Below are 55,805 nucleotides of genomic sequence, written 5' to 3' on the forward strand. Positions count from 1 at the left end.
GCCCTGCTGCGCCGCGCCAGCCTGGGCGTCATTCCCCTGGTTCAGCGCCGTCTGCGCGTCGCGCATCGCCTGGTCGGCATCCCCCAGGTTGGGAGACACCTGCCCCGTGAGGTCGCTGAATTCCTGCATCAGCTCACCCAGGGCCCGCCGCAGCGCCTCCTGCACCTTCGCGTCGGCTTGCCGTTCGGCGTTCGGATCACCCGGCCGGTCCGGCGCGCCCCGCTGCTGCGCGCGGTCGAGCAAGCCGCCTTCCCGCGCGATCATCTCCTGCACCGCGCTGGTCTGGTTGCGCCCCTGCTGCCGCCGGCTGTTGGCCTCGGCGTTGCGTGACGCGGGATGCGCCGAACGCAGCCGGTCGAGCAGTTGTTCGAGCTGGTTCATGTCGCGCTGCGCCTCGTCCAGCCGTCCCTCGCGCGCGGCCTGCTGCGCCTCGTTCGCCATACGGTCGAGGTCGCGATTGCTGAGCTGCAAGGTATTCTGGTCCGGCTGCAGGATGTCGTTGTGCTCGAGCAATTGCTTGAGCAATGCCGCGATATGGCGGTCGATCGCCTGCTTCAGCTCTTCCAGCCGCTGCTCCAGCTTCTTGCGTGCCTCGTCACTCGGGGCGTGCTGGGCCTGCTGCAGCGCATCGCGCGCGCGCTGCCGGGCTTCCTCCAGCGCACGGGCGGTGCGGGCGGCCTGTCCTTCCTCCAGGCTCAGCGCCAGTTGCCACATCAGGTCCTGGCTTTCCGGCACCGCGGCGTCCGCGTGGTTGCGCACCAGGTCGTAGTAGATAGTGGACAGCACCGAATAGCCGCCCGGATCGTTGGCAAAGGGTTCGACCTGTTGCAGCAGCCCGTCGAGGATCGTCAGCGCTTCGGTCCGGTCGTCAGGGTGCTGGCTCAGCGTCTTGCGCGCGGCGATCAGCGCCCGTGCGATCGGGTTGTGGAACGGCCGCTCGGGCAGGCGGAGACCGACGTCGGCGCTGGCGCCGGTCTGGTTGCCGGCGTCGCGCGCGATCAGCCGGGCGATGACCGGCAGGCCGGCCCAGGGATGGGCGGTCAGGTCAGGCTCGTTCACCCCGTGCGCCTCTTTCGGCGCGCCGCCGGGCAGCGGGATCGGCACGATCACGGGCGGCGCGTCCGGCCGGTCCGCCAGGCGCAACTCGGCCTGCAGGTTGGTCACGCCGTAATCGTCCGACACCTCCCAAGGCAGGCGCAGGCGCTGTTCAGCCTCCCGAGCGCCGGGATGAGGCCCCCACGCGGCTTTGGGCGGCTGATCGGCGACAATCGTCAGCGGCCACGATCCCAGCACCGATCCCCGGCTGCGGACCGACAGCACGCCGCCCCGCTTCAGCTCGTCATCCGCCTGGAAGCTGCCGCTGTCCAACGCCTTGAACGCGATCGCATGCTCGCCCAGCGTCAACGCGGGCGTGGCGTCGGACCCGGATACATTGACGGTCAGGTGCGACCCGATCGGGACCGGCGGGACAGGCCCGTCCTTTCGCAGGAAGATGGGTGCGACCCCCGTATAGGCCGGCGGCGTGATCCAGGCCTGCATCTCGACGGCGGGCGAGGCGGCGGAGACCGGCATCGCCGGGTTCAGCGCCGCCGCGATCCGATAGGGAGCGTCCACATTGGCGATCGCGAGCGCCGCCAGCACGCACAGCCCTAGCGCGAAGCGCAAGCCGCGCCGGTCGCGCGCGGGCAGGCCGGGACGCGGCGCGCCGACCCGCAGCGCGCGGATGGCGCCCAGCGTCCGGTCCTTATGCGCCTGCCAGAGCGCTTCGGCGAACGGATCGGCGATGGCCGGCTGGTCCATCGTGACGGCCAAAGGTCGGTGGCGCAGGCCCGACTGCGTCTCCAGCCGGCGGTCGACGGCGGCGGCATCGGGAAGCCGCATGCGCAGCAGGCCGCGCGTCAGCAGCACAATAAAGGCGATCCCCGCCACGGCCAGGACACCGGCGTGGAGCCAGCCCCCCAGCATCGGCAGGACGTTCAGCAGCGCGAGGCACAGCATCGCGCCGACGACCATCCAGGCGGGCCAGATCGCGCGCCACACCGCCTCGAACACCAGCACCGCACGCGCCAAGTGGCGGCGGTTCGCAAGACGCCGCATCGGGAACGCGTGGTCCTGCATGCGCGCGATATCTCCTGTCCTTCCGTTCACTATATGGCACCGCAAAATGGATCGCCACAGCTTCATCCGCCGCTAACCTTGCCGTTAACCTTGCCGCTGGGGCCATCACGGTCTAGAAGCCCGCACTTTCCCATCTTCGGACGAAGCAACCCATGAAGCAGCAGGCGAACTTGATCCGCGCCGGCCAGGTGATCGAACATGACGGCGCCCGCTGGACGGTCCTGAAGCAGCAGATCATCACCCCCGGCAAGGGCGGCGCGTTCATCCAGGTCGAAATGCGCAACCTCAAGACCGGCAACAAGACGAACGAGCGCTGGCGCACCGCCGACACGGTGGAGCGGCTGACGACCGAGGAAAAGGAATACACCTATTCCTACTCCGACGGCTCCAACCTGGTGCTGATGGACCCTGAGACCTTCGAGGAAGCGCATGTCCCGGCGGAGCTGATGGGCGACGCCGCGCCGTTCCTGCAGGACCAGATGACGCTGACCGTCGACCTGGTGGAAGGTGAGCCGGTGGCGATCCACCTGCCGCAGACCGTGGTGCTGGAAGTCGTTGAGGCCGATCCGGTGGTGAAAGGCCAGACCGCGTCCTCCTCCTATAAGCCTGCCAAGCTGTCCAACGGGGTGAAGACCCAGGTGCCGCCGTTCATCGAGGCCGGGGAGCGCATCGTGGTGCGCACCGAGGATGCCTCTTACGTGGAGCGTGCGAAGGGCTGATGGCCTTCCGTCTTTCCCCGCACCTGACGGTGATGGCGAACGCAGCGCAGCGGGCGGGCAAGCGCCTGCTGCGCGATTTCGCCGAGGTCGAGCAACTCCAGGTCAGCATCAAGGGCCCGTCCGACTTCGTCTCCCAGGCCGATCTCCGCGCTGAGCAGATGCTGCGCGAGGACCTGGTGAAGGCGCGGCCCGGCTATGCGTTCCTGATGGAGGAGTCCGGGGCGTCAGGGTCCGAGAACTGGACCTGGCGCTGGATCGTCGACCCGCTGGACGGGACGACCAACTTCCTGCACGGCATGCCGCACTGGGCGATCAGCATCGGCCTGGAACGCCGCCAGCCGGATGGCAGCTCGGAAATCCAGGCCGGACTGATCTACGCGCCGGCGGCCGACGAGATGTTCTGGGCCGAGAAAGGCGCCGGCGCGTTCATGAACGAACGGCGGCTGCGCGTGTCGGCCCGGCGGGAGATGTCCGACGCGGTGTTCGCCACCGGCATCCCGTTCGCAGCCGTCAGCACCGCCCGGCGCAATGCATTCAGCCGCACACTGGCGACGCTGATGCCGCAGGTCGCCGGCGTGCGGCGCTTTGGCGCGGCGGCGCTGGACCTGGCCTGGGTCGCGCACGGCCGGTTCGACGGCTATTGGGAGCTGGGGATCAAGCCCTGGGACATCGCCGCGGGCCTCTTGATCGTGCGTGAGGCCGGGGGTTACGTCACCGATGTCGGCGACGGAAACCCGCTGGAGACCGGCAATATCGTCGCCGGGAACCCGCATCTGCACGCCAAGCTTCGTCCGATCGTGGCCGAGGGGATCCCCGCGTCGGCCTGACACTCCGGACCAGGAGGCTGCCGCATGGTTCAGGACCGCATCCTTCGGGACCGCATTGCCATCCGCCAGGCGGACATCACCACGCTTCCGGTGGATGCCATCGTGAACGCCGCCAACCAGTCGCTGCTGGGTGGCGGAGGCGTCGACGGCGCCATCCACCGCGCCGCCGGACCGGAACTTCTGGCCGAATGCCGTACCCTGGGCGGGTGTCCGACCGGCGAGGCGCGCATCACGCGCGGCTACCGCCTGCCTGCTCGGCACGTGATCCACGCGGTGGGGCCACGCTACCGTGACGGGCAGCATGGGGAGCCCGCACTGCTGGCGTCCGCGTACCGCAACAGCCTGGGGCTGGCCGTGGCGCACGGGGTCCGCACGATCGCGTTCCCGGCGATCAGTTGCGGGATCTATGGCTATCCGCTGACCGAGGCGGCCAGTATCGCTGTCGGCACCACGCGGACCTTCCTCGAGACCGATGCTTCGATCGAACAGGTCGTCTTCGCCTGCTTCAGCGGCGAGGTCGAAGCGGCGTTCCGCACTGCCTTTTAGGGGGTACCCCTACCGCGTCTGCCTGTGATACTCCCGGTTCGGCATCATATCCGTCGCTGAGGCCATCCGGTTCGACAGGTTGAAGAACGCGACCGTCTCCGACAGGTCGAAGATGTCCTCCGGCGTCAACCCGGCCGCCTTCAGTCCGTCGCGGTCTGCGTCGTCCACCAGGTTCGGCGCCGTCGTCAGTTTCCAGGCGAAATCCAGCATCGCCCGCTGCCGCGCATCCAGCGTCGCCACGCGGTAGTTCAACGCCATCATCTCCCCCAGTTCGGGATCGCCCGACAGCGCCCGCACCGCGGCGCCATGCGCGACCAGGCAGTAGTAGCAGCGGTTCGCCGATGACACGACGACGGCCACCATCTCCCGCTCCAGCTTCGACAGGCCTGACGGCGACAGCATGATCTCGTTGTACATCTGCATGAAGTTGCGCAGGCGCTGCGGCTTCAGGCTGTACGTATTGAAGACGTTGGGAACGAAACCAAGCTTCTCGACGCATTTCGCCCAGATCGCCTTGAGGTCGTCGTCGAGGCCGGCGGGATCGGGCACCCCCAGGGCGGAGACGCGGTCAGGTTGCGGCATCGTCCCTACTCCGCCGCTTTCGCCGTGACGGACCCGTTCTTCCAACTGTGCAGCACCGGCAAAACCTCCTTCGCATAGAGTTTCAGGCCCCGTTCGGCGAAATCGTACGGCGTGCCGCCGAACCGGAACGATGTGGCAAGCTCGAAATCGCCGACGATCGCGCGGCGCTCCTCGAACATCTTCAGGATATGATCGGGCGTGCCCCAGACGGCGGCCTGCATGAAGGCGCTGACGATCCCGTCCATGCCGATCTCCTTCGCCAGCGCGATCTTCTGGGCATAGGCGTCGTAGCCTTTGACCTGGCTGAAATGCTCGCCGAGCAGTTCGTAATGATAGAAATTGCTTTCGACGAACTTGCCCATGTATTGACGGGCGTAGTCCTCGGCACCGTCCATGGTCGGCGTGCAGACGCAGAAGTCCGCCAGCAGCGGCGGCAGTTCCGGTCCGCCGTGCAGTTCCTTGATCAGCGCACGATGCTTGTTGATCGCACCCATGCGCATCGGCCAGGGCCGGTCGGCGAACATCACCATCCGCGCATTCAGCTTCGCCGCCGAGACGACCGAGTCGTCCGATGACGCCACCGCGTAGACACGTCCGTCGATCGGCTTCACCGGCCGCGGCCGCAGCTCCGTCCTCGGCTGCTTGTAGAACTTGCCGTCGCCTTCGATGTATCCGGTCCGCAGCGCATTCACGATCATCGCCGCGGCTTCGTCGAAGCGTTCGCGCGATTCGTCCATCGTTCCGCGGAACGCATGGAATTCGCGCCGCGCGAGGCCGCGTCCCATGCCGAGGCGCAGGCGGCCGTTGGACAGCAGGTCGACGACGATCGCCCGTTCCGCCACGCGCAGCGGATCGTTCCACGGCAGGATGACCGCCGCGGTGCCCAGGTCGACGTTCGGGCACACGGCGGCGAGATAGGTCATCAGCTGCAGGTTGTCGGGACAGAAGGAGTAGTCGTTGAAGTGATGCTCCACCGCCCACAGCACGTCGAAGCCGGAATCCGCGGCGAGGCGGGCGAGCTTGATCTCCTCCTCCCAGACCTGCTTGTCCGAGACGTTCGTCCAACCGTAGCTGGCGCAGACCATTTGCAAACCGACGTCCATGGCGTCCTCCGATCTTATCGTGCTTGCCGCCACGGTCCCACGCCCTGGCCCGCGCCGCAACCGGCGACCAGGCCCGCGCCGCGACCGGCGACCAGCCCCGCGCCGCAACCGGGCGGCTTACCCCCGCCAGGATCGGCGGCGACTGGACGACGGGCGGTCCGTCGGCCACGATCGGGCAAAACGGGACAGGAGGACCGACCGCGATGGCCTTGAAACGCATGGTGCTGGAGATCGGGATGGGCACCGACATCCGCGGCGCCGATCCCACCAAGGCCGCTGTCCGCGCCCTGCGCGACGCCCTCTGGCACAACTCCCTGAACATTGCCGCCGCCCTCGGTCTCGACACCGACTCAATGCAGGTCGAAGTGACGATCGGCGTTCCGCATCCCGAGAAGGTGGACAAGCAGGCCGTGCTGGCGATCCTGCCGCATGGCACCGGCACGGTCACCTGCGTCGAGGGCGGGCTGGAAATCTGGAACGACCAACGCACAAGCTCGACGCTGCTGGCGCACGCGGCAGCGGTGGTCTGGCTCGATATCAAGGAGGCGGCGTAGCACCATGGCCCGGAAGCGCGTGATCCTGGAGCTTGGCGCCGGGAACGACCTGCATGGCGGAGACTACACGAAAGCGGCCCTGCGCGCCGTGCAGGACGCCCTGCACCATTCGTCGCTATCGATGCTGCGGTCCCTGGGCATCGATTCCAAAACGCAGATGCATGTCGAGGTGACGATCGGCGTCCAGCAGCCCGAGAAGGTCGATACCGAGGCGGTGAAGGCCTCCCTGCCCCACGGCATCGTAACGGTGCGGGCGGTCAAGGGCGGCCTCGACGTCATCGACCGGGAGCGAGGCGACAACGCGGTCATCGCCTCGGCGGCCGTCGCGGTCAGGTTGGATCTGCCTTAGATCGCCGGCCTCACCGCCCCCGCCACACCGGCTTCCGCTTCTCCACGAACGCCGCGACGCCCTCCACGCGGTCCTCGCTGCTATACGGGCTGATCCCCTCGTTCAGCCGCAGCGCCGCCGGCACCGGCAGGCCGTTGGAGCGGATGGCCGTCTCCTTCATCCGGCGCAGGGACACCGGCGCGTTCTCGCAGATCGCCTCGGCCATGCACAGGGCTTCGGCCAGGGCTTCGCCGCGTGGCACCACGCGGTTGACCAGGCCCCAGCGGCGGCCGTCCTCGGCGCTGATATATTCGCCGAGATACAGCATCTCGAACGCGATCGCCGACGGCACCACGCGCGGCAGCATGACGTTGGCGAAATGCGCCCCCTTGCCGCGCTTGGCTTCCGGCAGGCCCAGCGTGACGTGTTCCGCCGCGACCCGCAGGTCGCAGGCCAGTGCAAGCTCGAATCCGCCGGCGACCGCAGGGCCGTTCAAGGCGGCGATGGTCGGCTTGATGGTTTCATAGACCGCTTCGAACACATAGCGCTCCGCCCGCGACAGCAAGGGCTGGAACGGCTTGCCCTCCTTGTCCTCCTGCGCCCGCGCCTTCAGGTCGGCCCCGGCGCAGAACGCCCGGTCGCCGACCGCCGTCAGCACGATGCAGCGGACGTCCGGGTCGGCGCTGGCCTCCACGAAGGCACGGACCAGCGCCTCCGACAGGTCGGGGGAAATGGAGTTCATCCGATCCGGCCGGTTGATGGTCAGCAGCAGGATGTGCCCGCGCGTTTCAGACAGCAGGATGGGGGCGGTGTCGGCCATGGTTTCCTCATTCTCGTTGGCCGTCCAGTCTGACAGAGAACAGGTGGGGCGGACAGGCGCGCCGGCGGACGCGTGCCGTGCCGCGTGCGGGCGCCTCGGGACCGGGCGGGAAAGCCTTGCCATCCTGCCCGCCGGGCATGGCGCGAGTTGACACACGGCGCGTTGACGGCAACGAACCCGGTTCGACCGCTCCGGAGGATGAACCCATGCCCGCCCAGACCGCCACGCAGGACGCGTTGGACTCCCTGTTCCATCCCCGCGCCGTGGCCGTGATCGGGGCATCCGACGACACCACCAAGCATGGCTACATCGTGCTGACCAATATCCGGAACACCGGCTTCAAGGGCGGCATCTACGGCGTCAGCCGCCGGCTCCGGCAGATCGACGGCATCCCTTGCGTGCCCGACATCGCCGCCTTGCCCGCCGGCGTCGACACCGCCTTCCTGGCCATCCCCGCCGAGGCAGCGGTGCAGGCGGTGCGCGACTGCGCGCGGGTCGGCATGAAGACCGTCATCGTCGGCTCCGCCGGCTATGCCGAAAGCCTCGACGCCGGCGGCGCGGAGCGGCAGCGGGAACTGCAGGCGATCGCGGCGCAAGAGGGAATCCGGATCGTCGGACCGAACTGCAACGGTATCTACAATGCGCATCTTCCGCTGTCCGTCGGCTTCAACACCTCCCACGCCAAGCGGCAGGCGGCAGGCGGGATCTCGATCTTCTCCCATTCCGGCGCACTGTTCGACGCCATGGCCGGCCGGTTGGCGAAACTCGGCGCCGGGCTGTCGCTGTTCGCCTCGGCCGGGAACGAGGCGGACATGTCCGTCCTCGACTACATGGAATACGGCCTGACGCATGCGCCGACGCGGGTGATCGCGCTGCTGATCGACAGCCTGGACGACGGCGCGCGGTTCCGCCGCCTGGCACTGGCGGCGCATGCGGCCGGCAAGCACGTGGTGGCGTTGAAGATCGGCGGATCGCAGGCCGGAGCGGCGGCCGCCGTCGCCCATTCCTCCCGCATGGCGGGCGACCACGCCGCCTATCGCGCGCTGTTCAAGGCCTGCGGCGTGGCGACGGTGCAGACGCTAGAAGGCTTCATGACCGCCGCCGCGTTGCTGGACAAATACGGCCGCTGCCCCGGCATGCTGGGTGCGCTGTCGACCTCGGGCGCCGGTGCGTCGCTGATCGCCGACCGGTGCGAGGCGCTGGGCGTCCCGCTCGCCCCCCTCCGACCCGAAACGATCGCGGCGATCGACGCGCACAAGATGTTCTCGCGCATCGGCAACCCTCTCGACCTGGGCATTTTCGGCGGCATGCGCCGTTCGGCCGAGGTGCCGACCCTGCTGATGACCGATCCCGACGTGTCGGTGACGCTGGCCCTGGTGCATTCGATGAACCCCTGGCAAGGCGACCCGTACCGCGCGGCGATGGGCGCGGCGCGGGAGGCATCGGGCAGGCCGCTGCTGCTGGTGTCCCCCGGCGGCCTGCCCGAGACCGAACTCGCCACCTATGCGCGGCTTGGGATCGACGTGTTCACCGAAACGGACATCCTGCTGGAAGGCATCGGCGCGTTGTTGACCCCGCCGCCCGACGACGTCGCCGAACCGGCGCCGGCAACCGCCAGCCCCCTGCCCGACCGCGCGCTGACGGAGCCCGAAAGCCTGCGGCTGCTGGCCGAGTACGGCGTGCCCACGGTGCCGATGGCGGAATGCACCGCCGCCGCCGAGGCCGTCGTTGCAGCGGAGCGCCTGGGCTTTCCGGTGGTGCTGAAAGGCGTCGCCGAGGGCGTGGCGCATAAGAGCGACCTCGGCCTGGTGCATGTCGGCTTGGCGGACGCGGCGGCCGTCACCGAAGCCTATGCCGCCGTGAAATGCCGCACCGTCGTCGTGCAGGCGATGGTCCGGGGCGAGCTGGAAGCGATCGCCGGCGTCACCCGCGCCGAAGGCGTCGGCCTGGTTCTGATCGCCGGCCTGGGCGGCATTTTCGCCGAGGCGCTGCACGACGTCGTGACGCTGCCGATCCCGTCGAGCCGCGCGGCGATCGAGGCGGCCGTCGCCGCGGGCAGCCTGGGTCGCGTGCTGTCCAGCCCGCGCTGGAAGCACCCAGGTTCGCTGGCGCCGTTCGTCGACGTGCTGATGGGCCTGCAAGCCGCCGCCCTGGCCTGTGGCGAGCGGTTGCAGGCGATCGATGTCAACCCGGTGATCCTGGGCGCCGCCGGCGCCATCGCGGTGGACGCCCTGGTCGTACCGAAGGCCACCGCATGAGGCTATCCGTCACCTACCACGTCCGCGCCGACGCCGCCGACATCGCCGCCCGGGCGAAAGGCATCGCCGTCGAGCAGAGCGTCGAGATGCCGCTGGAGGCGATCGACGAACCGTCCGTCCTGCGGGACATCGTCGGGTCGGTCGAGGACATCGCCGACCTTGGGCACGGGCGGTTCGCCGTGCGCATCGGGCTGGCGCTGGCGACGATCGGCGACGATCCCGGCCAGCTTCTCAACATGCTGTTCGGCAATACCTCGCTGCAGGAAGACGTGGTCCTGGCGGATGTCGACCTGCCCGAGGCCCTGATCGCCTCCTTCGCGCGTCCCCGCCATCGGATCGAGGACTTGCGCCGCATCGTGGCGGTCGGACAGCGCGCCTTGACCGCCTCGGCGCTGAAGCCGCAGGGGCTGCCGCCGGAGCGGCTGGGACAACTGGCGGAGCGGCTGACGCTGGGCGGGCTGGATTTCATCAAGGACGATCACGGGCTTGCGGACCAGGATTACAGCCGTTTCGCCATGCGCGTGACCCAATGCGCGGCCGCCATCGCTCGGGCGGCGCGGCGGACCGGGCATCCGACGCAGTACATCCCCAGCCTGACGGGGGACCTGGACCAGTTGCGGTCCCGCGCCGCGCTGGCGCGCGATGCGGGGCTGGCCTGCGTGATGGTGGCGCCGATGGTGTCGGGGGTCTCGGCCGTGCGGACGCTGGCGCGGGCCTATCCAGACCTGGCGATCTTCGCCCATCCGAGCATGGGTGGATTAAGGATCGCGCCGGACCTGTTGATCGGAAAGCTTTTTCCCCTGTTCGGGGCGGATGCCGTCATCTTCCCCAGTCACGGTGGGCGCTTCGGCTATTCGCCGGAGACCTGCCTGCGCCTGGCGACGAATGCCCGGCGCTTCGGCGCCCTGCCGGTACCCGCGGGTGGCATGACCTTGCAGCGCACGCCGGAAATCCTTGATTTCTACGGTCCGGACACAATGCTGTTGATTGGCGGAAACCTGTTGCTGGCGCGTGAGCGCATTCCCCGGGAAGCCGCCGCTTTCACCGCCGCCGTCGCGGCGCATCGCTACGCATAAGGCTCAGTCATGGATCACGAAGGCTCTCCCCCGTTCCGCGCCGTCCAGCCAGGCTTCCGCTGGGATGGGGTCGCCTACATGCCCTACAAGCAGGACGGCAGCGCGCCGTTCAAGGACATCTCCCGCCAGGTGCTGTTCCATGAGCACGACCTGAACTGCGAACTGCGGTATTTCGAGATGGACGCCGGCGGGTATTCCACGCTGGAGCGGCACGAGCATGCCCATGCGGTGATGATCCTGCGCGGGTCCGGCCAGTGCCTGGTCGGTGACGAGGTGCGGCCGGTCAAGCCGTTCGACCTGGTGTCGATCCCGTCGCTGGCGTGGCACCAGTTCCGGGCAACCGCGGGAGAGCCGCTGGGGTTCTTGTGTATGGTCAATGTTCTACGAGATAAACCTCAACTTCCGTCGGAGGAAGAGCTGGCGGCATTGAAAGAGCGCCCGGCGATCGCGCGGTTCCTGGAGGGCTGACCCCAGCCTGCCATTTCGTCACCGGCCCGGCCCCGGCAGACCGGCGACGCGACACGGGACCGCCGTTTCCCGCGGCCCGGCCCCTGCTGCATTGAAGACTTCCGCCTTTTCGGCGAGGCTCCGGCGCCTGTCCGTCAACACCTGCGCCGAGAGGTCCGTCATGCCCGCATCGAAACACGCCCCCGGCCGCCACTTCCTGCAGATCCCCGGCCCCACCAACGTCCCGGACCGGGTGCTGCGCGCCATCGACAACCCGACCATGGACCACCGCGGCCCGGAATTCGGCGAACTGGGCAAGGACATCCTCGCCAATCTCCGCCGCATCTTCCAGACCCAGGGACCCGTGGTCATCTACCCGGCGTCCGGCACCGGCGCGTGGGAAGCCGCGCTGACCAACACGCTCTCCCCCGGCGACACGGTGCTCATGAGCCGCACCGGCTGGTTTGCCACCCTGTGGAAAGAGATGGCGGACCGTCTCGGCCTGGACGCCACCTTCCTCGACACCGACTGGCGTCGCGGCGCGGACCCGGATGCGATCGGCGATGCGCTGGCGAAGGACCGGGACCACCGGATCAAGGCGGTCTGCGTGGTCCACAACGAGACCTCGACCGGCTGTACCTCGCGCATCGATGAGGTGCGGGCGGCGATCGACAAGGCGAAGCACCCGGCGCTGCTGATGGTCGACACGATCTCCTCGCTCGCCAGCATCGACTACAAGCACGATGCCTGGGGTGTCGATGTGACCGTCGCCGGCTCCCAGAAAGGGCTGATGCTGCCGCCGGGGCTATCGTTCAATGCGATCAGCCCCAAGGCGCTGAAGGCCACCGAGACGGCCAAGCTGCCGCGCAGCTACTGGGACTGGCGGCCGATGCTGGCGGCGAACGAGACGGGGTATTTCCCCTTCACCCCCGCCACCAACCTGCTCTACGGCCTGAACGCCGCCGTCGGGATGCTGCTGGAGGAAGGCCTGGACAACGTCTTCGCCCGCCATGACCGCCACGCCGAGGCGACCCGCCGAGCGGTGAGGGTCTGGGGGCTGGAGATCCAGTGCGCGGAGCCGAGGCATTATTCCTCGTCGCTGACCGCGGTCCGCGTCCCCGAGGGCCACAGCGCCGACGCGTTGCGTGCCACCATCCTGAAGCGCTTCAACATGAGCCTGGGCAACGGTCTGGGACCGTTGAAGGACAAGGTGTTCCGGATCGGTCATCTCGGCGATTTCGGCGACCTGCAACTGATCGGCACGCTGGGCGGGGTGGAAATGGGGCTGCGGGCGGCCGGCATTCCGCACAAGACCGGCGGGACGCAGGCGGCGATCGACTACTTGGCCGGAAACGCCTGAATGGCGCGCGGACAAGTGGCTCCCTGACACGTGGCGCGCCGAACGCCGCGATCCAATATCCTGGACTGATGCCCTACCCGTCCGGCCCCGCCGCAAAGACCTTGGCCGAACGCCTCACCCAGCCGGTGCGGCGTGCCGTGGCGCGGGAGGTGGTGGCGCTGTTCAACGACGCCTCTCGCGGCGAGACGCCGGTGCGACGTCGCCCGGACGGCTGGTTCGGGCCGGACGCGGTCGCGTGGCGGGTGCATGGGGACGTCACGTCGATGATGGTCGGCGGCATCGCCGGGCTGCTGCTGCAGATGCTGCATCCAGCGGTGCTGGCGGGCGTCTGGGACCATTCCAACTTCCGCAGCGACATGCACGGCCGTCTGCGCCGCACCGCTCGGTTCATCGCCACGACCACCTATGGCGGACCCGAGGACGCCGAGGCCGCCATTGCCCGCGTGCGCACGATCCATGACCGCGTGACCGGCACGCTGCCTGACGGGACGTCGTACCGAGCGGCCGACCCGGCGCTGCTCGCCTGGGTCCATGTGACGGAGACGACGAGCTTCCTCGATGCCTGGGTCCGCTATGCCGATCCCGACATGCCGGCGGTTCGGCAGGACCAGTATTTCCAGGAGATGGCGCGGATCGGCGAGGCGCTGGGCGCGGCGCCGGTCCCCCGCTCCCGCGCCGAGGCCGAAGCGCTGCTGGCCGCCACCCGCCCCGCGCTGCGCTGCGACGCCCGCACGCGGGAGGTGGCGCGGCTGGTGCTGACCCAGCGGGCGCGCACGCCGCTTGCCGAACCGGCGCAGCGCCTGACGATGCAGGCTGCCGTCGACCTGCTGCCCCCTTGGGCGCGGCGGCTGCACGGGTTGCCCGACACCGGGTTCGGGCGTCCGCTGGTGCGGGTCGGCACCACCGGGATGGCGCGGGCGATGCGATGGGTGTTTGGCTGAACATGGCAGCCCCACATCGCAGCCCCACATCGCAGCCCCACATGGCAGCCCCCGGTTAAAACCAACTGGACGCGGATCGTACTCACCAGTAGGAACATGCGATCGAACGGACGACAGGAGCACGTCATGGACGACATACGCGAACCCGCCGCCTCGCATTTCGACGCCATCGTCATCGGCGCCGGCATCTCCGGCATGTACCAGCTCATCAAGCTGCGCGAGCTGGGAATGACGGCGCGGGTGTTCGAGGCCGGGACCGATGTCGGGGGCACCTGGTACTGGAACCGCTATCCCGGCGCCCGTTTTGATTCCGAAAGCTATTCCTACCAGTATTCCTTCTCCCAGGAACTGCTGGCGGAATGGGACTGGCAGGAGCATTTCGCCCCGCAGCCGGAGACGCTGCGGTATCTGCAGCATGTCGCCGACCGCTTCGACCTGCGTCGCGATATCCAGTTCTCCAGCCGCGTCGCGTCGGCGTGGTGGGACGATAAGGCGTCGACCTGGACGGTCACGCTGGAAACCGGGGCGCGTTTTACGAGCCGCTTCCTGATCACCGCGGTCGGGCCGCTGTCGGCGCCGACGATGCCGAACATTCCGGGCGTGGACAGTTTCAAGGGCGAGGCGTTCCACACCTATAAGTGGCCGCACCAACCGGTCAGCTTCGCGGGCAAGCGGGTCGCCGTCATCGGCACCGGCGCGACGGGCGTGCAGACGATCCAGGAGGTCGCCAAGACCGCCGGCCAGTTGACGGTGTTCCAGCGCACGCCGAACTGGTGCACGCCCCTGCACAACCGCAAGATCACGCCGGAGGAGATGCAGCGGATCAGGGCCGACTACCCGGCGATGTTCCAGCGGTGCAAGGAGACGTTCTCCTGCTTCCTGCACACCACCGACCCGCGCGGGACGTTCGAGGTCTCGGAACAGGAGCGCCTGGCGTTCTGGGAAGCGCTGTACGCGTCGCCCGGCTTCGGCATCTGGGTGGGCAACTTCAAGGACATCCTGACCGATCGAGCGGCCAACAAGGCGATCAGCGATTTCGTTGCCAACAAGATCAGGCAGCGGGTCAAGGACCCCGTGACGGCCGAGAAGCTGATCCCCAAGAACCACGGCTTCGGCACCCGCCGCGTGCCGATGGAGACGCACTACTACGAGGTCTACAACCAGCCCAACGTCACGCTGGTCGATATCAACGAGACGCCGATCCGGCGCATCACCGAAACCGGGATCGAGACCTCCGACGCCCAATACGCGTTCGACATCATCGTCTATGCGACCGGCTTCGACGCGATCACCGGCAGTTTCGATCGGATCGACATCCGGGGCGTGGACGGCGTGAAATTGAAGGATCGCTGGAAGGCCGGGCCGGAGACCTATCTGGGCGTGATGGTCGACGGGTTCCCCAACATGATGATGCTGATGGGACCGCACATGGCGCTGGGCAACATCCCCCGCAGCATCGAGCACAACGTGGAATGGGTGTCCGACCTGCTGGGCCATGCCAAGGCGCATGGCGTCAAGCGGATCGAAGCGCCCGCGCAACAGGTCCAGGACTGGACCGACCACGTCAAGTCACTGGCGGAGGGGCTGCTGACGTTCGAGGTCAACTCCTGGATGACGGGGGTCAACTCGAACGTGGAGGGCAAGCAGGTGCGCATCGTCGCCCGCTATGCCGGCAGCGCACCCGAGTACCGCGCGCGCTGCGACGCGGTGGCGGCGACGGGGTTCAAGGAGCTGGAACTGGCCTAGAGCGCGACGGCCGAAGGCGGGATCGCCACGGGCCTGACTCGCACGATCAGACCAATACCGAAAGCATGATGAGCGAGCGAACGTGAAGTCGTCATGCCTCGAGGAGACGGCTCCACAAGGGGCCGATACCACCTATACGTCCCTCTCCCTGGCCTTGTTCCGCGATCGCGCCGTTCCCAACTGGGCGCGCAACACAGGACAGGAATCTGACCCATGATCGACCTTCGTCCCTTCTCGAGCCTCGGCGCGTTCCGCAACGAATGGCTCAACGCCCACCACCACTTCAGCTTCGCCAGCTACCATGATCCTGCCCGCATGGGCCTCGGCCGCCTGCGGGTGTGGAACGACGACGAGGTCGCGCCCGGCACCGGGTTCGATCCGCATCCGCATCGTGACATGGAGATCGTCACCTATATCCGTCAGGGCGCGATCACCCACCGCGACAACCTTGGCAACGAGGGCCGCACCGAGGCCGGCGATGTGCAGGTGATGCACGCCGGGACCGGGATCATGCACGCCGAATACAATCTGGAGACGGTGCCCACGCGGCTGTTCCAGATCTGGATCCTGCCGGATCGCCGCGGCGTCGCGCCGGGTTGGGGCACGCGCAGCTTCCCGCGCAGCGGCGATGGCCTGTCGGTGCTGGCCAGCGGCCGGCCGCAGGACGATGGCTCCGACGCGCTGCCGCTGAACGCGGACGCCGCCGTGCTGGCCGGCACGCTCGCTGCCGGGCAGACGACGGAGCTGGCCTTCGCCCCTGGCCGGTCCGCCTACCTGGTGCCGGTCAACGGTTCGGTCACCGTGAACGGCGTGACTGCCGGCGCGCGCGACGGCGTAGCCATCAGCCAGGAACGCAGCGTGACCATCACCGCAGCCGAACCGACGGAACTGGTGGTGGTCGAGGTGGCTGACTAAGCGCGATGAAGCACGGCGTGGCGAAAGCGACGTCGTCGTGCTTCAGGCCTTGATGAAACGGTCGATGCGGCGGTGGCGGAACAGCCACCGCCCGTCCACCTTCGCGACTTCGTCGTAATAGCCGCCGCCCGATCCGATCTTCGGGCCCAGCGGCCCGTTCTCGAACAGCAGCCAGTTGGAACGGACGGTCGCCGCGTCGTCCCCCTTCTTGTCGATCACGATGTTGGTGGTCAGGTGGACCCGCCGCGGCCGGTCCGGCTGCGTGATGGATTGCGCCTGCGCGACGATGCCGTCCCGCCCCTTGCCGGTGCCGAACGCGGTTTCCCAGACGCCATCCTCGGTGAACAGGGCGGCCATGTCGTCGAACCGCTCTTCATCGAGCGCGAAGCAGTAGCGGGCGAGCAGTTCCCGGATCTCGTTCTTGGCGGACATCGTCTCCCTCCTTGCCGCTGGCCGGCGTTCGGAGCGACTATAGCGGCGGCAGACGCAATGGCACAGGAGTCGGCTGGCGATGGATGTGATCGGGACCGAGCATCTCGTTCGTGACGAGGCGGCGCTGGACGCTCTTTACGGGGAGCGCAACCCGGCCGCGCTCGCCAAGGAGATCGACTATATCCACCCGCATTACCGGGCGATGATCGAGGCGAGCCCGTTCATGGTGCTGGCGACCGTCGGCCCCGAGGGCCTGGACTGCTCACCGCGGGGCGATCCGGTGGGCAGCTTCATCCAGGTGCCCGACGAGAAGACCGTGCTGATCCCCGACCGGCGCGGCAACAACCGGATCGACAGCCTGCGCAACATCGTGCGCGACGACCGGGTGGCGCTGCTGTTCCTGATCCCCGGCGTGGGTGAGACGCTGCGGATCAACGGCCGCGCGGTCATCTCGACGGCGCCATCGCTGACCGGGCGGTTTCCGATCAACGGCACGCTGCCCCGCAGCGTGATCGTGGTGACGGCCGAGAGCGTCTACTTCCAATGCCCGAAGGCCCTGGTCCGGTCCGACCTGTGGAATCCGGCCAAGCAGATCAACCGCCGGTCGCTGCCGAGCACCGGGACGATGCTGGCGGCGATCACGCGGGGATCGCTGGATGGGGAGGCATACGACAAGGCGTATCCCGAGCGGCTGAAGGCGACGATTTACTGATCGACCGGAAAGGCCGTTACTCGGGCAAGGGTGCGTCAGGCGCGTCGTCGCCCGCACCCTCTTTCGTTCCCTCTTCCGACCCTTCCTCGCTCGCTTCCCCGCTCGCTTCCCCGGCCCCTTCATCAGCCTCCGGCGGCGGTTTCGCCCCCTTGGGGCCCCCGCCCAGCCAGCCGGCCAACCGCTCCGCCCGCTGCAGCGCCGTGTCCAGCGCGGCCATCGTGCCGGACAGGTCTTCGGACGCGTCCCGTTCCCAAGCGCGCAAGGTCCACAGCCACACCCCGACACAGCCTTTCACGGTCAGGTCGCCGCGCGGGCCGGCCAGCGCGATCCCGGCCGCTTCCAGCATCCAGCGCATGCTGCGTTCCGTCGCGCAGGCCAGCATCAGGGCCAGCGGCGGGTCGAACGGCAGCGTCCGCATCACCGCGATCACGCCGTCGCGATGCGCCTGGAACGCGTCGAAGCGACGCATCAGCAGGTCGAACAGCCGATCGCGCACAGGCCCTTCGGCCGGGGCGTCCGTCAGCGCCGCCTGGTCCGCCAGCGCACCGAAGCGCAGCAGGATCATGTGGCGCCCCGGAAAGCGCGCCCGTGCTTCGTTCAGCGGCAGGCCGGCCGCGCGGGCGGCTGCAGCGACGCTGATCCGCCGCCAGCCGTCCTCGGCGGCGAGGCGAAGCGCGGCGGCTATCAGGGCGGAGTCGAAATCCGATTCGGTCATGGGACAGAGATAGGATGCACAACTTCCCGTTCAGCCGGCAAGTTCGCGTGAACGGCGCGTGGCCGCGGCGATCGCCTCGGAGACCGTCAGCGGCCAGGCATCGGATTTCATCATCACCGACAGCGCTGCCGCAGTGGTGCCGCCGGGGCTGGTGACGGCCTTGCGCAGGGCGGCGGCGTCCTCGGCGCTGGCGGCGAGCAAGGCGCCGGAACCCGCGACCGTCTGGCGCGCCAGCAGCCTGGCGAGCGCGGGCGGCAGGCCTTGTTCGAGTGCGGCCTGCTCCATGAGTTCGGCCAGCAGGAACACATAGGCGGGACCACTGCCCGAGACGGCGGTGACCGGGTCCAGGAACGCCTCGTCCTCCACCCAGGCGACGGTGCCGATCGCGTGCAGCAGACGGTCGCACAAGGCACGCTGCGGGGTGCCGACCCCTTGGCCGGGGCAGGCCACGGTTACGCCCTGGCGAATCGCCGCGGGTGTGTTGGGCATCGCCCGCACGATCGCCGCGTCCGGCCCCAGCAGCCGGGCGATGCCGCCGATGGTGCGGCCGGCCATGATCGACAGGAACACCGAACCGCCGGTGAAGCGCGCGTAAGCCGGCAGCGTCTCGGCGGCGTTCTGCGGCTTGACCGCCAGGACGACGGCGGCGGGCACGAAATCCGGCGCAATGGCTTCAGGCCCGGCGACGACGGCCAGGTCCGGCCCGGCGAAGGCGGCGGCCGCGGGCGACGGATCGACGGCGACCGAGGGCGCCAGGCCTTGCTCCCGCCAGCCGGCCAGCATCGCGCTGCCCATCCGGCCGCAGCCGATCAGCAGGATCGGCGGGATATGGCCGGCCGTGGTCGTCGCTTCGGTCATGGAGGTTCCCCCGGAGATTGTCACGATGTTTCCCGGGCGGAGAGAAGCATGAACCGGCAGGCTGGCAAAGCTCTGCCGGCGGCCTCAATGACCTCCCTGAAGGAACAGGAACCGCCGCGCCAGGGCGCCATAGAGCGGCCTGCGGCAGATCAGGCGCGAAAAGCCGAAGGACAGGAACGCCGTCGCCATCAGCGCGATGATCAGGTTCTGGTTGGCGGTCATCTCCATCACGATCACCGTCGCGGTGATCGGCGCTTGCACCACGCCCGAGAAATACGCGGTCATTCCCAGCAGGATCATGGCCCCGACCGGCGCATTCGGCACCAGCGGCGACAGGATCGATCCGATCCCCGCGCCGATCGCCAGGGACGGCGCGAAAATACCGCCCGGGATGCCACTGACATAGGACACGACGGTCGCCGCCAGCTTCAGGAATGCGAACATCGGCGACAAGTTCGAATGTTCCTCGACCAGGCCCCGCGCTTGTTCGTATCCCGTCCCGTAGGTCTGCCCATTGGACAGGTATCCCAGGATCGCCAGCGTCAGGCCGCACAGCGCCGCGAAGGCCACCGGATGGTTCATGATCAGCCGGCCGCATCGTCCCGGCAGGCCGCGTGCCGCCAGCACCAGCGACCAACTGAACACCCCGCCCGCCAGGCCCCCCACCGCGCTGCACAGCAGCACCGCCGCGATCCCCGGCTGGTTCGACAGCGTCGCCGCGGTCTGGCCGAAATAGGTGTAGTTGCCGACCAGCCCCAGCGTGGTCGCGCCGGCGATCACCACCGCCGTGAAGACCGTGCCGGAGGTGCGTGCCTCGAAGGAGTGGCTGAGTTCCTCGATCGCGAACACCACTCCGGCCAGCGGAGTGTTGAACGCCGCGGCGATGCCGGCCGCGCCACCAGCGAGGATCAGCGCACGCTGCAGCTCCAGCCGTGGCAGGCGCTGCAGCTTTCCCAGCGCATGCATGATGGAGGCGCCGACCTGCACCGTCGGCCCTTCGCGTCCGATCGACGCGCCGACGCACAGGCCCAGCAGCGTCAGTACGATCTTGCCGACGGCGATACGGGGGGACAGGACGCGGTTGACCACAGCCTGGTCATGCATGTGCAGCGCGGCGATGGTCTGCGGGATGCCGCTGCCTTGGGCGCCGGGAAAGACGTGCTGGGTCAGCAGGAACGACACGGTCAGCCCGGCGGGGCAGAGCAGGAACGGCAGCCAGGGCCGACCGTCGATCACGTGCAGGAACAGGCTCGTGGCCATATCCGCCGCGTGGGCGAAGACGATCGCGACGGTCGAGACCACGATCGCCCCCAGCCAGAAGATCAACCGCCTGACCCACAGGCGGGGAGAGATCAGCGGCAGGCGGCCCAACCGCTTGAAGCGTCTTTCCGGCAGGCTTTGCATCTCTGTCCTTACTGGTTGCTCCGCTTGAACGGCCCCGGCTCCGGCCGGATGTCAAGGGGCAACGCGAGCAGGCGTCCGCCGCGCGGTTATGTCTGGTATCAGGCCGGCGGCGGCCGGCCTGGCATCAATGCGCCAGGACCGCGGTTTCGTCCGTCGGCTCGCGCGCCGAGGTCGTGCGGAGCGGCAGGTCGCGCATCCCCAGGGCAATGAACACCGCGGCGGCCATCACGACGGCGCAGGCCAGGAACGCGACGTGGAACGCATCCGCCAGCGCGATATGGACCTTGGGGATCATCGCCGCCGGGATATCGGCCAAGGCGCCGGCATGCTGGCGCACCTCGCCCAGGTCGATATGCGCGGTGATGCCGATCGCCGTCAGGTGCGCGGCGAAGCCGCCGGCCAGCAGCGCGCCGACCATCGTGCTGCCGAACGCGCCGCCCATGGAGCGCAGGAACAACAGGCAGCCCGTCGCCGCGCCGATGTCCCGCTGTTCGGCCGCGTTCTGCACCGTGACCAGGGCGCTGGGCATCACCAGCCCCAGCGCGGTGCCGAGGAGGAGCTGGTAGACCACGAGGAGGAACCGGGGCGTATCGGCGGTCACCAGCGCAAGCAGCCCGAAGCCGGCCATGCAGCCCACCAGTCCGACGACCAGGATCGCCTTCATCTTCCCATGCCGCCGCGCCAGCCGGCCGGCGATGACCGCACCCACGCAGTTGGCGCCCAGGAACGGCGCCAGCAGCGCGCCCGACATCGCGGCATCGGCGCCGTTCACCAGTTGGAAGTAGAGCGGCAGCAGGAAACTGCCGCCGAACAGCGCCAGCGCGCCGCAGAACGCGATCGCCACGCCGCGCACGAAGACCGAGTTCGCGAACAGCCGCGGCGGCAGCAGCGGGTCGGAGAACCGCCGCTCCTGCACCGTCAGCAGCGCCAGCAGCACGACGCCGGCGGCGCCGAGGGCGAAGATCGGCGGCGATGTCCAGGGCATCTCGACGCCGCCCCAGCTCAGGACCAGCAGCAGGGCGCTGACCGCCGTGGTCAGCAGGAACGCGCCCACCCAGTCGATCCGGCCCTTCGTGGCCTTCGGCTGCAACAGCCGCAGCGCCCGGTCGCACAGCACCATCGCCGCCAGCGCGATCGGCAGGTTGATCCAAAAAATCCAGCGCCAGGACAGCGTGTCGGTCACCCAGCCGCCGATCACCGGGCCGGCGACCGACGCCAGGCCCCAGGTCGAGGCCATGTAGCCCTGGTAGCGTCCCCGCTCCCGCGGGCTGACCACATCGGCGATCGCCGCTTGCGCCATCGCCATCAGCCCCGCTCCGCCGATCCCCTGCAGCGCCCGGGCGATCACGAGTTGGGTGAGGCTGTGGGCCATGGCGCACAGCCCGGACGTCACCGCGAAGACCGCCAGCGCCACCAGCAGCAGCTTCCGCCGCCCATAGATGTCGGACAGTTTGCCATACACCGGCGTCGCGGCGGTGGAGGTCAGCAGATAGGCGGACACGATCCAGGCCAGATGGCTGAACCCGTTCAGGTCGGCGGCGATCGCCGGCACGGCGGGGATCACCACGGTCTGGTCGATCGCGGCAAGAAAGATGCACAGCAGGATGCCGCTGAGGACCTGGAGGATCTGCTGATGGGAAAACTGGGGCACTTCGTCCTGGGTCTGCATGTCGGCCCCTTGGTCCTCTGGCGCGGCAACGGAAGCCGCCGCGCCTGTCATGGCGCCGGCGGCGGAGAGGATTTACCGCAATGCAGCATCGGCAGCCACGCGACAACCTCAACCCTGCTGCGCGAAAAGGCAGAATCACCAGGGCTTGAGGGGAGTTTTGGGGATTCGGTGGAGGATCTGCTGAAAGTCTAGGCAACGCAGTGGCGCCCCAAGGGTCCCGTGCGCCCAGGGTCCCGTGCGCCCAGGGTCCCGTGCGCCCAGGGTCTTGTGTGTCCGGGGTCTCGCGCCCCGGAAGGGTCTCGCCTCGGGCGGCTTCAGGCCAGCCAGTGTTCCTCGACCACGAACCGCGCCACCGACGGGTCGCCGGGCGCCGCGCGTGTCTCCAGGTCCACCAGGCTGTCGAACCAGGTCTGCGCCATGTGCCCGACCTCGACCGCGAGATGGGGGATGACGCTGTTCGGGGCTCGGCCCTGCTCCCGCACGCCATACCGCACGGGTCGTCCCGCCCCTTCGCCGGTTCCCGGCGGCCAGATCTCGATCAGGCTGAACCGGCCGGGCCCGGTCCGCAACTCGCCCACGGCGTCGGCGATGACGCGCGAGACCGCCCCGACGAACAGCCGGGAGTCGATGTTGCAGGCGGCCATCTCCGGGGACCGATGCGCCGCCATCCGGTCCGCGTCGTCATCGAAGAACAGGATCGGGAACCCGTCGATCCGCATGGCGCGAGCGGCATCATTGGTCGCGGACGATTCGACCACATGGCACTGCACGTAGCGCCGCAGCCGAGGGAACGCGCACACCAGCGGCCCGTGGACGTCCAGCCAATGCCGCCGGAACCGTCCCAGTTCGGCGCCGTCCTGCCGGCGCATGAGGCTGATGGCCGCGATCATGGCGTGCGACCGCCAGGGATCATGTCACCGCCAGGGATCATGTTACCGCCAGGGATCATGTTACCGCCAGGGATCATGTCGGGGATTACGTCCGGCATCATGTCCCGTTTCCTTCTCCCGCTAGTCGGCTGCCCGGCCCCTGTTCGTTGCCGCCATGCTACCCTGCGACCGCCGCCGCCTCCAAGAACCGAGGCGGGGTTTGCACGGAGTTGGTGGATGATCCTGTCAGGCCTGTCGGATGTCGACCCAATCATCGCCGCCGGCGTGGCCGCCGCGACGGCGGCCACGGATGCGGTGTACGTGATGTTCTCCTCGGCCATCGCGGCCCGGAGACGCGTGCCGGCGGCGACCTGGAGCAGTCTGTGGTACCTGCTCTCGTCGTTCGCGGTGATCAATTACACCCAGAACTGGGTCTACGTGCTGTTCGCCGCCGCCGGGTCCTGGATCGGCGCCTATCTGTCGATGACCTGGCTGCGGCGCGGGGCCTGATCACGCATCGGCCTCGATCGTCGCGGTGCCCTCCGCCGCCGGGCCGCCTTGCGCCGCGGTGCCGTCGGGGGCCGCCGGGTGACGCGCCGTCAGCCGCCGCCACAATGAGGCCAGGAGGCCCCCCGCCCCCGCCGGCATCAGGAACATGGTGGCGATCAGGATCACGCCGTAGACCGCGCCCGGCGCCGCCTTGGAGACCGCGTCGGCCAGGTTCGGCACGAACTCGATGAAGGCCGCGCCGATCAGCGTGCCGCCGATCGAAGACACGCCCCCCACCACCAGCCCGACGAAGAAGAAGATCGAGACGAAGACGCTGAAGCTGTCCGGCGCCACGAACTGCACCGCGATCGCCCCCAGCGAGCCCGCCAGGCCGGTGAACAGGGCGCTGACCGCGAAGGTGCCGGTCTTGATCAAGGCGGTGTTGATGCCCATCGCCTCCGCGGCCAGCGCGTGGTCGCGGATCGCCTTCATCGCGCGCCCGATCCGCCCGCGCACCAGGTTCCAGGCGATGACGTACATCACCGCCATGACGGCGAAGGTGAACAGATAGAGATACTGGTCGGACGACAAGGGCAGACCGAACGGCGCGTCCGGCTTGTCGATCACCAGTCCCTGGACTCCGCCGGTCCATGCGTCGACCGCCTTGTATTTCAGCAGTTGCGGGATCGCGACCGCAAGCGCGAACGTGGTCAACGCGAGATAGAGACCCCCCAGCCGCAGCGCCGGCAGGCCGACCAGGAACCCGACCACGCCACAGACCGCGGCCGAGGCCGGCAGCGTCGCCCAGTACGGGACGTCCCAGGTCGTCATCAGGATCGCGGTGGTATAGGCGCCGATCGCGTAGAACGCGCCGTGTCCCAAGGAGATCTGGCCGTTGAAGCCCGTCAGCAGCGAAAGCCCCAGGATCGCGATGGCGTAGACCGCGACCATGGTCAACTGGAACAGGTGATAGCTGGAGAATGTCGCCGCCGGCCAGATCGCCGCGACCAGCACCACGACGGCGATCAGCCAGGTTCCACGCTTCATGCTCATACCCGACTGAAGACGCGCCGGCCCATCAGGCCGGTGGGTTTGACGGTCAGCACCGCGACGATGATCACCAGCGCCAGGGTCAGTTTCAGCTCCGTCCCGACCAGGTAGGCGCCGCCGAGGTTCTCGATGATGCCCACCATGAACCCGCCCAGCACGGCGCCCAGCGGGTTGTCGATGCCGCCCAGCAGCGCGCCGGCGAAGGCGTAGAGCAGGATGCCCGACATCATGTTGGGATCGAGGAAGACGATCGGCGCCACCATGCAGCCCGCGACTGCCCCGATCGCCGCCGCCAGGCCCCAGCCCAGCGCCAGCATCCAGCCGACCCGCACCCCGACCAGCCGTGACGACGCCGGGTTATAGGCCGCCGCGCGCATCGCCAGGCCCAGCCTGGTGTGGCGGAAGAACGCGTAGACGCAGGCCAGCACGATCAACGTGACGGCGGTCGAGCCAAGCTCGTGTCCCGACAGGTAACCGCCCAGCATCGGCCGGTCCGGGAACGGCGTCGGGAACTGCTTGATCGTGTAGTCGAAGAGCCAGCCGCTCAGGCTGTTGATGACCAGCAGCAGCCCGACGAACACGCCCACCGAGGACAGCACCGGCGCGTTCGCCAAAGGTCGCATCAGGATCCGCTCGATCGCCACGCCGATAACGAAGGAAACGATAATGGCCAGGAAGAACGCCACCCAATAGGGCAGCCCGGCATTGATCATCATCAGCGTGATATAGGTCGAGAACGTCGCCATCTCCCCTTGGGCGAAATTCACGTGGTGGGTGGCCTGGTAGATCATGACCAGCGCCAGCGCGACCGAGGCATAGATGCCCCCGGTGGCGATGCCCGACATGACCTGGTGGATGACGCCGGCGAACATCCCCTGTCCCCTTAGTATCCGAGATACGAGCGGCGGACGCCCTCGTCCTTGATGATGTCGCCCGACGGACCGGACAGGACGATGCGGCCGGTTTCCAGCACGAAGGCGTCGTCGGCGAAGTCGAGCGCCAGGGTGGCGTTCTGCTCGACCAGCAGGATGCTGACGCCGGCATCCTCGCGGATACGGCGCAGGATGCGGAAGATCTCCTGCACGATCAGCGGCGCGAGACCGAACGACGGCTCATCCAGCAACAGAAGTTTCGGCCGCAACAACAGGGCTCGGGCGATCGCCAGCATCTGCTGCTCGCCGCCCGACAGGGTGCCGGCCTGCTGGCGGAAGCGCTCCTTCAGGCGTGGAAAGTAGTCGAACATGTGCTCGAAGTCTTCGGTCACCCGCCGCGCCGGGCGCGTGTAGGCACCGAGCTTCATGTTTTCCTCGACGGTGAGTTCCATGAAGGTGCCGCGGCCTTCCGGCACTTGCGCGACCCCGAGGCGGACGATGTCCTCGGTCTGCAGGCCGTCGATGCGCCGCCCGCCCAGGGCGATCTCCCCCTGGGTGCGGACGGTGCCGCAGATCGCGCGCAATGTCGTGGTCTTGCCGGCACCGTTGGCGCCCAGCAGCGCCGTCACCCCGCCTTCCCGGACCGAGAAGCCGATGCCGTGAAGAACCCTGGTCTCCCCATACGCGGCATGGAGGCCTTTGGCCTCGAGCAGCGCGGTCAAGCCCGACCCGCCAGAATCCGAGCTTTGCCGCGCCTCATGCGTTTCCTATCCCTGTATGTCTCGTTGCCCACGATGTTTCGTTGTCCATCCGGCCGGAGCCAGATAAGGTCGAGACTGACGAACCCACTCCGTCAAGTCAATGCCACAATTCGGCCTTTTTGCCGACGGGTCGGAGTGGCCAAAAAGACATGCATGGTGGTCCCGGCATGTCCGAACTGTAACCGGAAGGGCCGGCTTTCGTGATCCGGGAAGCGTGGTCCCGATCCGGCAACACGGTTATAAAGCCGCCGCCGCGTCCGTCGCGGCATGACCGGGAGTATGCGATGCAGGCACGGCATCCTCCAGCGACGCCACGCAACCGGTTCCGGACGATGGTCCGGGCGTTCCGCCCGCATCGGGCCGGCCTGTCCCGGTCGGCCCTGCGCCGGACTGCCGCGTTGGTCTGGCTTCTTCCCCTGCTGGGCCTGGCCGGGTGCAAGAATTCGGTCCTTGACCCGGTCGGGCCGATCGGGACGGGCGACGCCACGATCCTGATGGACTCCGTCGCCATCATGCTGTGCATCGTGGTCCCGGTGTTCATTGCCACCGCCGGGTTCGCCTTCTGGTTCCGCGCCGGCAACACGCGGGCGCGGTATCGGCCGAACTTCATCCATTCGGGCACGATCGAGCTGGTGGTCTGGGCCATCCCGCTGCTGGTGATCCTGCTGCTGGGCGGGGTCACCTGGATCGGGTCGCACGAGTTGGACCCGGCGAAGCCGCTGCCGCCGATCACCAAGCCGCTGCGCGTGCAAGTCGTCTCGCTCGACTGGAAATGGCTGTTCATCTACCCCGACCTGAAGCTGGCCAGCGTGAACGAGCTCACGATCCCGGCCGGGACGCCGATCGACTTCACCCTGACTTCGGCCAGCGTGATGAACGCGTTCTTCATCCCCCGGCTGGGCAGCATGATCTACACGATGAACGGGATGACGGTCCGCCTGAACCTGCAGGCCGACACCGCCGGGACCTATCTGGGTGAATCGAGCCACTACAGCGGCGACGGTTTTTCCGGCATGCGGTTCGACGTCCACGCCCTGCCGGCGGAGCAATTCGACACCTGGGTCGAGGCGACGCGCCAGAAAGGGCCGGTACTGGACGAGGCGGCGTACAAGGCGCTGGAAAGGCAAAGCCTGAACGTCACACCGTTCACCTATCGCAACGCCGACCCGACACTGTTCGCACGCATCGTGGCCCAGCTCATCCCGCCGGCTGAGGGGCCGCCGGCGGACACTCCGCATCGCGATGTCTCACCCAAGTCGATCCCCTAAGCCGGAGACCATGCATGCTGGGTAAGCTTACCTGGTCGGCCATTCCCTTCGATCAGCCGATCCCCCTGGCCGCCGGCGCCGCCGTCGGCGTCATCCTGGTGCTGATCCTGGCCTGGGTGGTGATCCGAGGCCACCTTCCCTATCTGTGGCATGAGTGGATCACCAGCGTCGACCACAAGCGCATCGGCGTGATGTACACGCTGCTGGCGATGGTGATGCTGCTGCGCGGCTTCGCCGATGCGCTGATGATGCGCTCGCAGCAGGCGCTGGCATTCCGCGCTCCTGGATACCTGCCGCCCGAACATTACGACCAGATCTTCTCGGCGCATGGCACCCTGATGATCTTCTTCGTGGCGATGCCGTTCGTCATCGGGCTGATGAACTTCGTCGTGCCGCTGCAGCTTGGCGTGCGCGACGTGGCGTTCCCCACGCTGAATTCCGTCGGTTTCTGGCTGACCGCCACCGGTGCGCTGCTGGTCAACATCTCCCTGGTGGTCGGGGAATTCGCGCGCACCGGCTGGCTGCCCTACCCGCCTTTGTCCGAACTGACCTACTCGCCGGGCGTCGGCGTCGACTATTACCTGTGGTCGCTGGAGATATCGGGCGTCGGGACCCTGGTGGCGGGCGTCAACCTGGTGACGACGATCCTGAAGATGCACGCGCCGGGCATGACCTACATGCGGATGCCGATGTTCTGCTGGACGGCGCTGGCGTCGAACCTGCTGATCGTCGCCGCGTTTCCGATCCTGACCGCGACGCTCGCCGAATTGCTGCTGGACCGCTACCTGGGGTTTCATTTCTTTACCAATACGGATGGCGGGAACGTGATGATGTTCATGAACCTGATCTGGGCCTGGGGACATCCCGAGGTCTACATCCTGGTGCTGCCCGCGTTCGGCATCTTCTCCGAGGTGGTCTCGACCTTTTCCGGCAAGCCGATCTTCGGCTACCGGTCCATGGTGATGGCGACGATGGCGATCTGCCTGCTGTCGTTCATGGTCTGGCTGCACCATTTCTTCACCATGGGGGCCGGCGGCGACGTCAACGCGATCTTCGGCATCAGCACGATGATCATCGCGGTGCCGACCGGCGTGAAGATATTCAACTGGCTGTTCACCATGTATGGCGGGCGCATCCGCTTCACCACGCCGATGATGTGGTCGATCGCGTTCCTGTTCACCTTCGTCGTCGGCGGCATGACGGGCGTGCTGCTGGCGGTGCCGCCGGCCGATTTCCTGCTGCACAACAGCCTGTTCCTGGTGGCGCATTTCCACAACGTCATCATCAGCGGCGTGCTGTTCGGCGCGTTCGCCGGCTATATCTTCTGGTTTCCCAAGGCCTTCGGCTTCCGGCTGCACGAAGGCTGGGGCAAGGCCGCGTTCTGGCTCTGGCTGGTCGGCTACATCCTGGCCTGGGGCCCCGGCTATGTGCTGGGGCTGGAGGGCATGACGCGGCGCATGCAGCACTACGATGTGCCCGAGTGGCGGCCGTGGCTGCTGGTGATGGCCGCCGGTGCACTGATCATCCTGGCCGGCATCGTCTGCCAGATCATCCAGATCGTCGTCAGCATCCGCCAGCGCGAGTCGTTGCGCGACGTGACCGGGGACATCTGGAACGCCCGCTCCCTGGAATGGGCGACGCCGTCCCCGCCGCCTGCCTTCAACTTTCCGGTCCTGCCGAACGTCGAGGGCGAGGACGCCTATTGGACGATCAAGCAACGGGCGATCAGCAACATGGAACTCAGCGAGGAACCCGAATACACCGAGATCGAAATGCCGCGGAACAGTCCGACCGGTTTCGTTTGCGCCTTCTTCGCCACCATCATCGGCTTCGCCATGATCTGGCATATCTGGTGGATGGCCGCCCTGGGGGTTTTCGGCGCGTTCGTGACGTTCGTCGCCTTCGCCTGGCGCGACTTCCAGGAATACGCCATCCCCGCCGAGGAGGTGGCGAAGATCTGGCGGGCCAACCGTGCCGCCCGCAAACAAGCGCTTGAACGGATGGCGGTGGCGGAATGAGCGGCTCGATCGCCGAAGGGCACCCCTCCGGAGGACATGGCGGGGCGCACGGCTCCCACCACGCCCTCGTGCCGGCTTCGCACGGCGCGCACGACCTGGCCGCGAAGCGGATCATCACGGGCTATGGCTTCTGGATCTTCCTGCTCAGCGACATCGTCATGTTCTCGGCGTTCTTCGCGAGCTTCTCGGTCCTGCGCGACGCGACCGCCGGCGGACCCAGCGGCGCGGAGATCTTCGACCTGACCAACACGGCGTGGGAGACCGCGCTCCTGCTGCTGTCCAGCTTCACCTGCGGCGTCGCCTTCATCGGCGCGCAGTTGAAGCGCGACAGTTGGTACTACGGCGCGATGGCGGTGACGTTCCTGCTGGGCGTCGGGTTCCTGGTGCTGGAGAGCCTGGAGTTCGCCGACATGGTCTCGCACGGCTACGGGCCGGGGCGCAGCGCCTTCCTGTCGTCGTTCTTCACCCTTGTCGGCTGCCACGGCATCCATGTGACGCTTGGCCTGCTGTGGCTGCTGACGATGATGGCGCAGGTCTACGCCAAGGGCTATCGCCCGGACATCATGCGCCGCCTGCTGTGTTTCAGCCTGTTCTGGCACGCGCTCGACATCATCTGGGTGGCGCTTTTCACCATCGTCTACCTCATCGGGGTGGCCACATGAGCGAAGATCAGATCAAGGACGCCTTGGACATCGCGCCGGGCGACTCGCCCCCGGACGAGGCGCACACGGTCGAAAGCCTGAGCCTTTACGCGATCGGCCTGGGGCTGGCGGTGCTGCTGACGGTGGTGGCGTTCGTGCTGGCGCAGACCCACCTGGTCTGGGGACCCAGCATCCCGGTCGCGCTCAGTGTGCTGGCGGTCGGGCAGATGGGCGTGCACCTGACCTTCTTCCTGCACCTGACCTCCGGCCCGGACAACGTCAACAACGTCATGGCGCTGGCCTTCGGCGTGGTGATCGTCTTCCTGCTGATCGTGGGATCGCTGTTCATCATGAGCCACCTGAACCACAACATGATGCCGATGGCGACGATGCTGCAGATGCAGCAGTAGCTACCGCGCCCGCCAGACCAGCGTGGCCGAGACGGCGTAGTTCCAGACCACCCCGATGATCGCGCCGATCGCACCGGCCATGGTCCAGGTGGCGTCGCGCTCGTAGAGCACCTGCGCGATGCCGATATTGGCGATCGCGCCGAAGCCGCAGACGATCATGAACAGCAGCAGCCCCCGCCACAGGCGGGGCCCTCTCAGGCGCTGGTCGCGATAGGTGATGTTGTTGTTGAGCGCGAAGTTGAACACCATCGCCACCAGCGTGGCGAACGCCTGCTCGACCTCGAACCGGAAGCCCGTGACCTGATGCAGCCCGGTCAGCACCGTCAGGTGGACCAGGACGCCCAGCACGCCGACCAGCGCGAAGGAGACGAAGCGCAACGGCAGGTAGCCCGCGAACACCTTGTCCAGCAGCAGCCCCGCGAACTGCATCAGCACCAGCATGTCGAGCTTGCTCTCCCCCGCCACCCGCTCGCGGAACCGCGCGGGGATCTCCAGGACCCGCAGGGGGGCCGGGCTGCTGAGGACGAGGTCGAGCAGAATCTTGAACCCCTGGCCGTTGAGGTTGCGGGCCAGGTCCTCGAACAGCGGGCGCGGCAGCATGAAGAAGCCGCTCATCGGGTCCGTCAGCTTGACCGGCAGGATCGTATGCACGAGCGCGATGCCGCCGTCCGACAGGAGATGCCGCCAGCGGCCTGCCAGCCCCGCATTGTCGCCGCCGGCGACATGGCGGCTGGCGACGGCCAGGTCATAGGCGCCGCTGCGCAGCGCCTCCAGCATCACGGGCAGCCGGGTTTCGTCGTGCTGCAGGTCGCCGTCGATCACCGCGACATAGTCGGCCGAGGAGGACAGCGCGCCCTCGATCACCGCCGAGGCCAGGCCGCGACGGCCGACGCGACGGATGCAGCGCACGCGCGGGTCGGTGCGGGCGATGCGCCGGACCTCCTCCGCGGTGCCGTCCGGGCTGTTGTCGTCGACATAGATCACTTCCCAGGCGATGCCGGCCAGGGCGGCATCGAGCCTGGCGATCATCGGGACGACGTTGGGACGTTCGTTGAAGCAGGGAACGACGACACTCAGGACCGGCAGGCGGGGGCGCGGCGCATCCGGCGGGGCCGTCAGGCGGTCGGGTTCGGAATCCACTTGGGTCGTCATCGCGGAACGCTGAAACAAAACGAGGGGAGGCGGTCAAGCGGAATGCGATGCGGGGCCGCATGCGGAGCGTCCGGGAAAACGCTATATCATGGACTCATACCATTATTGATACGACTGGGATAAAAAATGGGTATTCGGGTCTTACAGCGGGATTTTTGTAGCCTTCCGCAATGATTGGCTCTATAGCCACGGACGCGAGCGATAAATGAAGGGTCAAACCATCGGATCAGCCGATTTTGACGCATAAAATTGTCCGGTTTCACAATCAGATAAGCACTATTACAGGCAACTGCCGCAGATTTCGCGCCGATTGTGACGATTTCCGATCGCCGCAGCGAGCCTCTCAGGTGCAAGACGGAGATCAGGTTTGGGGTTGCAGAAATTTATCCCGACGCCGGTGCTTCGGCTGCGGCGGCGTGTGATGGACCAGCTTTTGCCTGCTTCCGGGGGCACCGCCTTCGCTGTCGATCCGACGACCACACTCTTCGACCCTACTGACATGAGGGCGACCGCCCAAGCCGCCGACGCGCTCCTCGACGCCCGGCAGCACGAGGAACCCTTCGGCACCGTCGGGCACGGCCGGCTGCTGCTGAGGATCATGGAGGACACGTTCCCCACTGCGCGCCTCGCGGATGCCTATTTCCGCAATCTGGAACAAGTCCTGCGATCCCGCCCCAAGCGCGCGCGGCCCGGCCGGATCGTGATCGGCCTGGGCAGCGGCCGGTCGGGTTCGACCTCGTTGACGGCTTTGCTGGCGACGATCCCCGATAGTTGCAGCACGCACGAGAATCCGCCGCTGATCGACTGGACCCCGCACGAGGCGGAGGTCCGGTTCCACATCCGTCGGCTTGGAATGCTGGCGGATCATTATTCCGTCGTAGCAGACGTCTCGCATTGGTGGCTGAACGCGCTGGATACGGTCCTGGAAGCATTTCCCGACGCTCTCGCGATCGGTTTGTTCCGCAACGCGGACAAGTGCGCGCAGTCGTTCATGCGGGTCAAGGGCCATGGACGCGGGTCCTTCAACCACTGGGCCCCCGCCGGCAACGGCGTGTGGAGACCCAGCGTCTGGGATCGCAGCTATCCCAGCTATCCGCTGCCGCACGATGCCGGGACCAATCCGGATCGGGTGAAATACGAAATGATCACGCGCTATGTCCGCGACTACAACGACCGCCTGAAGGCCCTGGCGACACGCCGCCCGGACCGGATCGTCCTGGCGCCGACCGAGGAATTCGGCGCTCCCGCGATGCAGGCGCGCATCCTGCGGTGCATCGGCGCGTCGGGGACGCCGCTGCGCCAGAAGCTGAACGCCCGCACCGTCGACGATGGCATGTCCGAGGCCTACACGTTCTAAAGCGGCACCCCGGCCAGCGACCGGCTGGTGCGGATCGTCTGCAGCGTCTGCACCCGGCTGACCGTCGGCAGACCCGTCAGTTTCTGGGTCAACTGGTTCTCATGGGCGGTATCCCGAGCGACAAGCTTCAGCAGGAAGTCGCCGCCGCCGCGGATCATGTGGCACTCCCGCACCTCGGCCCAGGAACCGACGAGTTGCTCGAAGGCGGACAGCACCGCCTCTTTCTGGCTGTCCAGCCCGACGATGGCGAAAAACGTGATTTCCCAGCCGAGAAGCTGCGGATCCGTATCGGCATGGTATCCGCGGATGACGCCCGCCTCTTCCAGCGCCCTGACGCGGCGCAGGCATGGCGGCGCCGAGATGCCGGCCCGCTTGGACAGATCGACATTCGTCATACGTCCGTCTTCCTGCAAGGCTGCGAGGATGCGTCGGTCGATCGCGTCGAGCGTGACGGCTGAATCAGTGTGTGGCGGCTTCATATATTGTCTGCCTATGGCGTTTCCATTGCCGCTCGTGCCCCAAAACCCGATCCTAGTGATCGCATCGTTGCCCGCAAGGTAAAAATCCAAATCATTTTGATCCCTGATGAATGACGGCCGGCACGCCGCGGCGGCCCCCAACGAGTACTCGACGCCCCACTAGGCAGACGTCGCGCGACAGGTCAGTTTCCGCGCATGCGTGGCTTCACGAAAATCGTCGTTCGCGGCTTCACGGCCCTGCTCGTCCTGATCCTTCTGCTGGCCGCGCTGGCCGCGGGCGCGATCTATCTCACGCTCCCCTCGAGCCGTGACCAGGCGCCAATACCCGGTCTCTCGGCGCCCGTCGACATCACCTATGACGCCGACGACATCCCGCGGATCAAGGCGGCGAACGCGCTGGATGCCGCCGCCGCCCTCGGCTACGTGCATGCGCGCGACCGCATGTTCCAAATGGAGCTTATGCGTCGCGCCGCCTCCGGCCGGCTGTCGGAGATCGCCGGGGAGCCCACCCTGGCCATGGACCGGATGATGCGGGTCCTGGGCCTCCGCCGCGCTGCCGTCGCCGATTTCGAGGGCCTGCCCAAGGACACCCAGGCCATGCTGCGGGCCTATGCGAACGGGGTGAACGCCTGGATCGACCGCAAGGGCCGCTTCGCCGCGCCGGAGTTCCTGGTCCTGGGCGCGCCCGAACCCTGGTCGCCGGTCGACAGCCTGCTGTGGGCCAAGACGATGGGTCTTTGGCTGTCGATGAACTGGCGGCAGGAACTGGCGCGTCTCGGCTTGGCCGGCAAGGCGCCGGCCGGCCTGCTGGACACGCTCTGGCCGCCGCGGGGCGACGTCAATGCGATGGACGCTTTCGCCGATCCATCGCTGCTGCGCGACCTTCCCCTCCTCGCCCGGACCGCCCGCCGCCTGGCGGCGGTGTTGCCGGGGTTCCCGCGACCGTTCACCCGACGGTTCCTTGGGCCGATGACCGCGTCGAACGAATGGGCGGTGGACGGGCGGCACTCGGCGACCGGCGCGCCCCTGCTGGCCGGCGATCCGCACCTGGATTTCGGCTTCCCCGGCATCTGGTACCTGGCACGGATCGAGACCCCGGACGGCGTGCTGGCCGGCGCCACCGCGCCGGGCGTGCCGTTCCTGGTCCTGGGGCACAACAGCCACATCGCCTGGACCTTCACCACCACCGGCGCGGACGTGCAGGACATCTTCGTCGAGAAACCCGCCGGCCAGGGGCGTTACATGACGCCCGACGGGCCACGCCCGTTCGAGGTGCATGAAGAAGCGATCGGCGTCCGCGGCCAGGGCGAGCAGTTGCTGATCGTCCGCGAGACCCGCCACGGCCCGGTGATCAGCGACCTGGACAACCCTGCCGGCCCGATCCTGGCGGTCGAGATGGCCAACCTGCAGCCCGGCGACACGGCGGCGGCGGGGCTGCTGGCGCTCAATCGCGCGACCACGGTCCAGGAGGCGGGCAAGGCCGCGGAGATGATCACCTCGCCGGTCCAGAACCTGCTGGTGGCGGACGGCAAGACGATCGGGGAGTTCACGACCGGCCGCGTGCCGATCCGCAAGGCGGGCGACGGGTCGGCGCCCGTGCCGGGGGACGGGTCGCATGACTGGATCGGCTGGGCCACGGGGGATCAGCTGCCGCACAGCGTCGCGCCCGCCAGCGGCCGGCTGGTGAACGGAAACGAGCCGACCTGGCCGGCGGACTTCCCGGTCGCCATGGCGCACGACACGTTCGGCGCCTGGCGGGCCGACCGGATCCGCACGCTGCTCAACGGGTCGGAGCGGCACACGACGGCGGACTTCGCCAGCATGCAACTGGATGTCCAGGACCGGTTCGCCCAGGCGGTGCTGCCTCGGCTGTTGAAGATCGATCCGCCGGCCGGCCTGCCGTCGCTGGCGCTGGACCAGCTCAAATCCTGGGACGGCGCGGCGGTCGTGGACAAGCCGGCACCGCTGATCTTCACCGCGTGGATGGAGACGTTCTACCAGTTGGTGCTGCGGCGGAACGGGCTGCCCCACGGGCTTGGCGCACCCACGGCCGATTTCGTCAACTTCGTGTTGTCGCCCGCCGGGGCACAATGGTGCGGCGGGGACTGCACGCCCATGCTGCGGGATTCGTTGTCCCACGCCGCCGACGCCCTGGCCCAGCGCTTCGGGCACACGCCGGCGCAATGGCGCTGGGGCGACGCGCACGAAGCCGTCTTCGCCCACCCGCTGCTGCGCTTCGTCCCGATCCTGGGGCCGGCATCGACCATCTCGATCGCCGCGCCCGGCGACAGCGACACGGTCGACCAGGGCGGCGTGAACGCGGAGCTTCAGGACGTGCATGGCCCGGCCTTCCGCGGCGTCTACGATCTGTCGGACCTGGACAAGAGCCTGTTCGTGATGGCGCCCGGCCAGTCGGGCAACCCGTTCAGTGCGCATGCCAGAGATTTCGTTACCCGCTGGCGCGATGGTGCTACCATCACCCTCGGACCGACGCCCGACCGCGTGACGATGACACTGCGTTTGACGCCATGAGCTATTCCACCTACCCCTACCCCGACGACTACCTGACCGCGGGCGTCCTGTCGCGGCGCGTCTTCGCCTGGCTGATCGACTGCATCCTGATCGTCATCCTGGGCTGGCTTCTCTGGTGGCTGCTGGTGCTGTTCGGCGTGCTGACGCTGGGCCTCGGCTTTCACGCGATGGTGCTGCTGCCCTGGGTGCCGTTCCTCTATAATTTCCTTTCGCTGATCAGCCAGGGAACGGCCACGCCGGGACAGCGCGTGATGGGCCTGGCCGTCCGGCGCAACGACGACCTGGGGCCACCAACGCCGCTGCAGGCGGCGATCAGCGTCATCCTCTACTACGTGACGCTGACCATTCCGCTGCTGATGCTGGTCGCGCTGTTCACCATCCGCCACCGCACGCTGCACGACCTGTTCAGCGGGCTGGTGGTGGTGCGGGCCGAAGCGATGCAAGCGTTGACCGGATCGAGCGGAATCTGAGACGATGCATCACGCTCATGACCTATAAGCCACCTCGCCGTCCGCAGTTCTTCTACACGACGGCTCCCCTGCCCTGCCCGTACGTCGCTGGCCGCACGGAGCGCAAGGTCGTGACGGAGATCGTCGGGCCGGACGCCGACGCGCTGCATGACCGCCTGTCGCGCGCCGGGTTCCGGCGCAGCCACAACATCGCCTATGCGCCCGTCTGCCCAAGCTGCCAGGCCTGCGTGCCGATCCGCATCCCGGTCGACACGTTCCAGACCGACCGCACGCTGCGCAAGATCGCCCGCGCCAATGCCGAACTGGAGGGGTTCCGCGTGCCGCCTCGCGCCACGGCGGAGCAGTTCCAGCTTTTTCAGCGCTACCAGCAGGCTCGCCATGGCGACGGCGACATGGCGAGCATGAGCTTCTACGACTATCGCGCGATGGTCGAGGACACGCCGATCGAGACCTTCATCATCGAGTTCCGCGACCGCCAGGACAGGCTGGTGCTGGCTTGCCTGGGCGACAAGCTGGGTGACGGCCTGTCCGCCGTCTACTCGTTCTTCGAGCCGGGCATGGACAAGCGTTCCCTCGGTACCTTCGCCGTGCTCTGGCTGATCGAACGCGCTCGGACCGCGGGGCTGCCCTTTGTCTACCTAGGCTATTGGGTGCCGGAGAGCCGCAAGATGGCCTATAAGGCCCGCTTCAAGCCGAGCGAGATCCTGGTGAACGGGGTCTGGCGGCCGCTGACGGAGCAGGAAGTGGCCGGCAAGGCCGCCGCCGACGGCATGCTGATCAGCGAGACGGCCGGCTGATGGCCGATCCGGACTGGCTGGTCTGGGCACGGGAAATCCAGGCCATCGCCCAGACCGGCCTGGCGTTCACCCCCAACGATTACGACCGCGAACGGTTTGAGGCGCTGCGGCGCCTCGCGTCGCAGATCATGGCCCAGCACACCGACGCCGACCTGGACCGCATCGAGGGATTGTTCACCGAGGAGACCGGCTACGCCACCCCCAAGGTCGGCGTGCGCGGCGCGGTGTTCGACCCGCAGGGCCGCATCCTGATGGTGCGCGAGGCGATCGACGGCGACCTCTGGACCCTGCCGGGCGGCTGGGCGGATGTGAACCAGACCCCGCGGCAGTCGGTGATCCGGGAAATCCGCGAAGAATCCGGCTACCACGCTCGAGTGATGAAACTCGCCGCCGTGTGGGATCGCGCCAGCCACGCGCACCCGCCATCGCCGTTCTCGGTGGTCCGGCTGTTCTTCATCTGCGCGCTGGACGGCGGGGAGGCGACGACCAGCCTGGAGACCAGCGGCTGCGGCTGGTTCCACGAGCACGAGATTCCCGCCGACCTGTCGCTGCGCCGGACGCTGCCGTGGCACATCGCGCGGATGTTCGCGCATTGGCGGGACCCGTCTTTGCCGACGGATTTCGACTGAGGACGACAGGGCGGCATGACCGGCGGTCTGGGTCACGCCCCTCTCGTCGTGGCCGGTCAGCCGCGTGGGCATTGAACAGGGCATGGCCACTTCGGTCGCGTAGGCCCATTGGCGCCGAGATAGGCAATGGACGGAACCGGCGGCGCAAATCTTGTTGCATATGCGGTACGGAATCGACCGGCCATCGCGATCACCCCACCTCCGCCAGTTCCTCCAGCAGCGCGGCCACCCGCGCCATTGCCGGGGACGGGTGACGGCCGCGCACCGACAAGGCCCCGATCGACCGGTGATAGGTCAGGTCCGGCAGCATCACCTCCCGCAGCGCCGGCCCGTGCAGCAGGTCGCGCCGCGACAGGAACGTCAGCAGGTCGGTCTCGCTGACCACCCGTCGGAGCATGATCACCGTATCCGCCTCCACCTGGACCCGCGGCTTTCCCAACCCAAGCGCTCGGACCCGCTGCATGAGCCAGTCGGTGGACGCCAGCCGACCGGCCGGCAGCAACCAGGCGTAGCGGTCCAGGTCCTCGGGCAGCACCCCCTCCCGATCGAGCGGGTGGCCTGGCCGCACCGCCGCCACCATCGTGTCCCCGGCAATGGCAACGGAGTTGAATTCGACGGCGTCATCCGGCGCCAGCGGGGTGATCGCCAGGTCCAGCCGCCCTTCCCGCAATCCCTGGCGCAGCACGTCCCCCAGGCCCGTCTTCACCTCCAGCGTCAGCCCCGGCGATTCCCGCAGCAGGCGGCGGCAGAGTCCCGGCAGCAGCCACTCCGCGGTGGTCGGACCGCTGCCCAGGCGGACATGCCCGGCGATGCCCTGCGCCAGGTCGGTCATCTCCCGCACCGTGTCCTGCATCCCCTGGACCAGCAGTCGTGCGCGGCCCAGCAGCGCGTGGCCGACATCGGTCAGCTTGATGCCGCGGCCGGATGGTTCGAACAGCCGCGCCCCGACCTCCGCTTCCAGCCGACGAATGCATTTGCTCAGCGCCGGCTGGCTGCGGCCGATGCGTTCCGCGGCCTGGTGCAGATGGCCGGACTCGGCGGCGGCGATGAAGTAGCGGAGGTCCCTGGTATCCATTGATCACCAGAAGTAATCGGTTTCTCCAAAAAAGCGAATTGTCGGACTCACCCACCGCACTCAATCTGCGGCCACGAATAAGCAAATCGGGACGGGAGAACGGCCGTGCAGGAAGACGTCATCCTCGGCGAGGGTGAGTACCGCTACCGGGTCAATCGCGATTGGGCCAAGTTGCCCGAGGGCTGGGGCTTCCACGAAGTCGCCGCGGTCGGCGTGGACAAAACCGACAACGTCTTCGTCTTCAACCGCGGCAAGCACCCGATGATGGTGTTCGACCGCTGGGGCAATTTCCTCCGCTCCTGGGGCGAGAAGTTGTTCACCCGCGCGCATGGCATCCACATCGCGCCGGACGGCACGATCTATTGCACCGATGACGGCGACCACACGGTCCGCCGCCTGACACCGGATGGGCGCGTGCTGATGGAGATCGGCGTGCCCGGCACCGCGTCGCCGTTCATGAGCGGCAAGCCGTTCAACCGCTGCACCCATACCGCCCTGTCGCCGAAGGGCGAGATCTACGTCTCCGACGGCTACGGCAACGCCCGCGTCCACAAATACGCGCCCGACGGCAAGCTGCTGATGAGCTGGGGCAAGTCCGGCCGCGGCCCCGGCGAGTTCAACCTGCCGCACAACATCGTCTGCGACCCGGACGGCTGGGTCTATGTCGCCGACCGCGAGAGCCACCGCATCCAGGTCTTCGACGGCAACGGCAAGTTCGAGACCCAGTGGACCAATGTCCACCGCCCCAGCGGACTGTGCATGACCTTCGGCCAGTGCCCGCTGTGCTACGTCGGCGAGATCGGTCCCTATTTGCCGGTCAACCGCCACTATCCGAACCTCGGCCCCCGCGTCTCCATCCTCGACACCAAGGGCAACGTCCTCGCGCGCCTTGGCCGCGAGTCCGACGGGGTCGGCCAGGAGCCGGGGCAGTTCATGTCGCCGCATGGCGTGGCGGTCGACTCGCATGGCGACATCTATGTGGGCGAGGTGGTGGTCAGTTCCTGGCCCTCGGCCTTCCCCGACAAGCCGCGGCCGCCCGACCTGAAGGCGCTGCAGAAGCTCGAGAAGCTGCCGGCCGGCTGACCGGTTCGTCGCCGAACCATGCAGATCGCCACCGACCGGATCCCGATCGCCGAACCGTCCGCCGCGCTTGCGCAATCCCGCGTCCTGGACCGCTGGCTGGGCCACTTGCTGTGCGCCGCCTGCGTGCTGCTGCTGTCGGCCGAGATCGTCCTGCTGCTGATCGGCGTCGTCGCCCGTTATGCGTTCGGCGCGCCACAGGTGTGGATCGACGAACTGACGTCGATGCTGTTCCTCTGGCTGGCGATGCTGGGCGCGGTGCTGGCGCTGCGTGGCGGGTCGCATATGCGGATGACGGCGCTGATCGGCCGCGCGCGCGGACCGGTGTGGGAAGGGCTGAACACCCTGTCCGTCGCCGCGCCGGCCGTGTTCCTGCTGTTCACCCTGCGTCCGGCGCTGCGGTATGTGCAGAACGAGCAGATCGTCAGCCTGACCACGATGGACATCTCCATGGCCTGGCGGGCGGCGGCGATGCCTGTCGGGATCGGTCTGATGCTGCTGTCGCTGCTGCTGCGCCTGCGCCGCCCGACCTTGCCCGAGGCCGTGGCGTTCGCCGCCCTGCTTGCCCTGGCCACGACGATGACGGTCTGGGACGCGGGGTTCCGGACGCTGGGCAACCTCAACCTGCTGGTCTTCTTCGTCGGCGTCGCCGCGGCCACCGTGCTGGCCGGGATCCCGATCGCGTTTTCCTTTGGCCTGTCCACCCTGGCCTATCTGGCGCTGACGACGCATATCCCGCTATCGGTCCTGCTGTCGCGCATGGACGCGGGCATGAGCCATCCGGTGCTGCTGGCGGTGCCGCTGTTCATCTTCCTCGGCCTGCTGATCGAGATGACCGGCATGGCGGCGGTCATCGTCGCGTTCCTGTCCAACCTGCTGGGTCATGTACGTGGCGGACTGTCCTATGTGCTGATCGCGGCGATGTACCTGGTGTCCGGCATCTCCGGGTCGAAAGCCGCGGACATGGCGGCGATCGCGCCGGCCTTGTTCCCCGAGATGGTGAAACGCGGCGTGCCGCGGGGCGAGTTGGTCGCGTTGCTGGCGGCGACCGGCTCGCAGACCGAGACGATCCCGCCCAGCCTGATCCTGATCACGATCGGGTCGGTCACCGGCATCTCGATCGCGGCGCTGTTCGCCGGCGGCGTGATCCCCGGCGTCGCCGGCGGGCTGTTCCTGGGCGTCGTCGTCTGGTTGCGCGCACGCCGGTCCGGATCGGTCGCGCCCCGCGCGTCGCGTGCCGTCATCCTGCGCAGCCTGGTCATCTCCCTGCCCGCGCTGGCGCTGCCTTTCGTGATCCGAGCGGCGATCGTCGATGGGGTGGCGACGGCGACGGAGGTGTCGACGATCGGCATCGTCTATGCCTGCGTCGCCGGGCTGCTGATCTATCGCCGGTTCGAATGGGCGCGGCTGTGGCCGATGCTGGTGCAGACCGCATCCCTGTCGGGCGCGATCCTGCTGATCGTCGGCGCCGCGACGGCGATGGCCTGGGCGATCACGCAGTCCGGGTTCTCGCGCGGGCTGGAAACCTGGATCGTCGGGATGCCGGGCGGGGCGGCGTCGTTCCTGGCGGTGTCGGCGCTGATCTTCGTCGTGCTGGGCAGCGTGCTGGAAGGGATACCGGCGATCGTGCTGATGGGCCCGATCCTGTTCCCGATCGCGCACCGGCTTGGGCTGAACGAGGTGCACTACGCCGTGACGGCGGTGCTGGCGATGGGGATCGGCCTGTTCTCGCCGCCGTTCGGCGTTGGCTACTACGTCGCCTGCGCCATCGGGGCCTGCGATCCCGAGGCGGGGCTTCCCTATATCGGCCGCTACATCCTGGCGCTGTTCGTCGGTCTGGTCGTGGTGGCGGCGGTGCCGTGGCTGACGACGATTGCTTTGTAACGAAACAGAATTCGGGTGGAGACGGACATGAAGACGACCAGTATGAAGACGAACCGTCTGAAGACGACCAGGCGTGCCTTGGCGCTGGGCGCCTCGGCGCTGGTGTTCGGCATCGGCCGAGCGCGGGCGGCGGCCGAGTTCTCGTATAAGATCGGCACCAGCACGCCTGCGGCGCATCCGTTCAACACCCGCCTGCGGGAAGTCGGTGCCCGGATCGCCAAGGCCAGCAATGGCCGGATGGAGCTGCATGTTTTCCCCGACAGCCAGTTGGGCGGCGACAACGACCTGTTGTCCCAGGCCCGCAGCGGGGCGATCGAGTTCTGCCAACCCACCGGCCAGATCCTGTCGTCGATCCTGCCGGTCGCGGCGATCAACGCGATGGGCTTCGTCTTCTCGGACTACAGCCAGGTCTGGCCGACGATGGACGGTCCCCTGGGCGTGCTGGTGCGTCAGCAGATCGCCGCCAAGACCGGGCTGGTGCCGATGGAGAAGATGTGGGACCTGGGCTTCCGCCAGACCACGACGAGCAACCACCCGGTGAAGGTGGCCGCCGACCTGGAGGGGCTGAAGCTGCGCACGCCGATCGCGCCCAGCCTGATCGCGCTGTTCAAGGCGCTGAAGGCGGCACCGGTCGGGATGCAGTACGGCGAGGTCTACTCGGCCTTGCAGACCCATATCGTCGACGGGCAGGAAAACCCGCTGTCGCAGGTGGAAGCCGGCAAGTTCTATGAAGTGCAGAAATATTGTTCCATGACGAACCATGTCTGGGACGGGTACTGGCTGTGCTGCAACAAGGACGCCTGGGACGCCCTGCCGCCCGACCTGCAGAAGATCACGCAGCAGAGCTTCAACGACGTGGCGCCGCTGCAGCGGGACGACATCGCCAAGCTGAACGCCTCGACGAAGGGCCTGCTGGTGTCGAAGGGCATGGTGTTCAACGACTGCAACCCCGACAGCTTCCGCAAGGTGCTGCGGGAAGCGAAGTTCTACGCCGAATGGAAGGCGAAGCTGGGCGATGAGGCCTGGGGGCTGCTGGAGAAGGCGGTCGGGAAGGTTTCCTGATAGGTCGTTGGCAACGGAACGAGGTCGATGGCGTGGTGCCGCCCTTCTGCCGTCATGACGGCAGAAGGGCCGGTGCCTCATGGACTTCGACGCCGATGGGGCTTCACCCTTCCCGCCCCTAGATCACCCCGTTCCCGCGCAGTCGCGCGGCCGTGTCCTTGTCGACGCCGCAGAGTTCCGCCAGCACCTCGCCGGAATGTTCGCCCAGCATCGGCGGCCGCGTCACCGCGACCGGGGAATCCGATAGCTTGATCGGGCAACCCACCGTCTGGTACGTCCCGCGCGTCGGATAGTCGACATCGACGATCATGTCGCGTTCGCGCAGGTGCGGATCCGCCAGCACCTCGCCGGTATCCTGGCACGCACCGCTCGGCACGCCCGCTTCGCCGAGGATCTGCATCACCTCGTGCTTGGTCCGCTGCTTCGTCCAATCGGTCACGATCGCCTCCAGCGCCGCGCGGTTTTCCCACCGCGCCTCGGGCGTGGCGAAGCGGGGATCGTCGCCCAGGCCGGGCTGGCCCATCGCATTGATCAGCGGCTTCCACATCTGCGGCTGGCAGAAGATGTAGACGTAGTCGTTCGGACCGCCCGGCGCGCAGGGGAAGGTCGTGCCCGGCACCGTCCGGCCAAGCTGGTTGCCGACGCGCGGCGGCGGATGGCCATAGCGCTGGTGGTCGCGCAGGCTGACGCGCACGAGGTTGACCACCGCGTCCTGCATCGACACCTCGACATGCTGCCCCTTCCCCGTGGCATGGCGCTGCTGCAGGGCGGCCAGGATGCCGATCGCCATGTGCATGCCGGTGCCGGAATCGCCGATGGCGGGATAGACATAGGTCGGCGGGTTCTCGGGGAAGCCGGTCACCGCCATGGCGCCGCCCATCGCCTGGGCGATCGGCTCGAAGCTCTTGTAGCCGCTATAGGGACCGTAGGTGCCGAAACCCTTGATGGTGGCATAGACCAGCCTGGGGTTGATCTTCGACAGCGCCTCGTAGCCCAGGCCCAGGCGGTCCAGCGCACCGGGGCCGAAATTCTCCAGCAGCACGTCCGACTGGGCGATGACCTTGCGGAACAGGTCCTTGCCTTCCTCGGTCTTCAGATTCAGCGTCAGGCTGCGCTTGTTGGCGTTCAGGATCAGGAAGAACAGGCTGTCGCTGTCGGCCCGGTCGCGCAGGTTGGTGCGCGCGACGTCGCCGCCTTTCGGCTCCTCCAGCTTGATCACGTCGGCGCCCAGGAACCCCAGGATCTGCGCGCAGGCGGGACCCGCCTGGTTGTGCGTCATGTCGATGACGCGAATACCCGAAAGTGCCTGATCCATCCGTCGTTTCCCTTCTTCGTTACGCCGCTTCCTCCAGCGTCGAGCGCGCATCCAGCGTGGTCGCCCTGCGCAGGTCCCGAGGCTGGGCCTCATCATGCGGCCGTCCGCGGTGCATTGTGCACCGATTGTCCCAGATCACAACGTCGCCGACCCGCCAGGTATGACTGTAAACGAAACGAGTCTGCGTCGCGTGCGCGGTCAGGTCCATCAGCAGCAGGCGTCCATCCGCCACGGGCCAGCCGACGACATGCGACGCATGCGCTGACAGGTACAAGGTTTTTTGCCCGGCCGCCGCCATCCGGCGCACCAATCGTTGCGGAGACGGCGGGAACCGGTCGCGCTCGCCCTGGGGGAATTCGGTGAAGCCGATCTGCGCGCGCGACCAGAACACGTCGTGCTCTACGACCAGGTCGTCGATCGCGGCTTTCGTCGCCTCGGACAATGCGGCGTAGGCGGCGCGCATGTCGGCGAACTCGGTCTCGCCGTTGCCGAACGGGCTGGGCGGCGGCAGCGCCACCGCGTGCAGCATGCCCAGCACGACGGGGACCGGCATATAGGACGCATCCGTGTGCCAGAGCCGGTTGCCGAGACTGTCCAGGCGGCGCCGGTCGGTCAGCGCACGGACCTTGTTGTCCTCATCGAGGTTGGAGATGTCGCCGATCTGCGGAATGGCCAGGCGCCGCGGGCCGGGACGCATGGCCGCCCGCCCGATCTCCAGCGGTCCAAACCGGGCGGCGAAGTCGCGCAACTGCGTATCGGTCAGGCGCTGGCCGCGAAAGACCAGCACAGGGTATGTGTCAATCGCCTGCCAGATCGATGCGATATCGGCATCATTCAAGGGTTGGGACAGGTCGATCGCCTCGGCCTCCGCCGCGAAGCCGGGATGAAGCGGTTGCACACGCATCGTCGCCTCCTGTGTTCTTGTCTTGCCGGCATCCTGCGAACTCACGGCGGATCGTGCAAGCCACGGCCTTGGTCGTGCCCTTGCCCTTCGCCGCGCCCTGCCGCAACGTGATGGCATGCGCATCGCCCTCATCCATGCCCTGAGCCATTCCGTCGTGCCCACCGCCGAGGCGTTCCGACGCCTCTGGCCCGAGGCCGGGCTGATGAACCTGCTGGATGACTCGCTGTCGGCGGACCTCGCCCGCGACGGCGCGCTGACGCCGGTGATGACCGAGCGGTTCCTGACGCTGGCGCGTTACGCGGTCGGAACGGGGGCGAACGGGATCCTGTTCACCTGCTCCGCCTTCGGTCCTTGCATCGAGGAATGTGCGCGGGTGCTGGCCCCTATCCCGGTGCTGAAGCCGAACGAGGCGATGATCGAGGAAGCCGTCGTCCAGGTCGGCGCGCGCGGACAGATCGGGCTGATGGCGACCTTTCCACCGACGCTGGCGTCCATGCCGCCGGAATTCGCCGCTGCCGCGCCAGGGGTGACGATCATGCCGTGCCTGGCTGAAGGCGCCTTGGCCGCGCTCGATCGTGGCGACCTTCCGGCGCACGACGCGGCCGCGGTCGCCGCTGCCGCGCAACTGTCGGACTGTCCGGTGATCGCGCTCTCGCAGTTCAGCCTCGCTCGGGCCGCCGGGCCGATCGCGGCGGCGACCGGAAAGACGGTGCTGACGACGCCCGACAGCGCCGTCAGGAAGCTGCGCCGGTTGCTGGATGTGAAAGGATAAGGGAGGATTGCGATGGACCTGACCGAATTCCGCGCCAGCCTCGCACTCGCAGCCCCGCCCGACGGGTTGTCATCGCCCGTCCAGGCGCTGTGGTGGGACGGCAAGGGCGACTGGGCGAAGGCGCATGACTGCGCCCAGGCCGATCCGAGCGCCGCGGGTTCGGCGGTGCATGCGTATTTGCATCGCAAGGAGCCCGACCTCTCGAACGCACGCTACTGGTACAACCGCGCCGGCCGCACGCCGGCGAGCGGGTCGCTGGATGCGGAATGGACAGCGCTGGCCGAGGAACTGTTGACCCCCTGACGTCCGGCTTAACCTCGTCATGGCTCGGCTCGACCGGGCCATCTTCCTCCCCGTCATGGCCCGGTCAAGCCGGGCCCTGACGGGGAGGGTCCGGCGGGGGGCCAGCGACACTGAACCCGCCCAACCCGGCACCTGCCTAATCCAGCATATGCCCGAACCGCGAGGCCTTGGTCGCCAGGTACTCGTCGTTGATCCCGTTGGCGGCGAACAGGTGCGCCTCCCGCTCCGCCACTTCGATCCCGTGCGCCTGCATCGCCGCGAGCTTGTCGGGGTTGTTCGTCATCAGCCGCACCCGCTTGATGCCGAGGCTCCGCAGCATCACCGCCCCGGCCTCGAACCGCCGCTCATCCGCGCCCCATCCCAGCGCGCGGTTGGCGTCCATCGTATCCAGGCCACGGTCCTGCAGGTCATAGGCGCGGAGCTTGTTGGCCAGGCCAATGCCCCGCCCCTCCTGCGCCATGTATAGCAAGACGCCCGACCCATCCTCCGACATCCGGTGGATCGCGCCGCGCAACTGCTCGCCGCAGTCGCAGCGCATGCTGCCCAGGACGTCGCCCGTATAGCAGGCGGAGTGGATCCGGACCAACGGCGCCTCCGCCGTCTCCGGCCGTCCCACCACGATCGCCAGGTGTTCGGTGGCCGAGGCATGGCTGCGGAACGCGACGACCCGGGTCTCGGGCGAGTCCGCCAGCGGGACGGTGGCGGCGGTCAGTTGCTGCAGCACCGCGATCTCATGATCGACGAAGCCCAGGACCTCCTCCGGCGCCACCTCGATCATCGCATGGGCCGCCAGCAAGGCGCGGTACTCGGCCGGCAGGGTCCGTGCCAGGACGGCGGGCAGCAATTGGCCTGCCTTGGCCAACCCCAGCGCCGCCGCGGCATCGGCGGGTGCGGGCACCAGCGCCGGCTCTTCCGGCAATTGCGGCTGCTCGACCGTCGGATCGGCCAGCGCCTGGTAGACGGCCAGCGTGTCCAGCCCGGCCGGCAGGACCAGCCCGGTCGCGGCGGCGCGCATGTCCACCGGCCCCGGCGCCACGGCCGCGGCCCGTGCGGGCGCAAGGATCAGGGTCGTCGCACCCTGGCCCAGCATCGTGAATTCCGCGAAACCGGAGAGGTCGGCCGTCTCCGCGGCCAGGATCGCCAATGGCCTCTCTCCCGCCAGCACCACCGGCACGCCTCGCCGCAGGTCGGAGGCTGCTCGGTGTACCCGCCGCAGGCTCCGCCTGGCTTTCCCAAGGATGTCGACCTGATCCGCCACGTGCGACCTTTCAGACGCTTGTCCAGACGCGCGGGTGAACAGACCCGCACGCTCCGCCGCCAATAACGGTCGTACGCGGCCGTTCCGCAAGGGGGCAAGCGCGTCGGCGACGCGATTTACGGACGCGCGGCGACCGGTCGGGACAGCATCGCCAGGGTCTTCGCCGACGGTCCCAGGACGGCGATCGCCGCGGCATTGCTGCGGCCGGTGATCGCACCCGACGTGGACGCCGGCGGCGCTTCGGGTTCGCCCGATCCATCCGGCTGGGTCGGGTCCTGCGGCGCGGGCGAAGCCGAATCCGGTGGCACCGGCGGAACGGGCACCACCTTGATCGGCCGGGCGGCCCGCATCCCGGTCGCGGCAAAGGCGCCGTCCGGCTGGCGCTGCAGGGTCACCACCGCGACGCTGTCGGCATTGATCCCGCTCGCCTGGCCCACCGCCGGCAAGACCACGCCGTTGATCAGCACCTGGCCATCCGCGGCATGGACATAAGCCTGGTAGACCAGCCGGCCGACAGCGCCGGCAAAGCAGCGGTACGGGTTCGGACAGGTCGTGTCGGGAGTGACCGAGACCGCGTGAGGTCCTCCGCCGGCATAATCGCCGACGACGTGCACCCAGTCGCCCGGCTTGGCCGATCCATCCGGCAGTACCAGGGCGCCGAGCCGCAAGGCCCCACGCTCCTGCCAGGCCTCGCCGCGCACCGAAAGATGGTCCGACGGCGACGGATCGACGCGGCTGGCGACGACGACGCCGTCCGGGCGGCGCAGCCCGCTGACCGCGACCCAGTCGCCCGTCTTGCGCTCCGCCATGCCTGGGACGCGGGGGGTGACCAGGACGCGCTGCCCGCCGACGCGCCACACCCCGCCATCGGACGTCACCGAGTCGATCCGGCCTGCAGCGGCGATCTGGACCGAGATGCTTTGCGCCCGGGGCGCCGATGCCGAACCCGCCGCATGGACGGCCACGACCTGCCCGACCCGGAGTTGGGAGGTTCGGGCGGGATCGCCGTCGATATCGACGGCTACCGAGGAGTCATAGGCGACTTCCAGCCCGTCCACGCAGATCGAGCCAAATCCGGTGACGATCCCCAGGATGCCGGTCCCGCCGATGCCGCGATCGGTGGTCAACATCGCGGTCGGTACGTCGGCGATGGTGCCGGTCCCGCCGATGCCCCGCTCCGCCTCCCGATGTTCGTCTTCGGCTGCCAACGGCGGACCGCCGTTCGGTGCCGCGCGGCACTCGCCGCCCGCGGGACCAAGTCCTTGAAGCTGGGCCTTGCCGGCATCCGGCTTGGAGCACGCGGCGACGCCCAGCAGCAGCAGGGCGGCGATCAGGACATGGGAAAGCCGGGGCAGCATCAGGCACGTCCCCCTGAAGCCCCGTCCTCTTTGCCGTCGTCACATTCCTGGTACAGATAGATTCCCAGATTCACCCGCTCTCGCCCATCCCTGTTCGCCTGGTCCGCGGCCGGCATTGCTTCCTCGCCGAGGAGTTCGAGCGCCTTGCGATTGACCTCCAGCAGCGCGCGCATGCCGACCTCGCGTGCGTATGCACGCAGCGCCTCGGCCTGCGCCAGCGTAAGGGCATCGTAATGAACACTGCGGTCAAAATAGGGCGGATTTCCACTAACGATATTCGCCGATGCGGCGGCGACGTGATCGTGCAGGTTCCGCGCGAAGTAGAAGAGCTGCTCCGCCCCGCCCGGCCGCGGGATGAACGCCTGGGTGTTCAGGCGGACGCGGTCGTCATCGAGCACGGTGACGACGCCATGGCTGACCATGTCGTCCAGGACCGCGCGCGGGCGCACATCCGTGGTGACCGCCTGGACCAGGGTCTCGAACGCCGCGGCCTGCCCCGGCTGAGCCAGCCGCGCCAGGATCCGCGGCTGGCCATCGGGGGTGACGTAGGCCGGCGAACCGAGCCACCGGCCAACCACCTGGCTGAGCAGCGTCACCACGTCCGGCGGCCGTGCCTGATCGGATTTCAGCAGCCGCAGGCGTTTGATTTCCTTGCGATGCACACCCGACAGCACGCTGATGCGGCTGTCCGTCCGCGAACGCGAGTCGGGAAGGATGTCGTTGGTCGCAACGTCGACGAAAAGCTGGCGCAGCGTGTCGGACAGGACCGGGAATGTTACCCCGGATTTCATCATGAGACGGACCAACGGCCGCAGGAGGCGTCGCGCCGCCATCAGCAGCGCGGCAGGCGCCACCGGCTGGGCCTGATCTGGCGGTTCCGCTGGTGAAATGGGCGGGTGGTCAACGGACATGTGCGGCAGATCGGTCCTTCCGCGCAAAGACTAGCACATTGCGATGGTGGGAAAAATACCCACGCGCGTCCGAAACCCGGTTGACGTGGGAAATTCTCCCACATAAATTTTGAAACAAGGAGACGTCTGGAATTAACCTTTCGGAAAGAATCTCCCCTATAGACTTTTCCGCGTATGGTTCGGACGAGGCGTCGATGCGCTTTCGGTTACCATCTGGTTCGGAGACGTCACGCACGCTACGCATGAGGCTCGAACATGAGTTATGTCGCCGCCGCCTCCCAGGTGAAGGCAACCCGACCCCTGCTCAGCAGAGCGGGCAAATCCGCACGCGCGCGGCGTCCCATGTCCGCTGACCCGGCGGATTTCGCCCTGCGCCGAGCAGCCGTGGCGGTGGCCGAGGGCGGCGACCGCGCAGGCGATGACGTGGATTTGCGCCAGCTCCGGCATCACACCAAGAACACCTTGCAGCGCATCATCGGGCTGCTGTCGGAGATCCCCGGCCTGACGGACACGCCGGCGGGCGAACAGGCCGCGCGAGAGCTGGAATACCGGATCTGCCTCTCGGCGCAGATTTCCAACGCGTTGTTCGGGCTGACCGGCGCCCCCGGCTCCATGGCCGAACGGCTGCGCCAACTGGCCGGCGCGATGGTCGAAATGATGCGGGATACGGATCAGACGATCCAGGTCGGCGTCTCGATCCGGGGCTGCTGCCCGCCGGAGCTGCGGGAAGCCGTGATCCGCAGCGCGCATGAGTTGATCGGCAACGCCGTGAAGCATGGCATGAAGGGTCGGCCCACCGGCCGGATCACTGTCCGCCTGTCCAGCAATGCGGACGTCACCACCCTCAGCGTCATCGACAACGGCTGGGGCTTCGAAGGCACCCCCAGCCTCGGCGAGGGGCTGGCCTTGGCGCGTGCCTTCGCGGAAGGCGCCGGCGGCTCGCTGGACCTGGACGGCAATGACGGCACCGCGGCGACGCTGACGCTAAAGCACGCGTCCTGATCACAGGCTGAAATGAACCGCCGGCCGTGTTCAGCCGCGGCCCGGGCAGATGGTCGTTGGGCAGATGACCAGTGGGCAGATGGTCAGTGGATGGTGACCGATGGCGGGCGGCCGGTACCGGCATACTCCCGCAACACCCGCGCGACCGCCTCGGCGGCGGCGGTCAGGCTGATGAAGCCGCCAACCTCCGTCATCTTGTCCCAATGGACCCGGTCGAGCTGGTAGCCATGCTTATGCGTGGAGATGATGAAGCTGGGGCCGATCATGTCCTCCCCATCCTCGGGCACGACGATCAGGCTGGTGTCGTCGATCTCGACCCCGTGCATTTCCACAACCCATCGCGGCGCAACGTCAGCCAGCATGGCTTCGACAACCAGCAGATCGCGAAGCGTGATGGGCGAGGGCGTGATGGCAACGGGCGCGGTGCGGGATACAACTGAACCGGGCCGTTTCGAGGTTGCCATTCAATTCTCCATAGTTAGCCTGGTCGAACCGCCGCCTACGGTGGACGACGTTCTGACATGTCCGGGCGGAAATGCAAAGTATCTAATTCGTTGACTCAACTATATTTTGTTTCGGACGATCTCAATCATCGCTGCTTATCTCGCGCCGCGCGTCATCCTCGCCGACCGCCGTGCCAAGGTCAATATCGCGCCGCGCGCCAACTCATCGTGCGGCCAGCCCGTTCGCTTGCACCCGCGTTCGGCCTCCGACAGGGCGGAAAGCGCCTGCATCAGCAACGAATCGGTCCATAAACCTAACGACCGGGTAAATGCATTCATTTTCTGATAAAAAACCGGTGGCCGAAGCGTTTTGACCGCATCGGCAGCGGACAGGCCACGCTCCTGCATGGCAAGCCGAGCGCGATGAAGCCGCTGAAGATGGGTCATGGCGGCGCGGATGACGGCGACCGGGTTGGCGCCTTCGGCCATTGCCGTCTCCAACGCGCGGTCGGCCTTCGCCACGTCGCCCGTGGTCGCCGCGAACAGCGCGTCGTCCAGCGACAGCCCGGCCAGGTCGCCGATGCAGGCCATCGCCGCCTCCAGGTCGACCGCGCCGCCCGGCCCCACGTATAGCGCCAGCTTCTCCAACTCTGCCCGGGTCGAGGCCCGGTCGGCACCGAGATGCTGCGCCAGCCAGTTCAGCGCATCCGGCTGCACCCCCACCTCCGCCGCCTTCAACGTCGCCCTGATCGTGTCCTCCAGCGCTCGGCCTTCCTCGGGGTAGCACCCGATCGCCACCCCGTCGTCCGCCGCTTCCAGCAGGGTACGAAGCTTGGAGCGGCTGGCGAGGCCCGCGCCTTCCAGGATCACCAGGGCGGTCCCGGCGCCCTTCAAGGCCTGGGATGCCGGCTCCGCCGCCGCGTCGGTCACCTCCCGCACCCGCACCACGCGCCGGCCGCCCATCAACGAGAGGCCCGCCGCTTCGTCGGGCAGGCGCCGGATGTCCTCGCGTGCCAGTTCGGTGACCCGGAACGGATCGTCGAGTGAGCCGGCCACCAGGCGCACCAGGGTTTCGGCCCGCTCCCGGATCATGCCCAGGTCGTCGCCGTACAGCAGCACCATGCGGACCTTTCCGGGGTCGCGCAGGAAGCCGTTGACCTGCGAGGGAAAGAGCTTCACCCGGCCTGCTTGTCCGCCTGCTTGTCCGCCTGCTTGTCCGCCTGCCTGTTCGCCCTTTGGCGGAACCAGATGGCCAGTTGCGTGGTGATCTGCTGCGCGATCGCATCGGCGATGCGCTTCTGCACCACCTCGGTCTCGAGGTCGGAGGCGAAATACTGGCCGTCGAAGACGTTGATCCCGTCCATCGACCGTGCGCTGCCGCTGGTCAGCGTGGTGTTGTGGCCGTCATGCGCAAGCAGGCTCCAGGACGCGTTGCCGATGAAGCGGACGCGGGTGGCGATGGTGCTTTCCTGGATGCCGATCCCTTCGCCGGAAATCCCGAAGGACACGGCCAGATCGTATTTCGCCGGATCCCCGGCGTCGCTGTCGAACTGCTGCTGCAACGCCTGGCGCAGCAACTGGCCCGGGCGTTCGGGGATGATGCGGACGAAGACGGTGGCGAGTTCGCGCTGCGCCGGGCCTTCCTTGCCCGAGGCGGTCCGCATGTAGACCGGCTGGAAGCCGCAGCCGCCCAGCAGCGCCGGAACGGCGAGCAGCAACCCGCGGCGGGTGATCCCACGTGAGATCCGGGGGGCGATCCGGGGGACGGGCAAGCGGGTCATCCGGCGGTCACGAAGTTGATGATGCGGTTCGGCACGTAGACTTCCTTGACGATCCGCTTGCCTTCCAGCGCCTTCGCGACGTTGGGTTCGGCCTTGGCGGCGGCGAGGTTCGCGTCTTTCGCCGCATCCGGCGGCACCTCGATCGTGCCGCGCAGCTTGCCGCCGACCTGGACGGCATAGGTGACGGTCTCGGCGACCAGCAGCGCGGGGTCGGCATCCGGCCAGGGCAGGTCCGCGACCAGCGTGTCTTTGCCGTTCGGATGGGCCGGGTTCAGGTGGGCGTAAATCTCCTCGGCCAGATGCGGCAGCATCGGGCTGGCGAGACGCACCAGCATCTCCACCGCCTCCCGACGCGCCCACAGCAGGCCGGGTTCGGCGGCGGCGCGTTCGGCCTCGGTGATCGCGTTGGCGAGTTCATACAGGCGCGCGACGGCGACATTGAACGCGAAGCTTTCCAGCGCCTCGGTCACCGTGGCGATGCAGCGATGGGTGGCGCGTCGCAGGGCGCGGGCCGATGCGCCGAAGCTGTCGGGGCGCGGTTCGTCGCCGGTGATCGCTTCGGCCAGGCGGAAGACGCGCTGGGTGAAGCGGTAGGCACCCAGGACGCCGGACTCGGTCCACTCCATGTCGCGTTCCGGCGGGTTGTCGGACAGGATGAACCAGCGCGCGGTGTCGGCGCCGTACCGCGCGATGATGGCGCCCGGATCGATGGTGTTGCGCTTGGACTTGCTCATCGCCTCGACGCGGCCGACGGTCACCGGCTCCCCGGTCTCGCGCAGGGCCGCGGTACCATCCGGGCGCTTCTCGACTTCCTCGGGGTAGAGCCAGCGTCCGTCGGCGGCGCGGTAGGATTCGTGGTTCACCATGCCTTGGGTGAACAGGCCGGCGAACGGCTCGTCTACCTTCACGTGGCCGGTGGCCTTCATCCCGCGGGTGAAGAAGCGGGAATACAGCAGATGCAGGATCGCGTGCTCGATCCCGCCGATATACTGGTCGACCGGCAGCCAGTGATCGACGGCGGCGCGATCGACCGGGATTGCGGCGTGCGGGGAGCAATAGCGGGCGAAATACCAGGCGCTGTCGACGAAAGTGTCGAACGTGTCGGTCTCGCGGCGGGCGGGCTTGCCGCAGACGGGGCAGTCGACATGCTTCCAGGTCGGATGGTGGTCCAGCGGGTTGCCCGGCCTGTCGAAGGTGACGTCATCCGGCAGCCGCACCGGCAGGTCCTTGTCGGGCACCGGAACGACGCCGCAGGACTGACAGTGGATGATCGGGATCGGGCAGCCCCAATAGCGCTGGCGCGAGACGCCCCAGTCGCGCAGGCGCCAGTTCACGATCCCCTTGCCGACCCCCTGCTCCTCCAGCCGCGCGATCGCCGCGCGCTTGGCGGAATCGACGTCCAATCCATCCAGGAAGCCGGAGTTGAAGATCGTCCCGGGGCCGACATAGGCCTCGTTCTTCAGCGTGAAGCCGGCCGCGTCGGCATCGGGCGGCAGCACCACCGGCGTGACGGCCAGGCCGTATTTGCGCGCGAAGTCCATGTCGCGCTGGTCGTGGCCGGGACAGCCGAAAATGGCGCCGGTGCCGTATTCCATCAGGACGAAATTGGCGATCCAGACCGGGTAGGTGGCGCCCTCGATGAACGGGTGCTTCACCCGCAGCCCGGTGTCGTAGCCCAGCTTCTCGCCGGTCTCGATCGTGGCCTCCGACGTGCCGCGGCTCTTGCAGTCGGCGATGAAGGCGGCGGCTTTCGGGTCCTTGGCGGCGACCGCGTCGGCCAGCGCATGTTCGGGGGCGATGGCGAGAAACGCCATGCCGAACAGCGTGTCCGGGCGCGTGGTGTAGACCTCGACCTGGCCGCCATCCACGAGGTCGAAGGCCATCCTGGCGCCTTCGGACCGGCCGATCCAGTTGGCCTGCATCAGGCGGACGCGTTCCGGCCAGCGGTCCATCGTCTCCAGCGCGTCCAGCAGTTCCTGGGCATACTTGGTGATGCTGAAGAACCACTGGCTGAGCTGCTTCTTCTCCACCGGCGCGCCGGAGCGCCAGCCCTTGCCGTCGATCACCTGCTCGTTTGCGAGCACCGTGCCGTCGACCGGGTCCCAGTTGACCCAGCTTTCCTTGCGCTCGACCAGGCCCGCCTTCAGGAAATCCAGGAACAGCCTCTGCTGCTGCGCGTAGTATTCCGGCTGGCAGGTGGCGAACTCCCGCTCCCATTCCAGCGACAGCCCCATGCGCCGCAATTCGGCGCGCATGTTGGCGATGTTGTCGTAAGTCCACTTCGCCGGGTGGATGCCGCGTTCCCGCGCCGCGTTCTCGGCGGGCAGGCCGAACGCGTCCCAGCCCATCGGGTGCATGACGGAAAAACCCCGCGCGCGCTTGTAGCGGGAGACGACGTCGCCCAGCGTGTAATTGCGCACGTGGCCCATATGGATCTTCCCCGACGGATAGGGGAACATCTCCAACACGTAGTATTTCGGCTTCCCGTCGGCCGGCACGTCCGCGACCCGGAAGCAGCCGCGTTCGGCCCAGGCCTGTTGCCAGCGCGGTTCGGCGCTGGCGAAGTCATAGCGTGGCGAGGCGTCCGAGGCGGGTTGACCGGTGCCGGATTGACCGGTGCTGGTTTGGGCATTGTCGTTCATGGCCGGATGTATCGGTCGCGGACGTGTTCCGTGCAAGTGTTCTGACGGCCAGCAGGCCTGCCCTGTTCGGCCCGCCGCCGGCAGGCAGGCA

Annotated in this window: 54 protein-coding genes; 29 read left to right on the plus strand and 25 right to left on the minus strand. The window is 67.8% G+C overall.

Annotation, left to right across the window (positions count from 1 at the left end; translation table 11 throughout):
* On the minus strand, positions 1-2,118 hold a 2,118-nt coding region (locus tag VHB27_RS10880), incomplete at its 3' end, for a DUF4175 domain-containing protein (protein ID WP_325600192.1).
* A gap of 152 nt (positions 2,119-2,270) precedes the next feature.
* On the opposite strand from VHB27_RS10880, the gene efp reads away from it, so the two are divergent.
* Genes efp through VHB27_RS10895 form a run of 3 tightly spaced genes read left to right on the plus strand, consistent with a single transcriptional unit; the run spans position 2,271 to position 4,210 of the window.
* A complete protein-coding gene (efp, locus tag VHB27_RS10885) occupies positions 2,271-2,837 on the plus strand; it encodes an elongation factor P (protein WP_325600194.1) in 567 nt (188 codons plus the stop codon).
* Positions 2,837-3,664 (plus strand): inositol monophosphatase family protein, encoded by an 828-nt coding sequence (locus VHB27_RS10890; RefSeq protein ID WP_325600196.1) that lies wholly within the window; start codon positions 2,837-2,839, stop codon positions 3,662-3,664. Before efp ends, VHB27_RS10890 begins: the two co-directional genes overlap by 1 nt.
* A 24-nt stretch (positions 3,665-3,688) precedes the next feature.
* The gene (locus VHB27_RS10895) at positions 3,689-4,210 is read left to right on the plus strand and encodes an O-acetyl-ADP-ribose deacetylase (RefSeq protein WP_325600198.1); all 522 of its coding nucleotides are present in this window, start codon (positions 3,689-3,691) and stop codon (positions 4,208-4,210) included.
* 9 nt (positions 4,211-4,219) lie between these two features.
* Here VHB27_RS10895 and VHB27_RS10900 read toward each other — a convergent pair whose 3' ends face one another.
* Together VHB27_RS10900 and VHB27_RS10905 are read right to left on the minus strand one after the other, a co-directional pair.
* Positions 4,220-4,792, minus strand: a complete 573-nt coding sequence (locus VHB27_RS10900; RefSeq protein WP_325600200.1) for a peroxidase-related enzyme — start codon at positions 4,790-4,792, stop codon at positions 4,220-4,222.
* A 5-nt stretch (positions 4,793-4,797) separates the two neighbouring features.
* Complete coding sequence (locus VHB27_RS10905) at positions 4,798-5,895, minus strand: LLM class flavin-dependent oxidoreductase (RefSeq protein WP_325600202.1); 1,098 nt, start codon at positions 5,893-5,895, stop codon at positions 4,798-4,800.
* Positions 5,896-6,098: 203 nt separating this feature from the next.
* Here VHB27_RS10905 and VHB27_RS10910 point away from each other — a divergent pair, with 203 nt between their 5' ends.
* Together VHB27_RS10910 and VHB27_RS10915 are read left to right on the plus strand one after the other, a co-directional pair.
* Positions 6,099-6,449, plus strand: coding sequence for a Lin0512 family protein (locus tag VHB27_RS10910; protein WP_325600204.1), 351 nt, complete (start codon positions 6,099-6,101; stop codon positions 6,447-6,449).
* Positions 6,450-6,453: 4 nt separating this feature from the next.
* Positions 6,454-6,798: a Lin0512 family protein gene (locus VHB27_RS10915; protein WP_325600206.1), complete on the plus strand. Its 345-nt coding sequence runs from the start codon at positions 6,454-6,456 to the stop codon at positions 6,796-6,798.
* Positions 6,799-6,808: 10 nt separating this feature from the next.
* On the opposite strand, the gene VHB27_RS10920 is transcribed toward VHB27_RS10915, so the two are convergent.
* The gene (locus VHB27_RS10920) at positions 6,809-7,597 is read right to left on the minus strand and encodes an enoyl-CoA hydratase/isomerase family protein (RefSeq protein ID WP_325600208.1); all 789 of its coding nucleotides are present in this window, start codon (positions 7,595-7,597) and stop codon (positions 6,809-6,811) included.
* A gap of 206 nt (positions 7,598-7,803) precedes the next feature.
* On the opposite strand from VHB27_RS10920, the gene VHB27_RS10925 reads away from it, so the two are divergent.
* The 7 genes from VHB27_RS10925 (at position 7,804) to VHB27_RS10955 (ending at position 16,340) form a co-directional block, all read left to right on the plus strand.
* Positions 7,804-9,855 carry an acetate--CoA ligase family protein gene (locus VHB27_RS10925; protein WP_325600210.1) on the plus strand — a complete coding sequence of 684 codons (2,052 nt, stop codon included), beginning with the start codon at positions 7,804-7,806 and terminating at the stop codon, positions 9,853-9,855.
* Entirely contained in the window at positions 9,852-10,931 is a 1,080-nt protein-coding gene (locus VHB27_RS10930; protein ID WP_325600212.1) for a RuBisCO large subunit C-terminal-like domain-containing protein, read from the plus strand. The genes VHB27_RS10925 and VHB27_RS10930 overlap by 4 nt, the downstream gene beginning before the upstream one ends.
* A 9-nt stretch (positions 10,932-10,940) precedes the next feature.
* A complete protein-coding gene (locus VHB27_RS10935) occupies positions 10,941-11,399 on the plus strand; it encodes a cupin domain-containing protein (protein ID WP_325600214.1) in 459 nt (152 codons plus the stop codon).
* A 160-nt stretch (positions 11,400-11,559) separates the two neighbouring features.
* Positions 11,560-12,738: a pyridoxal-phosphate-dependent aminotransferase family protein gene (locus VHB27_RS10940; protein ID WP_325600216.1), complete on the plus strand. Its 1,179-nt coding sequence runs from the start codon at positions 11,560-11,562 to the stop codon at positions 12,736-12,738.
* A 101-nt stretch (positions 12,739-12,839) separates the two neighbouring features.
* Positions 12,840-13,679: an oxygenase MpaB family protein gene (locus tag VHB27_RS10945; protein WP_325600218.1), complete on the plus strand. Its 840-nt coding sequence runs from the start codon at positions 12,840-12,842 to the stop codon at positions 13,677-13,679.
* A 126-nt stretch (positions 13,680-13,805) separates the two neighbouring features.
* On the plus strand, positions 13,806-15,425 hold the full coding sequence (locus VHB27_RS10950) for a flavin-containing monooxygenase (RefSeq protein ID WP_325600220.1): 1,620 nt from the start codon (positions 13,806-13,808) through the stop codon (positions 15,423-15,425).
* A 213-nt stretch (positions 15,426-15,638) separates the two neighbouring features.
* A complete protein-coding gene (locus tag VHB27_RS10955) occupies positions 15,639-16,340 on the plus strand; it encodes a pirin family protein (RefSeq protein ID WP_325600221.1) in 702 nt (233 codons plus the stop codon).
* Positions 16,341-16,382: 42 nt separating this feature from the next.
* On the opposite strand, the gene VHB27_RS10960 is transcribed toward VHB27_RS10955, so the two are convergent.
* Positions 16,383-16,772 carry a nuclear transport factor 2 family protein gene (locus VHB27_RS10960; protein ID WP_325600222.1) on the minus strand — a complete coding sequence of 130 codons (390 nt, stop codon included), beginning with the start codon at positions 16,770-16,772 and terminating at the stop codon, positions 16,383-16,385.
* Positions 16,773-16,851: 79 nt separating this feature from the next.
* On the opposite strand from VHB27_RS10960, the gene VHB27_RS10965 reads away from it, so the two are divergent.
* Positions 16,852-17,484, plus strand: a complete 633-nt coding sequence (locus tag VHB27_RS10965) for a pyridoxamine 5'-phosphate oxidase family protein (protein ID WP_325600224.1) — start codon at positions 16,852-16,854, stop codon at positions 17,482-17,484.
* 16 nt (positions 17,485-17,500) lie between these two features.
* On the opposite strand, the gene VHB27_RS10970 is transcribed toward VHB27_RS10965, so the two are convergent.
* From VHB27_RS10970 to VHB27_RS10990, 5 genes are all read right to left on the minus strand, one after another.
* Positions 17,501-18,199 carry a TetR family transcriptional regulator gene (locus VHB27_RS10970; RefSeq protein ID WP_325600226.1) on the minus strand — a complete coding sequence of 233 codons (699 nt, stop codon included), beginning with the start codon at positions 18,197-18,199 and terminating at the stop codon, positions 17,501-17,503.
* Between the two features lie 30 nt (positions 18,200-18,229).
* Positions 18,230-19,057 carry a pyrroline-5-carboxylate reductase gene (gene proC, locus VHB27_RS10975; RefSeq protein ID WP_325600228.1) on the minus strand — a complete coding sequence of 276 codons (828 nt, stop codon included), beginning with the start codon at positions 19,055-19,057 and terminating at the stop codon, positions 18,230-18,232.
* Between the two features lie 84 nt (positions 19,058-19,141).
* Complete coding sequence (locus VHB27_RS10980; RefSeq protein ID WP_325600230.1) at positions 19,142-20,461, minus strand: chloride channel protein; 1,320 nt, start codon at positions 20,459-20,461, stop codon at positions 19,142-19,144.
* Positions 20,462-20,585: 124 nt separating this feature from the next.
* A complete protein-coding gene (locus VHB27_RS10985; protein ID WP_325600232.1) occupies positions 20,586-22,130 on the minus strand; it encodes an MDR family MFS transporter in 1,545 nt (514 codons plus the stop codon).
* Between the two features lie 314 nt (positions 22,131-22,444).
* A complete protein-coding gene (locus VHB27_RS10990; protein ID WP_325600234.1) occupies positions 22,445-23,020 on the minus strand; it encodes an EthD family reductase in 576 nt (191 codons plus the stop codon).
* 216 nt (positions 23,021-23,236) lie between these two features.
* On the opposite strand from VHB27_RS10990, the gene VHB27_RS10995 reads away from it, so the two are divergent.
* On the plus strand, positions 23,237-23,509 hold the full coding sequence (locus VHB27_RS10995) for a hypothetical protein (RefSeq protein WP_325600236.1): 273 nt from the start codon (positions 23,237-23,239) through the stop codon (positions 23,507-23,509).
* Here the strand turns inward: VHB27_RS10995 and VHB27_RS11000 are convergent, their stop codons facing one another.
* The 3 genes from VHB27_RS11000 to VHB27_RS11010 are packed head-to-tail and all read right to left on the minus strand — an operon-like array spanning position 23,510 to position 26,132.
* Complete coding sequence (locus VHB27_RS11000) at positions 23,510-24,535, minus strand: branched-chain amino acid ABC transporter permease (protein ID WP_325600238.1); 1,026 nt, start codon at positions 24,533-24,535, stop codon at positions 23,510-23,512. It lies immediately after the preceding gene.
* A 2-nt stretch (positions 24,536-24,537) separates the two neighbouring features.
* The gene (locus tag VHB27_RS11005) at positions 24,538-25,410 is read right to left on the minus strand and encodes a branched-chain amino acid ABC transporter permease (protein ID WP_325600240.1); all 873 of its coding nucleotides are present in this window, start codon (positions 25,408-25,410) and stop codon (positions 24,538-24,540) included.
* A gap of 11 nt (positions 25,411-25,421) precedes the next feature.
* Positions 25,422-26,132, minus strand: coding sequence for an ABC transporter ATP-binding protein (locus VHB27_RS11010; RefSeq protein WP_325600242.1), 711 nt, complete (start codon positions 26,130-26,132; stop codon positions 25,422-25,424).
* A 323-nt stretch (positions 26,133-26,455) separates the two neighbouring features.
* Here VHB27_RS11010 and cyoA point away from each other — a divergent pair, with 323 nt between their 5' ends.
* The 4 genes from cyoA to cyoD are packed head-to-tail and all read left to right on the plus strand — an operon-like array spanning position 26,456 to position 30,508.
* Positions 26,456-27,439, plus strand: a complete 984-nt coding sequence (gene cyoA / locus VHB27_RS11015; RefSeq protein WP_325600244.1) for a ubiquinol oxidase subunit II — start codon at positions 26,456-26,458, stop codon at positions 27,437-27,439.
* A 14-nt stretch (positions 27,440-27,453) separates the two neighbouring features.
* The gene (gene cyoB, locus VHB27_RS11020) at positions 27,454-29,457 is read left to right on the plus strand and encodes a cytochrome o ubiquinol oxidase subunit I (protein ID WP_325600246.1); all 2,004 of its coding nucleotides are present in this window, start codon (positions 27,454-27,456) and stop codon (positions 29,455-29,457) included.
* The gene (locus VHB27_RS11025) at positions 29,454-30,119 is read left to right on the plus strand and encodes a cytochrome (ubi)quinol oxidase subunit III (protein ID WP_325600250.1); all 666 of its coding nucleotides are present in this window, start codon (positions 29,454-29,456) and stop codon (positions 30,117-30,119) included. Before cyoB ends, VHB27_RS11025 begins: the two co-directional genes overlap by 4 nt.
* Positions 30,116-30,508 (plus strand): cytochrome o ubiquinol oxidase subunit IV, encoded by a 393-nt coding sequence (cyoD, locus tag VHB27_RS11030; protein WP_325600252.1) that lies wholly within the window; start codon positions 30,116-30,118, stop codon positions 30,506-30,508. Before VHB27_RS11025 ends, cyoD begins: the two co-directional genes overlap by 4 nt.
* Here the strand turns inward: cyoD and VHB27_RS11035 are convergent, their stop codons facing one another.
* Positions 30,509-31,537 carry a glycosyltransferase gene (locus tag VHB27_RS11035; protein ID WP_408903990.1) on the minus strand — a complete coding sequence of 343 codons (1,029 nt, stop codon included), beginning with the start codon at positions 31,535-31,537 and terminating at the stop codon, positions 30,509-30,511.
* Between the two features lie 622 nt (positions 31,538-32,159).
* Here VHB27_RS11035 and VHB27_RS11040 point away from each other — a divergent pair.
* Positions 32,160-33,017, plus strand: coding sequence for a sulfotransferase (locus VHB27_RS11040; protein ID WP_325600256.1), 858 nt, complete (start codon positions 32,160-32,162; stop codon positions 33,015-33,017).
* On the opposite strand, the gene VHB27_RS11045 is transcribed toward VHB27_RS11040, so the two are convergent.
* Entirely contained in the window at positions 33,014-33,496 is a 483-nt protein-coding gene (locus tag VHB27_RS11045) for an Lrp/AsnC family transcriptional regulator (RefSeq protein ID WP_325600258.1), read from the minus strand. The genes VHB27_RS11040 and VHB27_RS11045 overlap by 4 nt on opposite strands.
* A 195-nt stretch (positions 33,497-33,691) precedes the next feature.
* On the opposite strand from VHB27_RS11045, the gene VHB27_RS11050 reads away from it, so the two are divergent.
* From VHB27_RS11050 to VHB27_RS11065, 4 genes are read left to right on the plus strand one after another with little or no spacing between them, the layout of a single operon-like run.
* Complete coding sequence (locus VHB27_RS11050) at positions 33,692-36,028, plus strand: penicillin acylase family protein (protein WP_325600260.1); 2,337 nt, start codon at positions 33,692-33,694, stop codon at positions 36,026-36,028.
* On the plus strand, positions 36,025-36,498 hold the full coding sequence (locus tag VHB27_RS11055) for an RDD family protein (RefSeq protein ID WP_325600262.1): 474 nt from the start codon (positions 36,025-36,027) through the stop codon (positions 36,496-36,498). The genes VHB27_RS11050 and VHB27_RS11055 overlap by 4 nt, the downstream gene beginning before the upstream one ends.
* Positions 36,499-36,515: 17 nt before the next feature.
* The gene (locus VHB27_RS11060) at positions 36,516-37,295 is read left to right on the plus strand and encodes an arginyltransferase (RefSeq protein WP_325600264.1); all 780 of its coding nucleotides are present in this window, start codon (positions 36,516-36,518) and stop codon (positions 37,293-37,295) included.
* Positions 37,295-37,924 (plus strand): NUDIX hydrolase, encoded by a 630-nt coding sequence (locus tag VHB27_RS11065; RefSeq protein ID WP_325600266.1) that lies wholly within the window; start codon positions 37,295-37,297, stop codon positions 37,922-37,924. The genes VHB27_RS11060 and VHB27_RS11065 overlap by 1 nt, the downstream gene beginning before the upstream one ends.
* A 190-nt stretch (positions 37,925-38,114) precedes the next feature.
* Here VHB27_RS11065 and VHB27_RS11070 read toward each other — a convergent pair whose 3' ends face one another.
* A complete protein-coding gene (locus VHB27_RS11070; RefSeq protein ID WP_325600268.1) occupies positions 38,115-38,999 on the minus strand; it encodes a LysR family transcriptional regulator in 885 nt (294 codons plus the stop codon).
* Between the two features lie 105 nt (positions 39,000-39,104).
* Between VHB27_RS11070 and VHB27_RS11075 the strand changes: the two genes are divergently transcribed.
* Genes VHB27_RS11075 through VHB27_RS11085 form a run of 3 tightly spaced genes read left to right on the plus strand, consistent with a single transcriptional unit; the run spans position 39,105 to position 43,025 of the window.
* Positions 39,105-40,082, plus strand: a complete 978-nt coding sequence (locus VHB27_RS11075) for a peptidyl-alpha-hydroxyglycine alpha-amidating lyase family protein (protein WP_325600270.1) — start codon at positions 39,105-39,107, stop codon at positions 40,080-40,082.
* An 18-nt stretch (positions 40,083-40,100) separates the two neighbouring features.
* Positions 40,101-41,963 carry a TRAP transporter large permease subunit gene (locus VHB27_RS11080; RefSeq protein WP_325600272.1) on the plus strand — a complete coding sequence of 621 codons (1,863 nt, stop codon included), beginning with the start codon at positions 40,101-40,103 and terminating at the stop codon, positions 41,961-41,963.
* A gap of 27 nt (positions 41,964-41,990) precedes the next feature.
* On the plus strand, positions 41,991-43,025 hold the full coding sequence (locus VHB27_RS11085; RefSeq protein WP_325600274.1) for a TRAP transporter substrate-binding protein: 1,035 nt from the start codon (positions 41,991-41,993) through the stop codon (positions 43,023-43,025).
* A 118-nt stretch (positions 43,026-43,143) separates the two neighbouring features.
* Here the strand turns inward: VHB27_RS11085 and VHB27_RS11090 are convergent, their stop codons facing one another.
* Both VHB27_RS11090 and VHB27_RS11095 read right to left on the minus strand, forming a co-directional pair.
* Positions 43,144-44,340 carry a formyl-CoA transferase gene (locus VHB27_RS11090; RefSeq protein ID WP_325600277.1) on the minus strand — a complete coding sequence of 399 codons (1,197 nt, stop codon included), beginning with the start codon at positions 44,338-44,340 and terminating at the stop codon, positions 43,144-43,146.
* Between the two features lie 19 nt (positions 44,341-44,359).
* Positions 44,360-45,244 carry a TauD/TfdA dioxygenase family protein gene (locus VHB27_RS11095; RefSeq protein WP_325600279.1) on the minus strand — a complete coding sequence of 295 codons (885 nt, stop codon included), beginning with the start codon at positions 45,242-45,244 and terminating at the stop codon, positions 44,360-44,362.
* A gap of 115 nt (positions 45,245-45,359) precedes the next feature.
* Between VHB27_RS11095 and VHB27_RS11100 the strand changes: the two genes are divergently transcribed.
* Positions 45,360-46,016 carry an arylsulfatase gene (locus VHB27_RS11100; protein ID WP_325600281.1) on the plus strand — a complete coding sequence of 219 codons (657 nt, stop codon included), beginning with the start codon at positions 45,360-45,362 and terminating at the stop codon, positions 46,014-46,016.
* Between the two features lie 12 nt (positions 46,017-46,028).
* Positions 46,029-46,319 carry a hypothetical protein gene (locus VHB27_RS11105; RefSeq protein WP_325600283.1) on the plus strand — a complete coding sequence of 97 codons (291 nt, stop codon included), beginning with the start codon at positions 46,029-46,031 and terminating at the stop codon, positions 46,317-46,319.
* Positions 46,320-46,455: 136 nt separating this feature from the next.
* Here VHB27_RS11105 and ribA read toward each other — a convergent pair whose 3' ends face one another.
* From ribA to VHB27_RS11120, 3 genes are all read right to left on the minus strand, one after another.
* Positions 46,456-47,577 carry a GTP cyclohydrolase II gene (gene ribA / locus VHB27_RS11110; protein ID WP_325600285.1) on the minus strand — a complete coding sequence of 374 codons (1,122 nt, stop codon included), beginning with the start codon at positions 47,575-47,577 and terminating at the stop codon, positions 46,456-46,458.
* Between the two features lie 116 nt (positions 47,578-47,693).
* Positions 47,694-48,935 (minus strand): DUF5666 domain-containing protein, encoded by a 1,242-nt coding sequence (locus VHB27_RS11115; RefSeq protein WP_325600287.1) that lies wholly within the window; start codon positions 48,933-48,935, stop codon positions 47,694-47,696.
* Complete coding sequence (locus VHB27_RS11120; protein WP_325600289.1) at positions 48,935-49,789, minus strand: DUF6502 family protein; 855 nt, start codon at positions 49,787-49,789, stop codon at positions 48,935-48,937. Before VHB27_RS11120 ends, VHB27_RS11115 begins: the two co-directional genes overlap by 1 nt.
* A 312-nt stretch (positions 49,790-50,101) precedes the next feature.
* Between VHB27_RS11120 and VHB27_RS11125 the strand changes: the two genes are divergently transcribed.
* A complete protein-coding gene (locus VHB27_RS11125; protein WP_325600291.1) occupies positions 50,102-50,848 on the plus strand; it encodes an ATP-binding protein in 747 nt (248 codons plus the stop codon).
* Between the two features lie 83 nt (positions 50,849-50,931).
* On the opposite strand, the gene VHB27_RS11130 is transcribed toward VHB27_RS11125, so the two are convergent.
* The 4 genes from VHB27_RS11130 to leuS form a co-directional block, all read right to left on the minus strand.
* Entirely contained in the window at positions 50,932-51,312 is a 381-nt protein-coding gene (locus VHB27_RS11130; RefSeq protein WP_325600293.1) for a hypothetical protein, read from the minus strand.
* A 135-nt stretch (positions 51,313-51,447) separates the two neighbouring features.
* A complete protein-coding gene (gene holA / locus VHB27_RS11135) occupies positions 51,448-52,470 on the minus strand; it encodes a DNA polymerase III subunit delta (RefSeq protein ID WP_325600296.1) in 1,023 nt (340 codons plus the stop codon).
* Positions 52,467-53,072 (minus strand): LPS assembly lipoprotein LptE, encoded by a 606-nt coding sequence (lptE, locus tag VHB27_RS11140; protein ID WP_325600298.1) that lies wholly within the window; start codon positions 53,070-53,072, stop codon positions 52,467-52,469. The genes holA and lptE overlap by 4 nt, the downstream gene beginning before the upstream one ends.
* The gene (gene leuS / locus VHB27_RS11145; protein WP_325600300.1) at positions 53,069-55,714 is read right to left on the minus strand and encodes a leucine--tRNA ligase; all 2,646 of its coding nucleotides are present in this window, start codon (positions 55,712-55,714) and stop codon (positions 53,069-53,071) included. Before leuS ends, lptE begins: the two co-directional genes overlap by 4 nt.
* Between the last annotated feature and the right edge of the window lie 91 nt (positions 55,715-55,805).

The sequence above is a fragment of the Rhodopila sp. genome, from assembly GCF_035548235.1.
Classification (GTDB): Bacteria; Pseudomonadota; Alphaproteobacteria; order Acetobacterales; family Acetobacteraceae; genus Rhodopila.

Coding starts and splice junctions, on each gene's coding strand:
- efp (WP_325600194.1), top strand. CDS start 2,271: ATGAAGCAGCAGGCGAACTTGATCCGCGCCGGCCAGGTGATCGAACAT.
- VHB27_RS10890 (WP_325600196.1), top strand. CDS start 2,837: ATGGCCTTCCGTCTTTCCCCGCACCTGACGGTGATGGCGAACGCAGCG.
- VHB27_RS10895 (WP_325600198.1), top strand. CDS start 3,689: ATGGTTCAGGACCGCATCCTTCGGGACCGCATTGCCATCCGCCAGGCG.
- VHB27_RS10900 (WP_325600200.1), bottom strand. CDS start 4,792: ATGCCGCAACCTGACCGCGTCTCCGCCCTGGGGGTGCCCGATCCCGCC.
- VHB27_RS10905 (WP_325600202.1), bottom strand. CDS start 5,895: ATGGACGTCGGTTTGCAAATGGTCTGCGCCAGCTACGGTTGGACGAAC.
- VHB27_RS10910 (WP_325600204.1), top strand. CDS start 6,099: ATGGCCTTGAAACGCATGGTGCTGGAGATCGGGATGGGCACCGACATC.
- VHB27_RS10915 (WP_325600206.1), top strand. CDS start 6,454: ATGGCCCGGAAGCGCGTGATCCTGGAGCTTGGCGCCGGGAACGACCTG.
- VHB27_RS10920 (WP_325600208.1), bottom strand. CDS start 7,597: ATGGCCGACACCGCCCCCATCCTGCTGTCTGAAACGCGCGGGCACATC.
- VHB27_RS10925 (WP_325600210.1), top strand. CDS start 7,804: ATGCCCGCCCAGACCGCCACGCAGGACGCGTTGGACTCCCTGTTCCAT.
- VHB27_RS10930 (WP_325600212.1), top strand. CDS start 9,852: ATGAGGCTATCCGTCACCTACCACGTCCGCGCCGACGCCGCCGACATC.
- VHB27_RS10935 (WP_325600214.1), top strand. CDS start 10,941: ATGGATCACGAAGGCTCTCCCCCGTTCCGCGCCGTCCAGCCAGGCTTC.
- VHB27_RS10940 (WP_325600216.1), top strand. CDS start 11,560: ATGCCCGCATCGAAACACGCCCCCGGCCGCCACTTCCTGCAGATCCCC.
- VHB27_RS10950 (WP_325600220.1), top strand. CDS start 13,806: ATGGACGACATACGCGAACCCGCCGCCTCGCATTTCGACGCCATCGTC.
- VHB27_RS10955 (WP_325600221.1), top strand. CDS start 15,639: ATGATCGACCTTCGTCCCTTCTCGAGCCTCGGCGCGTTCCGCAACGAA.
- VHB27_RS10960 (WP_325600222.1), bottom strand. CDS start 16,772: ATGTCCGCCAAGAACGAGATCCGGGAACTGCTCGCCCGCTACTGCTTC.
- VHB27_RS10965 (WP_325600224.1), top strand. CDS start 16,852: ATGGATGTGATCGGGACCGAGCATCTCGTTCGTGACGAGGCGGCGCTG.
- VHB27_RS10970 (WP_325600226.1), bottom strand. CDS start 18,199: ATGACCGAATCGGATTTCGACTCCGCCCTGATAGCCGCCGCGCTTCGC.
- proC (WP_325600228.1), bottom strand. CDS start 19,057: ATGACCGAAGCGACGACCACGGCCGGCCATATCCCGCCGATCCTGCTG.
- VHB27_RS10980 (WP_325600230.1), bottom strand. CDS start 20,461: ATGCAAAGCCTGCCGGAAAGACGCTTCAAGCGGTTGGGCCGCCTGCCG.
- VHB27_RS10985 (WP_325600232.1), bottom strand. CDS start 22,130: ATGCAGACCCAGGACGAAGTGCCCCAGTTTTCCCATCAGCAGATCCTC.
- VHB27_RS10990 (WP_325600234.1), bottom strand. CDS start 23,020: ATGATCGCGGCCATCAGCCTCATGCGCCGGCAGGACGGCGCCGAACTG.
- VHB27_RS10995 (WP_325600236.1), top strand. CDS start 23,237: ATGATCCTGTCAGGCCTGTCGGATGTCGACCCAATCATCGCCGCCGGC.
- VHB27_RS11000 (WP_325600238.1), bottom strand. CDS start 24,535: ATGAAGCGTGGAACCTGGCTGATCGCCGTCGTGGTGCTGGTCGCGGCG.
- VHB27_RS11005 (WP_325600240.1), bottom strand. CDS start 25,410: ATGTTCGCCGGCGTCATCCACCAGGTCATGTCGGGCATCGCCACCGGG.
- cyoA (WP_325600244.1), top strand. CDS start 26,456: ATGCAGGCACGGCATCCTCCAGCGACGCCACGCAACCGGTTCCGGACG.
- cyoB (WP_325600246.1), top strand. CDS start 27,454: ATGCTGGGTAAGCTTACCTGGTCGGCCATTCCCTTCGATCAGCCGATC.
- VHB27_RS11025 (WP_325600250.1), top strand. CDS start 29,454: ATGAGCGGCTCGATCGCCGAAGGGCACCCCTCCGGAGGACATGGCGGG.
- cyoD (WP_325600252.1), top strand. CDS start 30,116: ATGAGCGAAGATCAGATCAAGGACGCCTTGGACATCGCGCCGGGCGAC.
- VHB27_RS11035 (WP_408903990.1), bottom strand. CDS start 31,537: ATGATCGCCAGGCTCGATGCCGCCCTGGCCGGCATCGCCTGGGAAGTG.
- VHB27_RS11040 (WP_325600256.1), top strand. CDS start 32,160: ATGAGGGCGACCGCCCAAGCCGCCGACGCGCTCCTCGACGCCCGGCAG.
- VHB27_RS11045 (WP_325600258.1), bottom strand. CDS start 33,496: ATGAAGCCGCCACACACTGATTCAGCCGTCACGCTCGACGCGATCGAC.
- VHB27_RS11050 (WP_325600260.1), top strand. CDS start 33,692: ATGCGTGGCTTCACGAAAATCGTCGTTCGCGGCTTCACGGCCCTGCTC.
- VHB27_RS11055 (WP_325600262.1), top strand. CDS start 36,025: ATGAGCTATTCCACCTACCCCTACCCCGACGACTACCTGACCGCGGGC.
- VHB27_RS11060 (WP_325600264.1), top strand. CDS start 36,516: ATGACCTATAAGCCACCTCGCCGTCCGCAGTTCTTCTACACGACGGCT.
- VHB27_RS11065 (WP_325600266.1), top strand. CDS start 37,295: ATGGCCGATCCGGACTGGCTGGTCTGGGCACGGGAAATCCAGGCCATC.
- VHB27_RS11070 (WP_325600268.1), bottom strand. CDS start 38,999: ATGGATACCAGGGACCTCCGCTACTTCATCGCCGCCGCCGAGTCCGGC.
- VHB27_RS11080 (WP_325600272.1), top strand. CDS start 40,101: ATGCAGATCGCCACCGACCGGATCCCGATCGCCGAACCGTCCGCCGCG.
- VHB27_RS11085 (WP_325600274.1), top strand. CDS start 41,991: ATGAAGACGACCAGTATGAAGACGAACCGTCTGAAGACGACCAGGCGT.
- VHB27_RS11090 (WP_325600277.1), bottom strand. CDS start 44,340: ATGGATCAGGCACTTTCGGGTATTCGCGTCATCGACATGACGCACAAC.
- VHB27_RS11095 (WP_325600279.1), bottom strand. CDS start 45,244: ATGCGTGTGCAACCGCTTCATCCCGGCTTCGCGGCGGAGGCCGAGGCG.
- VHB27_RS11100 (WP_325600281.1), top strand. CDS start 45,360: ATGCGCATCGCCCTCATCCATGCCCTGAGCCATTCCGTCGTGCCCACC.
- VHB27_RS11105 (WP_325600283.1), top strand. CDS start 46,029: ATGGACCTGACCGAATTCCGCGCCAGCCTCGCACTCGCAGCCCCGCCC.
- VHB27_RS11115 (WP_325600287.1), bottom strand. CDS start 48,935: ATGCTGCCCCGGCTTTCCCATGTCCTGATCGCCGCCCTGCTGCTGCTG.
- VHB27_RS11125 (WP_325600291.1), top strand. CDS start 50,102: ATGAGTTATGTCGCCGCCGCCTCCCAGGTGAAGGCAACCCGACCCCTG.
- VHB27_RS11130 (WP_325600293.1), bottom strand. CDS start 51,312: ATGGCAACCTCGAAACGGCCCGGTTCAGTTGTATCCCGCACCGCGCCC.
- lptE (WP_325600298.1), bottom strand. CDS start 53,072: ATGACCCGCTTGCCCGTCCCCCGGATCGCCCCCCGGATCTCACGTGGG.
- leuS (WP_325600300.1), bottom strand. CDS start 55,714: ATGAACGACAATGCCCAAACCAGCACCGGTCAATCCGGCACCGGTCAA.